Origin of the sequence: Microbacterium sp. 1S1, assembly GCF_008271365.1 — a bacterium.
GTDB lineage: Bacteria > Actinomycetota > Actinomycetes > Actinomycetales > Microbacteriaceae > Microbacterium.
Map to the genome: position 1 here is coordinate 1740863 of NZ_CP043430.1, position 57671 is coordinate 1798533.

Sequence of the window (57671 nt, forward strand, 5' to 3'; positions counted from 1 at the left end):
CGCCGTGATCTCCACGGTCGTCGCGCTCACCTCGGCGGTGGACGCGGCGCGGGTTCCGGTGGCTCTCGCGATCCTGCTTCCTTCCGCCGTGTACCTCGCGGGCGCTCTGTGCGGCGCCGTCCGGGTGGCCTGGGAGGACGGGGACGGAGGGCTGCTCGACCGGGTCCACGATGTGCTGGACGCCCGCGAGCACTGGGCGCCGGTGCCCACGGCGATCGTCCAGGGGGCTGCCTTCGCCCTCGTGGGGGTGACCGGAGCCGCTGCCCTTGCGGTCGCCGTGTCGGTGCTCACCCGCGGCGGAGAGGTCGTCGCTCTGTTCCAGGCCGCGCGGGTCGACGCCCTCGGCGCGACCGTGCTCACCCTCGGGCAGCTCGCGTACCTGCCGACGCTGGTGGTGTGGGCGGCCTCGTGGCTGGCAGGCCCCGGGTTCGCGGTCGGGGCGGGGACCGCGGTGTCGCCGGCCGGAACCCAGCTGGGCGTCGTCCCCGGCATCCCCGTGTTCGGTCTGCTGCCGGAGAACACCTCGATGTGGACGCTGATCGTCATCCTGCTGCCGATCGCCGCGGGGGCCTTCGCCGGCTGGGCGGTGCGCTCCCGGCTGGTCTGGGAGGGGACGCCGCTCGGACTCCTGCAGCGGGCCGTGATCGCCGTCGGGATCGCGGCGCTCTCCGGCGGTGTGGCCGGTGTCGCCGCGGCCCTCGCGAACGGGTCGATCGGGCCCGGCCGTCTCGGCGTCGTCGGACCCGCGGTCGTTCCCTTCGCGTTGTCCCTCGGTGCGGAGGTGCTCGTCGGCGCGGCGATCCTGCTGCTCGCTCCGCGCCACCGGGACGAGGTCGCCGAGGAGCGCACGGACCGCTGGATCGCGGAGATGTCCGCGCTCGGAGCCGAGGGTGCCGTCGACGACGACCGTCGCTAGAGATCGCCGCTGCGGAGGAGCGGGCCGGAGCGTCTCCGACACGTCGGTAGACTGGGCGCGTGCTCACGGTCGCCGTACTCATCTCGGGCGCCGGCTCGAACCTTCGCGCCCTCCTCGAGGCCGCTCGTCACCCCGATTTCCCGGCGCGGGTCGTCGTCGTCGGAGCGGACCGCGAGGCCGACGGGTTGGCGCACGCCGAGGAGTTCGGCATCCCCAGCTTCACCGTGCCGTGGCACGAGCACGAGAGCCGTGAGGCCTGGGGGGAGGAGCTGGGCAGACAGCTCGCCGTCTGGACTCCGGATCTCGTGGTGCTCAGCGGCCTCATGCGGCTGCTGCCGTCGTCGCTCGTCGCCGCCTACGCGCCGCGGATCATCAACACCCACCCCGCATACCTCCCGGAGTTCCCCGGGGCGCACGGCGTGCGCGATGCACTGTCCGCCGGCGTCCGCGAGACCGGGGCGAGCGTGATCGTCGTGGACGACGGCGTCGACACCGGTCCGATCCTCGCGCAGGAGCGGGTGCCGATCCGGGCCGACGACACCGAGCACACGCTGCACGAGCGCATCAAGCCGGTCGAGCGCCGGCTCCTCATTGACGTCGTCCGGCGCATCGCCACCGGCGACCTCGCCTTGACCTCCGCCCCCTGACCCCCGACGCCCCGCACGAAGGAGCCCTTTCATGGCCGGCCCCCGCCACGACCCCACGCTCTACCGCGACCGCGACACCGTGCCGATCCGGCGCGCTCTCGTCTCGGTCAGCGACAAGACCGACCTGCTCGGTCTCGCCGCCGCGCTCGCGGAGGCGGGCGTCGAGATCGTCTCGACCGGTTCGACGGCGTCCACCATCCGCGACGCCGGCTTCGAGGTGACGGACGTGGCCGCGGTCACGGGGGTCGCCGAGATGCTCGACGGTCGAGTGAAGACCCTGCACCCGAAGGTGCACGGCGGACTCCTCGCCGACCTGCGCCTGGAGGACCACGAGCGCCAGCTCGCCGACCTCGACATCGCGCCGTTCGAGCTCGTCGTGGTCAACCTCTATCCGTTCGTCGAGACGGTGGCCTCCGGCGCCGAGGGCGATGACGTGGTGGAGCAGATCGATATCGGTGGCCCGGCCATGGTGCGCGCGGCCGCGAAGAACCACGCGAACGTCGCGATCGTCGTGTCGCCGCAGTCCTACCCCGCGATCATCGCGGCGGTCGCCGACGGCGGAACCACCCTCGCCCAGCGCCGGGAGCTCGCGGCGCGGGCCTTCGCGCACACCGCGGCCTACGACACCGCCGTCGCGCAGTGGTTCGCCGAGGGCACCCTCAACGACCCGGGCGACCTGCCCACGCACCTGACGATCCAGGCCGAGCGCCTCGCGACGCTCCGCTACGGCGAGAACTCCCATCAGCGCGGTGCGATCTACACCCGCGCCGGCGGTCACGGGATCGCGCAGGCGACGCAGCTCCAGGGCAAGGAGATGTCGTACAACAACTACGTCGACGCGGATGCCGCGCTGCGCGCCGCGTACGACATGATCAAGCCGGCCGTCGCCATCATCAAGCACGCCAACCCGTGCGGGATCGCGACCACGGCGCCGAACGCGCTCGACCCGATCGCCAGTGCGCACCTGCGCGCCCACGAGTGCGACCCGGTCTCCGCGTACGGCGGCGTGATCGCCGCGAACGGTACCGTGACGCTGAAGATGGCCGAGAACCTGAAGGACATCTTCACCGAGGTCATCGTCGCGCCGTCGTTCGAGCCCGCGGCGCTGGAGGTCTTCAAGGCGAAGAAGAACCTGCGTCTCCTTCAGCTCCCCGAGGACTGGCAGCAGGAGCGGATGGACGTGCGCCTCGTCTCCGGCGGACTGCTGCTCCAGGATGCGGACCGTTTCCCGGACGACATCGTCTCGGTCGCGAAGGACTGGGAGCTCGTGTCGGGGGAGCGCCCGAGCGACGCCGAGATGGAGAACCTCATCTTCGCGTGGAAGGCCTGCCGGGCCGTGAAGTCGAACGCGATCGTGCTCGCCAAGGACAACGCGACGGTCGGTGTCGGCATGGGCCAGGTCAACCGCGTCGACTCGTGCCGCCTGGCGGTCGAGCGCGCCGGCGACCGCGCAGCCGGATCGGTCGCCGCCTCGGACGCCTTCTTCCCGTTCGCGGACGGTGCGCAGGTGCTCATCGACGCCGGTGTCACGGCCATCGTGCAGCCCGGCGGCTCGGTGCGTGACGAGGAGGTCGTGGATGCGGCGCGCAAGGCCGGCGTCACGATGTTCTTCACGGGGGAGCGTCACTTCTTCCACTGATCCGAGACCCCGGTCTTCTGTCGAGGCCCCGGTGTGCGTCCGTGCGCGCACCGGGGTCTCGGCGCGTGAGCGGGGTCTCGGCGGGTCGTCACCACGATGTCCGATTTCCGCCAGCCGGCGGGTGGTGGGGATGAGAGAGTGGAGGGCATGACACTCCCCGTGATCGACTTCGATGAGCGCTACCGGGCGATCAGCGCCCGAGACACCCGCTTTGACGGACAGTTCGTCACGGCGGTGCGGTCGACCGGGATCTACTGCCGCCCGAGCTGCCCCGCACGGACCCCGAAGCCGCAGAACGTGACGTTCTATCCCACGAGTGCGGCGGCTCACGAGGCCGGATATCGTGCGTGCAAGCGCTGCCTGCCGGAAGCAGCCCCCGGGTCGCCCGCGTGGGACGTCCGCGGAGACACCGCCGCCAGGGCCATGCGGCTGATCGCCTCCGGCGTCGTCGAGCGCGAGGGCGTCCCCGGCCTGGCCGCGCGCCTCGGCTACTCGAGTCGGCACCTCACGCGGCTCCTCACGACCGAGCTCGGGGCTGGACCACTCGCGCTCGCCAGGGCGCACCGGGCGCACACCGCCCGCATGCTCCTGGTGGGGACCGATATGCCCATCGCGGATGTCGCCTTCGCCGCCGGCTTCCACAGCATCCGGCAGTGCAACGACACGATCCGCGAGGTGTTCGGTCTCACGCCGGGGGAGGTCCGCGCCCGCCGCCGCACGCCCTCCGCGGCCGTGCCGGGGACGATCGATCTGGTACTGCCGTACCGAGGCCCCTTGGACGCGGCCGGCGTCTTCGCCTGGATGGCGGCGCGGGCCGTGACCGGAGTCGAGGAGACCACGGCGACGTCGTTCTCGCGGCACCTGCGGATGCCGGGAGGCCCCGCGTGGTTCGAGGTGCGTCAGGACGAGAGCGCCCGTCTGCGGCTCCGGGCGAGGGTCGCGCAGCTCAGCGATCTCGCACCGCTCGTGGCGACCGCGCGGCGGATCTTCGACCTGGACGCCGATCCCCTCGCGATCGACGAGGCCCTGCGAGCGCACCCGCCGCTCGCGCCGCTTGTCGCCCGGACCGCCGGCATCCGCGTGCCCGGAGCGGCCGATCCGCACGAGATGCTCATCCGCGCGATGATCGGACAGCAGATCACGGTCGTCGCCGCGCGCACCGCCCTCACCACCCTCACCGATGCCCTCGGGGAGCGGACGGCGGACGGCCTGCTGTTCCCCACCATGTCGGCCATCGCATCCCACGGCGCCGAGGTGCTGCGGGGACCCGCCGCCCGGGTCCGCGCCGTGACGGGGGCCGCCGCCGCGCTCGCGGACGGAAGCCTGACTCTGACGGTCGGCGACGACGGTCCCACGCAGCGCGCCGCCCTGCTCGCCCTCCCGGGGATCGGGCCCTGGACGGCCGACTACGTGCGGATGCGCGTGCTCGGCGACCCGGACGTCCTGCTTCGCGGCGACGTCGCCCTCCGCGCGGGCGCCGCGGCGGCCGGCCTCCCGGCCGGTCCGAAGGACCTCACCGCCTGGGCGGAGCGCACCGCCCCGTGGCGCAGCTATCTCAGCGCCCACCTGTGGCGTGCCGCTCCCGTCCGCCCCGCCGGCCCGCGGAGGAGACCGGCCGCCCTGACCGCCCCGCATCCTGATCTCGACACCGAGGAGACCTCATGACCGCCCTCATTCAGACCGTCGACACCGCCGACGGCCCGTTCACGATCCTGGCCGACGACCGCGAGCGCGTGGTCGTGTCCGGGTGGACCGACGACGTCGAGGCGATCCTCGGCCGCCTGCCCTCCCGCGCGCGCCCCGACACCGTGCGCGAGGCCGAGCTGGAGGCGGCGGGGGCCGTCCACGCGTACTACGCAGGAGATGTGACCGCGATCGACGCGGTCGCCGTCGCGCAGACGGGTACCGCGCTGCAACTCGCCGGTTGGGCCGCGCTCCGCGGGATCGCCCCGGGAGAGCCGCTGACGTACACGGGCTTCGCGGCGCGGCTCGGCAATCCGCAGGCGGTGCGGGCCGCCGCGTCGATCTGCGCCCGCAACGCTCCGGCGCTGTTCGTCCCGTGCCATCGCGTGCTGCGCACCGACGGCTCCCTCGGTGGATTCGCCTGGGGGCTGCCCGTGAAGGAGAGCCTCCTGGCGCGGGAGCGCGCCGCTCGCTGACCTCCCGGTTCCCAGAGCCCGCTCCGCAAAGAGCGGGCTCTTCGTCGTCGTGGGAATTCCTCTTGCGCTCAGCTCGTTCACAGGAATAGGCTGATGGGCTGTCGCGCCACCCGGACGACCTCGCCGAGCCCTTGAGGAGGACACCATGACCACGATCGCCCGTGCGCGGATCGACACCCTCGGCTCGACCCCGGCGCGCCTGCTCTCCTAGAGCCTCCGCCTCCCTTCTGCACCGGATGCCGGGCTCCGTGAGCCCGCTCTCGCATCCGTCCTCACTCTTCTCGCCTTCGACTCCTCTGAGAGACATGTCTTCCTCGTCTTCCGCGCAGAATCCGTCCCCGTCGTCCACTCTCTCCACTCCCGCCGCGCTGTGGCGGCTCAAGCCGTTCGTGAAGCCGGTCGTCTGGCGGCTCGCCGGTGGCGCCGCCAGCGCACTCGTCGCCGCGCTGATCGCCCTGATGATCCCCATCGTGCTCGAGCAGATCATCCGCGGACCGGTGCGCTCCGGGGCGCTCGATGCCATCGTCTGGGGCGCGCTCGCCGTGTTCGCCCTCGGTCTCGGCGAAGCCCTGATGGTCTGGCTGCGTCGACAGTTCGTGCTCTTCCCGGCCACCCAGGTCGAGTACCGCATGCGCACCGAGCTGTACTCGCGTCTGCAGACCCTTCCCGTCGCCTTCCACGACCGCTGGCAGTCCGGACAGCTGCTGAGCCGCATGATGCAGGACATCGGCCTCATCCGCCGCTGGCTCGCCTTCGGACTCGTGCTGCTGGTCGTGAACGTGCTGACGATCATCATCGGGTCGGTGCTGCTGTTCCGCTGGCACTGGCTGCTGGGCACGATCTTCCTGGTCACCGCCGTCCCGCTGTGGATCCGCGGCTACCTGTTCGAGAAGCGCTACGGTGCCCTCACGCGCCGCAGCCAGGATCAGGCGGGCGATCTGGCGACCAGCGTCGAGGAGAGCGTGCACGGCATCCGGGTGCTGAAGGCGTTCGGCCGGGGCGCGCACGCCCTCCGCCGCTTCAGCCGTCAGGCCGAGACGCTGCGCGAGACGGAGATGAGCAAGGCAGGAGCGATCGCCTCGATCTGGTTCTGGCTCGACCTCATGCCGCAGATCGCGTTCGGCCTCAGCCTCATGTCGGGCATCTGGCTGATCTCGCAGGGGGCCATCGATGAGGCTCAGCTCTTCGCGTTCTTCGCCATGGCCGTCGTGCTCCGGTGGCCGATCGAGTCGATCGGGTTCCTCTTCTCGTTCATGCTGGACGCGCGGACGGCGACCGACCGCGTCTTCGACATCTTCTCGGAGACGAACACCATCACCGACCCGGAACGACCAGCGCACATCGAGAATCCGCGCGGCGAACTCGCGTTCGAGAACGCTCACTTCCGCTATCAGGACGCGAGCGCCAGCGAGCGTGATCTGCTCGACGGTATCGACCTCGTGCTGCGGCCGGGGGAGACCATGGCGCTCGTCGGGCTCACCGGCAGCGGCAAGACGACGCTGACGACGCTCCCGACCCGGCTGTACGACGTGACGGGCGGGCGGGTCACGCTCGACGGCGTCGACGTGCGCGATCTGTCGCTGGCCGAGCTCCGCGAGCACATCGCGATGGCGTTCGAGGACGCCACGCTCTTCTCCGCGTCGGTCAGGGAGAACGTCCTCCTCGGCCGCGCCGACCTCGACGTGCACAGCCCGGAGGCCGAGCGCGTGCTGCGCGAGGCGCTCGACGTCGCTCAGGCGTCGTTCGTCGACACGCTCCCCGAGGGCGTCGAGACGGTGATCGGCGAGGAGGGCCTGAGCCTGTCCGGTGGACAGCGTCAGCGGCTCGCCCTCGCTCGCGCCGTCGCCGCGAAACCGAAGGTCCTGGTCCTGGACGACCCGCTGTCGGCGCTCGACGTCGACACGGAGGCGCTCGTCGAGGAGGCGCTGCGTCATGTGCTCGCCGACACCACGGCGCTGATCGTCGCGCACCGTCCGTCGACCGTGGCGCTCGCCGATCGCGTGGCGCTGTTGGAGGACGGTCGGATCACCGCTGTCGGCACCCACTCCGAGCTTCTGAAGACGAGCCGGCACTACCGGCACGTCATCTCGAGCCTGGAGGCGGAGGAGGCCGCGCGCACGGGGGCGATCCCGATCATCCGGGACGAGCAGACGGAGATCCACGAGACCGTGCAGGAAGGCATCCGCGAGGAAGCCGACGACGCGGCGCCGGGTGCACCTCGATTCGCAGGAGAGGAGGTGCAGCGATGAGCTCTCTCACCGGAACCCAGGACGAGGACCGCTCCCGTCTCACCAAGGAGGAGAGCCGGGCGATCCGCCGTCGTTCGCTGCGGTTGCTCGGGTCGCTGGTCCGCCCCCTCAAGCCGCAGATCGTCCTCGCCGCCGTGGTGCTCGTCCTCTCGACGGCGCTGCAGGTGGCCGGACCGATCCTCATCAGCATCGGTCTCGACCGTGCCCTCCCGGCGGTGCTGGAGAACGCGGATTGGATGCCGACCTTCGTCGTCGGGGGGATCTACCTGCTCGCCGGTGCCCTCGCGGCCGCGCTGATCGCGTGGTACGTCATCATCGCGGCCAAGCTCACCCAGGCCGTGCTGCTCGACCTGCGCAAGCGGATCTTCCTGCACACCCAGCGGCTGAGCTTGGAGTTCCACGAGTCGTACACGTCCGGCCGGATCATCTCCCGCCAGACGAGCGACCTCGACTCCATCAAGGAGCTCCTCGACGGCGGCCTGAACGAGCTCGTCTCCGGCGTGCTCTTCGGCGTCTTCACGTTCATCGCGCTGTGCGTGTGGGATTGGCAGTCGGGCCTGATCCTGGCGATCGGCGGCATTCCGCTGTTCTTCCTCATGCGCTGGTTCTACTCGCGCTCCCAGCTCGTGTACCGCGAGTCCCGCGTGATCAGCGCCAAGGTGATCGTGCAGTTCGTGGAGACCATGACCGGCATCCGCGCCGTCAAGGCGTTCCGCAAGGAACCGCGCAACGACGAGGCGTTCCAGGGCGTCGCCGGCGAGTACCGTGACGTGAACCGGCGCTCCATGCTGCTGTTCGGCACGTTCGAGCCGGGGCTCATGGGCGTGGCTGCGCTCGTGCTCGGCATCGTCGTGCTCTGGGGTGGGATCCGGGTCTCGGACGGCGCCCTCACCGTCGGCGTGCTGTTGTCCGCCGTGCTCTACGTGCGCAACTTCTTCGCTCCGATGCAGGAGATCGCGATGTTCCTCAACTCCTACCAGTCCGCCACGGCGGCGCTGGAGAAGGTGTCGGGCGTCCTCGAAGAGGTGCCGACCGTGCCCGACCCCGAGAAGCCGGTGGATCTGTGGGAGTCGCGCGGGCACATCCGCTTCGACGGCGTCACGTTCGCGTACAACGACGACAAGACGATCCTGCCGAACTTCTCGCTCGACATCCCCGCCGGCCAGACGATCGCGCTGGTCGGGACGACCGGTGCCGGCAAGTCGACCCTCGCGAAGCTCATCTCCCGGTTCTACGATCCCACCGAGGGGGCGGTGACGCTCGACGGCGTCGACCTGCGCTCGCTGCACCCGAAGGATCTGCGCCGCGCGATCGTCATGGTCACCCAGGAGGCGTACCTGTTCAGCGGGACCGTCGCCGACAACATCGCCCTGGGGCGTCCCGACGCGACGCTCGACGAGATCCGCGAAGCGGCGCGGGCGGTGGGCGCGGACGCGTTCATCTCGGCGTTGCCGGACGGGTACGACACCGACGTGAACAAGCGGGGCGGACGGGTCTCCGCGGGGCAGCGCCAGCTCATCTCGTTCGCGCGCGCCTTCCTCGCCGACCCGGCGGTGCTGATCCTCGACGAGGCGACCGCCTCGCTCGACATCCCGTCGGAGCGGCTGATCCAGGATGCCCTGCAGACGCTGCTCGCGCACCGGACGGCGATCATCATCGCGCACCGCCTGTCGACGGTCGCGATCGCGGATCGCGTCCTCGTGATGGAGCACGGTCGGATCATCGAGGACGACGCCCCGGCGGCCCTCATCGGAGGCACCGGGAAGTTCGCCCAGCTGCATGCAGCCTGGCAGGAGACGCTCGTCTGACGTCCGACCGCGATGGGCCCGGCAGCCGGGAGGATGTCGGGCCCCTCGTGTCCGGGCGCTCGTCCGCTGCGGTCGGTAGCATCGAGGGATGGACCCCTTGCTGCTCGTCGCGGAGTGGTGGTGGCTCGCGCCGACCGCCGCCGCCGGCGTGACCGCGGGCGCGATCGGAGTCCGTCGTCGCACCACGCGCAGTGGCCGTCGCCTGGAGTATGACGCGGCCCGGCATGACCTCCGCGAGGCTCAGCAGCGCGCGGTCCTGCGTCGGACGGCGCTGAAGGTGGCGCGGGCCGACCTCGCGCGGGTCTCCGCGGAACGAGCTGCACAGCGGGCGACCGCTGAGCAGGTGTCGGGGGCCCGGCGCATGCTGAGGGAGCGGGAGCGCGATGCCAGGGCCGCTGCGGCCGAGGTCCGCGCCCGGCGCGTCCGGATGAACGCGGCGCGCGCCTCGATCCCCGCCGGTTCCGCCCCGCGGCCGCTCGAGCGCCTGTACGCGGAGCACGACGCCGTGACCGCCCGCTGGATGCGGTACGAGACCGACCCGGCGCTGCAGATCGCCTATCCGGAGATGACGGACGTCAAGCGACCGGAGACGGCCGCCTACCTGCGCGCGGCGGGCGCCGCGGTCGAGGCGCGACGGCAGACGACCGGCCGGATCACCGCAGCCGAGTACGCCGCCTACCGCGATGCCGTGGCGGAGGTCGAGCGGGCGTTCGAGGCGGCCGAGCACGCGGCGAAGGTGCAGACGGGCGAAGCGCCGCCGACTCCGGCTTGGCAGGACGCCGCGCAGGACATGCTGCATCGTTCCGCGGAGGCCATCGATCGAGCGGCGGGTGCTGCCGCATCGGCGCTCGCGGCGTGGAACAGCCGCCGCGGCAAGGGCACACCCCCGGACGGCGCCGGTCCGCGCTGAACCGACTCGGACGCGTCGTGCGGCGCGCGCCGAGGGCGACGGAGTCTCGATGGGGGAGGGGATTCGAGACCCCGCCGCCGGTCTCAGGAGGGGACGCGGATCTCGGCGATCACCTCGCCGTAGGCGGTCTCCCCGACGGGGGTGAAGCCGACTCGGCGGAAGAACGCCTCCGGACCGTCCTCGCCGGCCTCGTAGATGACGTTGACGTGGTCGACACCGCGATTGCGAGCCTCCTCCACGAGGCTCTCGACGGCAAAACGGCCGACGCCGCGACCCTGGTCGTCCGCGTCGACGTTGATGCGCCACAGAACGGAGCGGAAATGCTCCTCCGGTGCCTCGTCGTCGAAGTTGGCGCTCACGAAGCCCACGACCTCGTTGCGGTCCAGGATCACCCGCTGCCAGGAGGTCTGCGGGTTGATGACGGTGGCCGCGATGCCGTACGAGACGGGGGCGAGGAACTGCTCCTGTCCGGGCTTGAGCGACAGGTTGTTCACGGCGACGATCGTCGCGGCGGAGAGTTCGACCATGCGCAGTTCGGACATGTCCCCAGGCTAGCCCCTCCCGTCGGCGCATTCATCACCCGCGGGGACTTTTCACGGAGGTCGCCCGTTCGTCCGGGTCGAGACCGCGACGGCCCCGTCGGGGTGGAGCCGCTCAGGTATCTTGGTATCGAGACAAATAGACCTCGTGAACGGAGAACCTCCCGGTGACCGACGACGCCATCATCTACACCTACACAGACGAGGCACCGGCGCTGGCCACCGCCTCATTCCTGCCGATCATCCAGGCCTACACCGGCCAGGCGGGGATCGAGTTCGAGACGCGGGACATCTCTCTGGCCGGCCGCATCCTCGCCGCCTTCCCGCAGAAGCTCACCCCCGAGCAGCAGGTTGGCGACGCGCTGGCAGAGCTGGGCGGACTCGCCACGCTGCCCGAGGCGAACATCATCAAGCTGCCGAACATCTCGGCGTCGATCCCGCAGCTCAAGGCGGCCATCGCGGAGCTGCAGCAGCAGGAATACGACATCCCCGACTTCCCGGACGAGCCCTCGTCGCTGGAGGAGAAGGACGTGCGCGCCCGTTACGACCGCATCAAGGGCTCGGCCGTGAACCCCGTGCTGCGGGAGGGTAACAGCGACCGCCGAGCGCCTCTGGCGGTGAAGAACTACGCCAAGAAGCACCCGCACCGCAACAAGCCGTTTGCCGAGGGGTCGAAGACCCGCGTCGCGACGCTGGGCCACGATGACTTCAAGCACAACGAGCGCTCGTGGGTCGCCGCCCACGACGACGTGCTCTCCTTCCGCCACACGGCGAAGGACGGCACCGTCACCGTGCTCAAGGAGGGCCTCAAGGTCCTTCCGCGCGAGATCATCGACGCCACGTTCCTCTCCGCGAAGGAGTTGGACGCCTTCCTCGCGGAGACGCTCGAGGCGGCGAAGACCGACGACGTCCTGTACTCGGTGCACCTCAAGGCCACGATGATGAAGGTCAGCGACCCGATCATCTTCGGCCACGTGGTGAAGGCATTCTTCAAGGACGTCTTCGACCAGTACGGCTCGCAGCTCGCCGAGGCGGGTCTCAGCGCGAACGACGGTCTCGGCTCGATCCTCGCCGGGCTCGCCGACCTCGCGGGCGGTGCCGAGATCGCCGCGGCGTTCGACAAGGCCATCGCCGATGGGCCGCGCCTGTCGTACGTGAACTCCGACAAGGGGATCACGAACCTCCACGTCCCGAGCGATGTCATCGTCGACGCGTCCATGCCCGCGCTCGTCCGCAACGGCGGCAAGCTGTGGGGCAAGGACGGCGAGGAGGCCGACACGATCGCGGTCATCCCCGACTCGTCCTATGCCAGCGTCTACCAGGCGGTGATCGACGACGTCATCGCCAACGGGCCGCTCGACCCTGCCACGATCGGCACCGTCCCGAACGTGGGCCTCATGGCCCAGGCGGCCGAGGAGTACGGCAGCCACGACAAGACCTTCGAGATCGCCGCAGACGGCATCGTGCAGGTGCTCGACAGCGAGGGCACGGTCCTCATCGAGCACGAGGTCGGCGAGGGCGACATCTGGCGCGCGACCCAGACCAAGCACATCCCGGTCATGGACTGGGTCAAGCTCGCGGTCGGTCGGGCTCGCGCGACGGGCGCCCCCGCGGTGTTCTGGCTCGACGCGAACCGCTCGCACGACGCCCAGATCATCGCGAAGGTGCACCAGGGTCTCGCCACGCTCGACACCAAGGGCCTGACGATCACCATCCTCGCGCCGGAGGAGGCGACGCGGTACACGCTCGCCCGCATGCGTCACGGTCTGGACACCATCTCCGTGACCGGCAACGTGCTGCGCGACTATCTCACCGACCTGTTCCCGATCCTCGAGGTCGGCACGAGCGCCAAGATGCTCTCGATCGTGCCGCTCCTCGCCGGTGGTGGGCTGTTCGAGACGGGAGCGGGCGGTTCCGCGCCGAAGCACGTGCAGCAGCTCGTCGAGGAGAACTACCTGCGCTGGGACTCGCTGGGCGAGTTCTTCGCGCTGGCGGCCTCGCTCGAGCACTTCGCCGACCGCACCGGCAACGAGAAGGCGCGGGTGCTCGCCGAGACGCTGGATGCCGCGACCGGTACCTTCCTCGAGGAGGACCGTTCACCGGGCCGCGCGCTCGGCACCATCGACAACCGCGGCAGCCACTTCTACCTCGGCCTGTACTGGGCGCAGGAGCTGGCGAAGCAGACGAAGGACCCGGAGCTCGCCGCGGCCTTCGCCCCGGTCGCCGAGAAGCTCGCCGCGAACGAGGAGACCATCGTGTCCGAGCTCAACGCGGTGCAGGGCAAGCCCGTCGAGATCGGCGGTTACTACCGCCCCGACGAGAACCTCGTGGCGGCGGTCATGCGTCCGTCTGCAACGCTCAACGAGATCGTCGACGCACTGCGCTGAGACGACAGAAGGGGGCGGATGCTGCGGCATCCGCCCCCTTTGCCGTCTGCCCCCGCTGAACCGGGCACGACTTCGGAGGCGGCGGGCGACACTCCGAGGGCGCGGTCGTCAGAACGGCGTGTTGCTCCGCGACTGCGAAGCTGTGCCCGACGCAGAACTCCGGGTCAGTTGTAGACGGCGACCTCGAGGCCCTCGGGGGACCAGTCGTAGACGTACTTGGCGAGGTCGATCGGCAGGTTGACGCAGCCGTGGCTCATCCGGTTGCCGAAGTTGTTGTGCCAGTAGGTGCCGTGGAAGCCGATGTTCGGGGCGAACCAGGTGATCCAGGGCACGTCCTCCGTGCAGTACGGCGCCCCTTCGAAGCAGCCCATGTCCTGCATGGCGGTGTGTGCGAACACCTTGAAATTGCCGGTCGGGGTGGGTGTACCGGGAAGGCCGGTCGACACCGCCCAGGACTGCACGACCTTGTCGTTCTCGAACAGGTAGGCCCGCTGCGTGCTGAGGTTGATCTCTGCGCGACGGAACAGGTTCGTCGTCTCGAAGGGCGTCTCGGTGACGGAGAGCGCGAAGGCGCCGTCACCGGCGGCGAGCTGCGTGGCGAACTGTTCGGCGATCTGTGAGGTGTCGCCGAGGGCGCGTCCGGTGGTGCCCTCCTGCTCCGCGCGAAGCACGGTGCCCGCGGAGTCGACGATGTTCGTCGCGTTGACGGGCTCGCGATTCACCGCAGCGGGCAGCGTGTCCACGGTGGCCTGGATCGCCTGCGGGTCGGCCTCGATGCGGAGCTGACCGTCGTCGTCGACCACGGTCAACCAGGAGGCCGCGACCGCGGGGGAGACCGGGACGGTCCGCTCTTCGCCGACGTAGAAGCCGACCGTCGAGAGCATGGTGTTGAGCGTGGTCGCGGTCGCCGCGGCGTCGTCGTCGGACACCGCGGGCAGAGCCTCGGCCGGGCCGCCCGGATACTCGAACGCCGTGCGTCCGTCGGACACGGCCTCGGTGAAGGCGGCGTTCAGGTCGGCCACGTCGATGCCGGTGCCCGGGACGGACGGTGTGACCGAGTACGTCCCCTTGGCCGCATCGAAAACGACAGAGGCATCGACAGGATCGACGAAGCTCGCCGGTACGGCGTCGCGGAGCGCGGCGGAAGCGGTCTCCTGGTCGAGGACGATGTCGGCCGGCACCGGGTCGCCCATCCACGCGCCGAGGTTCCACATCGGGTGTGCGGAGAAGGCGGCGTCGGCAAGGGCCGTGGCATCGGCGGTCGCGCCCAGGTCGGCTCCGGTGAGCACGGCGTCGTCGCCCTCCCCGGTGAGGGTGACTTCCGTCTGGGCGAGGTGCGAGTCGATCGCCTCGGCGGCCGCACCGGGGGTCATCCAGCCCACGGGGATTCCCGCGACGGTGGTGCCGGGAGCGATCAGGATCATCGAGGCGGCGCCGGCGCCGAGCACGAGGGCGCCCACGCCGAGGCCGATCCACAGGCCCAGGCGGCGCTTCTTCGGAGCCGGGTCCGTGGGGGCCCAGGCGAGGGGCTGCTCGCCGGTCTGCGGCGGAACCGTGTCGGTCGGAGCGTCGGACGGCGTCAGGACGCTCGTCGGCGTCGCATCGTCGGGCTGTGCCCCCGTTGCAGCGCCCGGCGCTGAGATCAGATCGGTCACGAACCACACCCCCCGCAGTCTCGACGTGTCCTGACGTCCATGGTACGGGATGGCTGGTAACGAGGAGGAAACGGTCCTGATAGGGTTCCTCCCCGCAGGTTCCGCGGCGGGACGGTCAGTCGATCACGGCGAGGCCGTCGATCTCCACGAGCATCTCCTCGCGCGGGAGACCGGTGAAGACCGTCGTGCGCGACGGCAGGACGCCGCTCGTCGTGTGCGCCTCCACGAACGCTCCGTACGCCTCGTTCATGATCGGGAAGTCCTCGCGCTTGGTGAGGTACACGCGCAGCATCACGACGTCGTCGAACGTGGCGCCGGAGGCCTCGACGATGGCCTTGACGTTCTCCAGGGTGCGCGTGGTCTGTGCCGCGACGTCGCCGGGGTACAGGTACTCGTTGGTCTGCGGATCGACCGGGCCCTGGCCGGAGACCTGGACGATGGGGCCCTTGCGGACGCCCTGCGAGAAGGTGTGGGCGGGAGCGGGGGCGGCGTCGGTGGAAACTCGTGTCTTCGCGGTCATGCCGCCAGCCTAGTAGCCTTGTTAGATGCCTCTACAAATTCCGGATCCCGTTCTCGGCGCGTGGGCGAAGGGCTTCCCGGTGCGTACCGCGGGGCTGCGACTCTCCGAGGTCGCCGGGGCTGGTCTGCACCTCTCCGACCTCGTCACCCCGGTGCTCACGGTGCACGCCGAGGCGATCGCGCACAACGAAGAGACGGTGTTCGGCTGGGCGGCGCGGGAGGGCGTCCGCCTCGCCCCGCACGGCAAGACCACGATGGCGCCCGCCCTGTGGCAGCGCCTGCTGGATGCCGGAGCCTGGGGCATCTCCGTCGCGACCCCGTGGCAGGCTCGCGTCGCGGTGGAGGCGGGGGTCCCCACGGTCCTCATCGCCAACGGGGTCACGGACGGCGCGGCGGCCCGGGAGCTGGGCGCGCTGCTGGCCGCGGACGAGAACCTGCGGATCCTGTGCGGAGCCGATTCGCTGGCCGGCGTCGCCATCCTCGCCGAGGCGCTCGCCGAGGCCCAGCGCCCCCTCGACGTGCTCGTGGAGCTCGGTGGCGCGCAGGGACGCACCGGCGCCAGGACGGTCGGGGAGGGCGAGCGCATCGCCGAGGCCATCGCGGCGGCTCCCGGTCTCCGCCTCGCCGGGGTGACAGGCTACGAGGGGCCTTTCGGACCCGACCGGTCTGCGGCCTCGGTCGAGGCGGTCGACGGCTTCCTCGCCACCCTGGTCGAGCTGCACCGCCGACTGCGGTACCCCGAGGGACTCCGCCCCGTGCTCAGCGCAGGGGGGAGCTCGTTCCCCGACCGCGCCGCGGCCGTGCTCGGCACCGCCGCCGGAGAGGCCGAGGTCGTGCTGCGGTCCGGGGCGTTCCAGATCCACGACGACGGCTTCTACTCCCGCATGTCGCCCTTCGGGCCGCTGACGGACACGGCGCCGCTCCGCTCCGCGATGCACGCGTGGTCGCGCGTGGTCTCGCAGCCGGAGCCCGGGCTCGCCCTACTCGACGCCGGGCGGCGCGACGTGCCCTTCGACATCGACCTCCCGGTGCCGCAGTCCGTCTCGGGGACGGTGACGGCCCTCAACGACCAGCACGCCTTCCTGCGGCCGGCCGACGGATCGACGGTCGACGTCGGCGAGGTCGTCCGGCTGGGACTCTCGCACCCGTGCACCGCCTTCGACAAGTGGCGTGTCGTCGCCGTGATCGACGACCCCGACGCGGCGGACCCGCGGGTGATCGGAGCAGTGGCGACATGCTTCTGAGCGCCGAGAAGGCGGCGGCGGGCGGCGTGCGCGTCTACCGGCGTGCCACGGTCGTCGATGGCACCGGTTCCGCCCGATACGTCGCGGACGTCGCGATCGAGGGGGCCCGGGTCGTCGCGATCGTGCGCGACGAGACGGAGACCCTCGAACTGCCGGAAGGAGCCGTCGACGTCGACGCGTCCGGTCTCGTGCTGGCGCCCGGCTTCATCGACATGCACGCGCACAGCGATCTCGCCGTGCTGCGCGGAGTCTCCCACGACGCCAAGATCCGGCAGGGCGTCACGACCGAGGTGCTCGGCCAGGATGGCCTGGGCTATGCGCCGTTGGACGATGCCACGGCGTCGGTCATCCCCGCCCAGATCGCGGGGTGGAACGGGATGCCGGCCACCGTCCCGTGGCGGTCGATGGACGACCTGCTGGGGGCGATCGACGGCGCGTCCGTAGCCAATGCGGCCGTTCTCGTCCCGCAGGGCAACCTCCGGATGATGGTCGTCGGTCACGACAACCGCCCCGCGACGCCCGCCGAGATCACGGCCATGGCCGACCTCCTCGGCCAGGCGCTGGACGCCGGGGCCTTCGGGATGTCGAGCGGTCTCACCTACACCCCTGGCATGTACGCCGACGTCGCGGAGCTGGAGGCTCTCTGCCGCGTGGTCGCCGATCGCGGCGGCTACTGGGCTCCGCACACCCGCAGCTACGGGCGCGCGGCGCTGGACGCGTATCGCGAGGCGATCGACATCGGCCGTCGCACCGGGTGCCCGGTGCACCTCACGCACGCGACCATGAACTTCGAGCCGAACCGGGGACGTGCCGCCGAACTCCTGGCCCTCGTGGACGAGGCCGTGGCCGACGGGGTCGACGTCACGCTGGACACCTATCCCTACCTGCCGGGGGCGACCACCCTCGCCGCGCTGCTGCCGAGTCGGCTGGCCGCGACCGGCGACCTGCTGGCGGCGCTGGCGGGACTGGATGCCGAGGGTCGCGAGGCCGTCCGCGTGGAGCTCGAGGAGATCGGCTGCGACGGGTTCCACGGGGAGGTCGCCGACTGGTCGGTGATCCAGATCTCCGGGACCGCGAACCCCGCGCTGGCCGGACTCGTGGGCCGTACCGTCGCCGACATCGCGGGGGATTCCGGGCGGCGGCCGGTCGACGTGGTGATCGACACCATCCTCGCCGACGCGGGGGCCACCGGCGTGCTCATGCACATCGGCGACGAGGACAACGTCCGCGCCATCATGCGCCATCCCCGCCACTCCGGCGGGAGCGACGGCATCCTCATCGGAGCCAGGCCGCACCCCCGCGGCCGCGGCACCTTCCCGCGCTACCTCGGCCACTACGTCCGGGAGCTGGGGGTTCTGAGTCTCGAGCAGGCGGTGCGTCACCTGTCCGGCAACCCGGCTGCGCGCCTGGGCCTCGACCGTGGAGACGCCCCGCGCGGCGTGGTCCGCGTGGGGTCCACCGCGGATCTGGTGCTGTTCGACCCGGAGACCATCGCGGCCGGGGCGACGTTCGACGACCCGCACGGTACGCCGCACGGCGTCCACGAGGTCCTCGTGGGCGGGGTCCCCGTCCTCCTCGGCGGTGAGCCGACGGGGGCCGTCGCCGGTCGTGCGCTGCGGATGCCGCCTGCGGCGCCGCGCGCGACGGTGCCACAGATCCCGGCACGGATCGACGCGCTCGCGCCCGGTTTCCGGTGGACACCGGCGACGCCGATCGAGGCCGCTCCCGAGCTGGCCGCCGCGGTCGCGCGGCTCGGCGGGGGCGGTGTGGACGCCGGAGCCCCCGCGATCCGCCTCGTGATCGACGCGGAACTGCGGAGCGCGGCGGACGCGGCCGGGCGCCACGGCGACGAGGCCTTCCGAGTGACGGTGTCCGCCTCCGGGATCGAGATCGCCGGTGCGAGCCCCGAGGGGGTCTTCCGTGGGGCGACGACGCTCCGGCAGCTCCGCGATCCCGATCTCGATCCCACGCTCCCGGCGATGATCCCCGCCGGCCGCTGGGAGGGCTCACCCGCGTACGCCTGGCGGGGAGCGATGCTCGACGTGGCCCGGCACTTCCGGCCGCCGGAGGACGTGCGTCGCCTCATCGACCTCCTCGCCGACCACCACCTCACCATCCTGCATCTCCACCTGACCGACGATCAGGGCTGGCGCTTCGAGGTGCCCGGCTACCCGCGGCTGACCGAAGTGAGCGCACGGCGCGAGGCCACCCAGCGCGGACACGGCCCCGAGGCGACGGTGGAGCCCGGGCGGCACGAGGGTTTCTACACCACGACCGAACTGCGCGAGCTCGTGCGCTACGCGGCGGAACGTTTCGTGACGCTCGTGCCGGAGGTCGAGCTCCCGGGGCACATCCAAGCCGCGCTCGCCGCGTATCCGGAGCTCGGTAACCTCGACGTCGCGGAGCCCGCGACCGGTCCTTGGGAACGCTTCGGCGTGAATGCCCGCACCCTCGCGCCGACCGAGGAGGCACTGGCGTTCGGGCGTGCCGCCATCGACGCGCTGTGCGACGTCTTCGGCTCCGAGTGGATCGGAATCGGCGGGGACGAGGTGCCGGTGACGGAATGGGCGGAGAGCCCGGCAGCAGCGACGCGGATGGAGGAGCTCGGGCTGACCACCCCGCACGACGTGCAACCGTGGTTCACGGCGCACTTCGTCGAGCACGTCCGCAGCAGAGGGCGGACGGCGCTGGCCTGGGACGAGGTGCTGGAGGGCGAGGTCCCCGACGGGGTGCGCATCCTCGCCTGGCGGGGACCTGTCGCCATGCGGGAGGCGCTGCGGCGGGGGATCCCGGTCGTGGGCTGTCCGGACCTCGAGGTCTACCTCGATTACCCGCAGTCCGAGTCCGCGGAGGAGCCCATTCGGGTGGGCCCACCGCTCACGATCGAGCGTGCGTACTCGTTCCGGGTGGTCGAGGGCGCGGTCGGCGGTCAGGCGAACGTCTGGACGGAGCACCTGCCGAGCAGGGATCGGGTCGACTTCGCGATGTTCCCCCGCCTCGCCGCGATCGCGGAACGCCTGTGGCTCGGGGGAGAGCCGGCGCCGTTCGCCGAGTTCGCCCGGCGTCTGCCCACGCACCTCCGGCGACTGGCAGCGGCGGGCGTGCGGTATCGTCCGCTGGACGGTCCGACGCCGGGGCAACGGCGACCGGGCGTGCCCGGCAAGCCGATGACCGTGGAGACGAGGGAAGGGATCGTCGCCGGATTGGTCCAGCGCCTGCGGCAGCGGGCGGAGGATGAGGGTCGGCCGCCGGCCGTCTGATGTCACGTTTCGGTAACCCTGCCCGCGGAATCGCGCGGGACAGTTGCACAAATCCTGTTCGTAAGGTCTACTAACAAACATGTCCGTTTCGGATGATCAGCGCCCGACGGCGGCGACCGACTTCGCCGCCGCGAATGCGCACGCCTTTGGCCCGGCGCGGCACCTCCGTTCGCGCACCAAGGTGCTTCCGGAGCACGCCCGCGGTCACAACCGGGCCCTCGTGCTGCAGACGCTCTATCACTCAGGCGCGATGAGCCGCGCCGACCTCTCCCGCGAGACGGGTCTCACCCGCGTCACGATCTCCGACCTCGTCGCCGAGTTCATCGCCGACGGGATCGTCGTCGAGATCGGCGTCCGCGAGGCGGTCGGTCCCGGCAAGCCTCCCATCCTCATCGACATCGACCGGGTGGGGCACCAGATCATCGGTCTCGACCTGTCCGGTCCGAGCGCGTTCGAGGGCGCCGTCCTCAGCCTCGACGGCGACGTCCTGGAGCGGCGAGAGGTTCCGCGGCCGGAGACCCCCGACGGGGACGCCGCGTATGCCGCGCTGCACGCCTTGGCGCAGACCCTCGTCGGGATCGCGACGCAGCCGGTCCTAGGCGTCGGGATCGGCACCCCCGGCGTCGTGCGCCCCGACGGAGTGGTCCTGAGCTCACCGAACCTCGGCTGGACCGACTTCCCCCTCGAGGCGAAGCTCAGCGCCGATCTCGACCTGCCCGTGCTGGCGCGCAACGATGCCAATGCGGCGGTGCTCGCCGAGTACACCTTCGGCGAGGCGGAGGCCGACTTCATGCTCATCAAGATCGGCCGCGGCGTGGGTGCCGGGCTGATCACCGGCAGCCAGCCGCTACTCGGCAGCCGATTCGCCGCCGGGGAGATCGGCCATGTCGTGGTCGGCACCGACGGCGGTCCGCGATGCGCCTGCGGGAAGATCGGCTGTCTCGAGGCCTGGCTCAGCGTGAGCCGCATGCAGAAGGCGCTCGATGCCGACCCGGCGGCGCGCGAGGAGATCCTCCGCGACTCCGGCACCCGCATGGCGATCGCCATCGCGCCGATCGTGGCCGCGCTCGACCTGTCCGAGGTCGTCCTGTCCGGTCCGTCGGAGCTGTTGAACGGGACCCTCATCGACGCTGCCGTCCAGACTCTGCACGCGCGCACACTCGAGGGCGTCTTCGAAGACGTCATGATACGCCTCACCCACCAGGACGACATCGTGCTCCGCGGCGCTGCGGTCATGGTGCTGTCCGGGCAGTTGGGTGTCTCGTGAGGACCGCGGCCGCGACCGGGAACGGCACCCGATGACCGTTCCTCTCACCGCCGACCTCTCCGGTCGGCCGATTCGTGTGGGCCTCGACGTGGGCGGTACCAAGATCGACGCCGTCGCCGTCGACCCCGCCGGTACGATCCTCGGGCGGCTCCGGCGACCCACCGGCTGGGGAGAGGACGCCGTCGTGGACAGCATCGTCTCGACGGTCGTCGCTCTCGCCGACGACATCGGCCTTCCCGTCTCCGCCGTCGGATCGGCCGGCATCGGCATCCCCGGGCTCGTGGACGCCGAAGCCGGACGCGTCCTCCACGCCGTGAACCTCGGTGTGGAGTCGCTCGACCTCGCGACGCGCGCGGCGCAGGCGCTGGGTGTGCCCTTCCGCGTCGAGAACGACGTGAAAGCGGCCGCGCTCGGGGCCGCTGTCCTGAGCGACATCGCCGGCTCGATGGCGTACCTCAACCTCGGAACCGGCGTCGCTGCCGGGATCGTCGTCGACGGACGCATCTGGCGCGGTGCGCGGGGGACCGCCGGCGAGGTGGGGCACCTCTCGGTCGATCCGCGCGGGCGCCTGTGCGGGTGCGGTCAGCGCGGCTGCGTCGAGACCTTCTGCGGGGGAGGAGCGCTGGCGAAGGCCTGGGGTCGTCCCGGGGCGCTGCCGGTCAAGGACATCGTCGAGGCGGCGGAAGCCGGGGACCCGCACGCGCTCGGGCTCCAAGCCGACCTCTTCTTCGGGGCGGCGGCTGCGGTCCGGGTGCTCGTGCTGTCGGCCGACGTCGAGACGGTGGTCATCGGCGGGGGACTCACAGCTCTCGGCGGTCGGCTCGCGGACGGCATCCGGGCGGCTCTCCAGGCCGGCGCCGAGGCGTCACCGTTCCTGAGGTCACTGCGCTTGGATGAGAGAATCGAACTGCTCCCCGCGGGTTCGCCCGCCGCCGCGTTCGGCGCCGCTCTGGTGGGCGCTTCCATTTCTGAGAAGGAGATCGTTCCGCATGGCTGAGGTCGTCATCGTCGAGAATGCCGAGGCCGCCGGCGCCCTGGTCGCCACCGAGATCGTCGAGCTGATCGACCGCCGCCCGGACGCGGTGCTCGGGCTCGCCACGGGGTCGACACCGCTGCCGGTCTACCAGGCGCTCCGCGGCCGCCTCGCCGGACGCGACGTCTCGCAGGTGCGCGGCTTCGCGCTCGACGAGTACGTGGGCATCGATCCCTCCCACCCGGAGAGCTACCGCTCGGTCATCACCCGTGAGGTCGTGGAGCCGCTCGGCCTCGACCCGGAGCGCATCCACGTCCCGAACGGCGCGGAGGCCACGATCCAGCACGCGGGTGAGGACTATGACGCCGCCATCGCCGCGGCCGGCGGCGTCGACCTGCAGATCCTCGGGATCGGCACGGACGGCCACATCGGGTTCAACGAGCCCGGATCGTCCTTCGCCTCGCGGACGCGGGTGAAGACCCTCACGGAGCAGACGCGGGAGGACAACGCCCGCTTCTTCGACTCCATCGACGACGTGCCGATGCACTGCATCACGCAGGGCTTGGGCACCATCCTGGAGGCTCGCCACCTCGTGCTCCTGGCGTTCGGCGCCGGCAAGGCGGAGGCCGTCGCGGCTGCGGTCGAAGGGCCGCTCACCGCGCTGCTCCCGGGGTCGGCCATCCAGCTCCACCCGCACGCGACGATCGTCGTCGACGAAGCCGCCGCGTCGAAGCTGAAGCTCGCCGACTACTACCGCTACACGTTCGCGAACAAGCCGGCCTGGCAGGGCATCTGACCCCGAGGCGCTAACGCGTTCCGGCCGGCCAGGCGAGCGGCAGCAGATGCTCGACGCTCAGCGGTGCCAGCGGGAGCGTCACGGCGTCTTCGGGAGTGATCCAGCGCAGTTCGGCGAGCTCGGCCTGCACCCGGACCCCGGTCGGGTCGATCGAGGCCGCGAACGCGTCGGCCACGACGCGGTGGCCCGGTTCGTTGGCTGCCGCCGACACGAAGCGCCCCAGCGGCCGAAGGTCGCCCTCGGCGAGCTCGAGGCCCAGCTCCTCGTGCAGCTCGCGGAGGAGGGTCTCTGCGGGCGACTCGCCCGGCTCCGGCTTGCCGCCCGGCTGCATGAACCGGGTCGTCCCGTGCTTGCGGACGACGAGCACGCGGCCGTCGTCGTCGACGATCACGGCGGCGCTCACGTGGATGTCAGGCATCGGGGGCGAAGACCTTTCCGGGGTTGAGGATCCCCAGGGGATCGAACACGGCGGCGATGTCGCGCTGGAGCCGCCACTGGTCGTCGCCGAGCTCGTCCGCGAGCCATCGTCGCTTCAGGACGCCGATGCCGTGCTCGCCGGTGAGCGTGCCGCCCAGGCGGAGCGCGGCGCGGAACAGCTCGTCCGCAGCAGCCCAGACCTGCGGCGGTGTCTCCGTGCCCTCGAAGATGAAGTTGGGATGCAGGTTGCCGTCGCCTGCGTGGGCGACGGTCGGGATCGTCATGCCGAACTCACGCTCGATGCGGGCGATCTCGTCGAACATCGCGGGCATCGCGCTCCGCGGCACCGACACGTCCTCGATGAGCGTCGTCCCCAGCGAGGCCATCGCGGCGTGCATGGAGCGTCGGATCGAGAGGAGTCGATCGCCCTCGACAGGATCGTGTGAGACGACGGGGACGCCGTCGTGGGCTGTCACGATCGCCGCGATGGCCTCTGCCTCGGCGCGCGCGGCCGCACCATCGGTCTGGATCGTGAGCTGAGCGGCTCCGGGCGTCGGTGCGGGCAGGGCGAGCAGGGCGTGGACGGCGGCGAGGCTCGCGGCGTCCATGAGCTCCATGATCGCCGGCTGGATCCCCGCCGCTGTCACGGCGGCGGAGGCCGCGGCTGCAGCGCGCACGCCAGGGAAGGTCGCCGCCACCGTGCAGGTCTCGCCCGGCACGAGTCGGCGCAGCTTGAGGGTGGCGCCGACGACGACGCCGAGGGTCCCCTCCGAGCCCACGACGAGCGCCGTGAGGTCGAGGCCGGTGACGCCCTTCACGCTGCGATGGCCGAGGTGCAGCAGCCGCCCGTCGGCGAGGACGAGATCGACGCCGAGGACGGCGTCGCGCACGACGCCGTACTTCGCGCACAGCAGCCCGCCGGCTCCGGTCGCGATGTTGCCGCCGACGGTCGAGATGTCCCGGCTGGCGGGGTCGGGCGCCCACCACAGCCCCTCGGTCGCGAGGCGCGCGTTGAGCTCGGCGTTGAGGATGCCCGGCTCGACGACGGCGAGGAGATCGTCGGGGCGGACCTCGAGGACGGCGTCCATCCGGCGGAGCGAGAGGACGATCTCACCCGCGCCCGCGTTGGCGGCACCGGCGAGTCCGGTGCCGGCACCGCGTACCACGACCGGGGTGCGCGTGGCTGTCGCGATCCGCATCGTCCGCTGCACGTCCTCCACGCTCTCGGCATGGACCACGGCCAGGGGAAGACCCACCGCGGCATGTCCGGAGCGGTCGGCTCTGGCCTCCTCGCGCGCGTGCTCGCCGACATCGACGCGCGCGCCGAGCGCGTCGCGGAGCAGCGAGACCACGCTCACGGCCGTGCGCTCACGCCAGAGAGCGGCGCCCGCTGAGGACGCCGGCGACGACCGCGACGAGTGCGAACGCGGTGCCGATCAGAGCCTGGCCCATGGACCACCAGGCGATCGTCACGCCCACGTAGATGAAGAGCTCCACGATCGCGCGGAGGAAGGGGTGCACGCGCAGCACGGGGCGCGGTGACAGGAAGAGCGCCCAGAGCAGGAGGGTCACCACGGGCGCGCCGATTCCGATCACGACGTTCCAGGGAAGATCCCAGCTGGCGAAGCCCCACAGGGCGAGCGATGCGATCGCCACGACGAGGACGACGACGCGCACGATGTCGAGGGCCGAGATGACCGGACGCTCGACGCCGGCGACGGGTGCGGGATCCGGGGTCATACGTCCAGTCTATTCCGCGACCGGTGCGCCCTCGGTCGTGCTTGCAGCGTCGGCCGGTGCCGCAGGGGCGGCCGCACCGGGTGCCGGCGCGGCCTCGGCCTCGGGAGGCGCTGATCCGGTCTCCGTCTCCGCCGGTGCCGCTTCCTCGGGGGAGGGCGCAGCCGGCTCCGTCTCCGCCGGTGCCGTCGGAGACGCCTCGGGTGCCGACGCGGGGTCCTGCGTCGGCGCGACAGCCGGCTCCTCGGGGGCGACGGAGACAGGCTCCTGGAGCGCCCGTGCGGCGGCGCGCTCATCGGCGGCCGCGCCCTGGGGCTCCAGCGCGTACAGCGTGGTGGTGGCCGAAGGGCCGGGCTCGCCTGACGGCAGGAGGTACTGGAACGTCACGGGGACGATGCTCGCGAAGAGGAACTGCACGTGCGAAGGACGGAGCTCGATGGTGCCGGTCCCGTCGTCGCCGAGGACGACACGACCGCCGTCCGCCTCGCTCCCGTCGAGGAGAGCCTGTACGACGGTGCCCGGTGCGCCGGACACCGGCACGACGTAGCGCCAGTTCAGGCTGTCGTCGAGCCAGAAGTCGGCCGTGCCCCACGTCGGCGGCTCCGTCGGGAGCGCCGGGTCCACGGGGTCGACGGGGTCGACCGGGTCCACGGGGTCGACCGGGTCCACGGGGTCGACCGGGTCCACGGGGTCGACCGGGTCCACGGGGTCGACCGGGTCCACGGGGTCGACCGGGTCCACGGGGTCGACCGGATCCACGGGATTCGCCGGATCCACCGGGGCGACAGGCGGCAGCGTGGCCTCAGGGAGGCCGGTCGGAACCTCGGGAGCAGCGGGCGCCGTGTCCGGGCCGGTCTCCTCGGCGGCGGGCGGTACCGCGTCCTCCTCGGCCGGGGGAGCCGGTGTCTCGTCGGCATCCGGAGTGTCGATCACCACGGGCTGCTCGAGATCGAGCGAGGAGTCGGGGGCGATGTCGGTCGTGATCGACGACGGGTCGGAGTCGGACGCGCTCGGCAGGGAGGTCATCGGCTCCGCGCCCGTCAACCCGGGAACGATCGCGGCAGCGGCCACCACCCCGGCGACGACGAGGGCCGCTGAACCGGCGCCGACGACGGCACCCATGCCCGTGAAGATCCCGCCCGAGCTCGCTGCCGTCCCGGTGCCACCGGAAGAACCCGCTGCGGACCCCGCCGCACCGGAGCCGCCCGCTCCCGCCGCGGCCTGGCCGGTTCCACCGTCGCCGAGGAACACGGCGCCGGGGACGCTCGACGACATTGCCGCCACGGCCACGACGGGCGCGCCCCCCTGCAGGGTGGCCAGGTAGCCGGAGGCACCGGTCGCGCCGAGCACGAGGGGAAGCAGGACCAGGGCGAGACGCTTCGAGACGTCCTTCGCCTCGGCGGCGACGATCATGCAGCGTGCGCACTCGTCGAGGTGCAGTTCCAGACGACGGTGGTCGCGGGTGGCGAGGTTGCCACGCGAGTAGGCTCCCAGGTGCTCGATGGTCCACTGGCACTCGGAGCCCGCGCTCGCGCTGCGCAGGTGCGCCTGGATCCAGGCTTCGCGCAGTCCTTCGCGGGCGCGGAAGGCCAGCTGGGAAACCGCACCGGCCTTCATGCCGAGGAGAGGAGCGACCTCCTGCGGCTTCATCTGCTCGATCTCGGTGTACCAGAGGACTTCCTGCCAGCGCGACGGCAGGCTCCGGAAGGCCTGGGCGGTGAGGCTGCGGTCCAGGGCCTCGTTCGAGGCGTGCTCGGTGCTGTCGGGGTCGGCGACCGTGTCGAGTTCGTCGATCGCGGTCTCGCGGCGCGCGCGGCCCCAGGCGGCCGCCGTGTTGCGGATGCTTGTGAAGAGATAGGCGCGGAACGACCCGTTGGGGCCGCCGCCCTTCAAGATCGCCTGATAGATGCGGGTGTAGGACTCCTGCACGAGGTCGTCCGGATCGATGGATGACGTGACGGAGCGTGCGACGGCGATCCCGGACGGGTAGTGGCGTCTCCAGAGTTCTCCGAACGCCCCTCGGTCGCCCGAGCGGACGCGGAGGATCAGGTCGGCGTCGCCGATGGTCTCGTCTGGTGTGATGTTCTGTCGGTGCACGGTCATCCATCTGGTCCCGGGGCGCGGATGTGTCCCCAGGAGGAGAGACGCACGAAAGCGTCCTTCATTACGCGGTCAGACCATTCTCTCGCGAATCGCGCCGGGGGCCACCCCGCGGCGCGACTCCAAGGAGATGTTCGGGATGCCCCGCTGATCCCTCCGGCACAGCCTCAGAGCCGGGCCGCGAAGACCCGCCGAAACTTTTTTCCGAGAACCGCGTAATGAACGGGGGCCCTCCACGTCTCTTCCCGTAGAGACAGCCGAAGTGAACTCCTCCGGGGGGCGGAGTTCCGGCGCTGGTGTGGGGGGGTACTGCACCAGGGGCGGGTCGGGATCCTCGGGGAGGAGCTCCCGGCCCCGCCCGCTCGAGCGGGAGGAGAAGGGCCGCCGATCTGGGGAGAACGGCGGCCCTCCACTCCCACCCAGCGAGATACGCGTCGCCGATCTGGGGAGTCGGGCGACATGGTCTCGTCCGATCGACCGGAGACCGCAGCGCTGCGCGTCGCGCGAAGCGCTGCACTCCCTAGGCGGGCAGCGCCGGTCCTGTCCAGACCCGCGCGACGCGCAGCTCCGCGTCCAGCAGCACGGCGTCGCCGAGCATGCCAGGGCGCAGACCGCCGAGGTGCGTCTCGCGTCCGATCGCGCGTGCCGCGGTTTCGGTGAGGGCGCGGACCGCATCCGGGAGGAGCACGCCCGCCGCCACGGCCCTCTGCAACGCGACGTCCTGGGTCAGGGTGGATCCGGCGATCGAGCCGGTGTCGTCCGCGCGCGCCACCCCGTTCTCGACCGTGACCTTCACCGTGCCCAGGTCGTAGTGGCCGTCCGCGCTGCCCGCAGCCGCCATGGCGTCCGTGACGAGCGCCACGCGGTGAGGAGCGGCGTCGAACAGGAGCTTGACGACACGCGGGTCGAGGTGGACGTCGTCGGCGATGGCCTCGAGGATCACTCGATGGTCGGCGGCTGCCGCCAGCACCGGTCCGGGTGCGCGGTGGTGGATGCCGGGCATCGCGTTGAACGCGTGCGTGAGGATCGTCGCGCCCGCTTCGAACGCGGCGACCGCCATGGTGGCGTCGGCGTCGGTATGGCCCACCGCCGCGGCGGCGCCTGCGGCGACGATCTGGCGGACGGCGTCGATACCGCCCGGGAGCTCCGGCGCGATGGTGACCTGACGCACCGTGCCCTCTCCGGCCTCGAGCAGCCGAGCGACGTCGGCCGCGACGGGATGGCGGAGCAACGAGGGCTCGTGGGCGCCATGATGCCCGGGATCGAGGAACGGGCCCTCCAGATGCGATCCGAGGATGTCCCGGTCGGTCCTGGTCAGGGCGGCGATCGTGGCGACGCTGCGGGCGAGGTCGTCGATCGTGCCGGTGACGAGCGAGATGACCGCCCTCGTCGTCCCGTGCTCGCGGTGCAGGTTCCGACCCGTCCGGATGGCGTCGACGCCGTCGTCATAGGCGGCACCCGCCCCGCCGTGACCGTGGATGTCCACGAATCCCGGAGTGAGGAACGCCCCCGGTCCTGCCGCCTCCGCGGCATCCACGACGTCCGTCGCAGCCTCCCAGCCCGTGCCCGTCCCGCGTGCGACGACGATGCCGTCCTCGATGCGCACCCACCCGTCCTCGGTGATCTCTCCGCGGTCGACGAGACGGACGGAGTGGATGACGAGGGAACCGGTCGCGGAGGAGAGGGTCTTCAACGGGCGCTCCAGGGGATCTCGGGGGCAGGGTGGAATTCGACCCCCTCAGCCTTCCACAGCGGCGCCAGTGCCCCGACCCGCGTGCGGAACGATTCCCACGTGCGGCCCGCGCCGTCGATCGGAGACCAGGCCACCTCCGCCTGAGCCGCGGCGCGCGGGAACACGAGCCGCTCCACCTCGTCGAGCGTGCGCGTGGTCTCCGACCACAGCGGGGCCTCGACGCCGAGGATCGCCTCAGCGGGAACATCGAGCACCGCGGTGGGTTCCCACTCGTAGGCGCGACGCACGTCGATGATGGCGGCCCAGGTGAGTCCGAGCGGGAAATCCTCGGTGTACTTCATGTCCAGGTACGTCACGTCCGCCGCCGACATGATGAGGGCGCCGCCGCGGGCCACGAAGTGCGCGGCTTCCTCGGCGTGCGTCCCGGTCGGGGTGGTCATTCCCCAGTACTGGCCGACGGTGCCGGGGGCGATCCCCGCGGCCGACCCCATCTCGTGCCAGGCCACCGGGACCTTGCCCTCCTCGACGACGATCGCCGTGGCTCGCTCGGCGAAGAGATCGAAGTCGGCCTGGGGCGTGCCGAGGGACTCGTCGCCACCGATGTGGATGTACGGCCCCGGCGTCATCTCGGCGAGTTCGCGCACCACGTCGCGGACGAACCGGTACGTCTCCTCCTCGTGGATGCGCACGCTGGAGTGCCCGACGCCCCAGCCCAGATAGGGCTCTCCAGCCACGGGGAGGGGCTGGCCGAGCTGCTCGGACTGGGCGACCAGCGCGTCGTTCAGTACCGGGGGCTCGACGAGCTCCGGGTAGGCCACGCCGATCGCGTGCGTGTGCCCCGGCAGGTCGACCTCGGGGATGACGATCATGTGGTGGGCGGCCGCGTACGCCACGATCTCGCGGTAGTCGTCCTTCGTGTAGAAGCCGCCGGGAGCACCGTCCGCCGCGGTGGCGGCCGCCCGCTCGGTGAGCAGCGGCCAGGAGTCGATGTGCACGCGCCAGCCCTGGTCGTCGGTGAGGTGCAGGTGCAGGTGGTTGAACTTGAGGGCGCTGGTGCTGGCGATGAACCTCTTCACGTCCTCCACTCCGAAGAAGTGCCGAGCCACGTCGAGCATGACGCCGCGGCGCGCGAAGCGGGGCGAATCGGCGATGTCGGCGCCGAGCAGCGCCCAGCCGGCGTCGTCCTCGCGCAGTAGCTGGAGCAGCGTCTGGACGCCGTAGAAGAGACCGGCCTCGTCGGCACCCACGAGCAGGGCACGGTCGCCGACCTCGAGCGTGTACCCCTCGGGCGCGCTCGACTCCGGGTCGAGGAACAGCTCGATCTCCGCGGGGCCGGAGTCCACCGCGGTGAGGCGGAGGCCGGTGCGGCGCTCGATGGCGTCGATCAACTGTCCGGTGGCGGGGGACGAGCCGAGCACGCGCGTCGTCGCGGCGAGCGGCAGCCGTCCGTCCCTGGCCTTCGCGGACACCGGGGCGGGGACGAGGGGAAGATCAAGAGGTAGGACCATGAACAAAACCTAGCCGCCGAAACGCTGCAAGGGAACAGCGGGATCGAAACGATTCTGCGGACGTCGCGGACGACGCCCGACACGACCGCGTGCGGCGCGCCGTGCATCGGCTATGCTCGTAACCGTCGCGACTGGCGTCTGGGTGGACTACCACCGGGGAGCGACTGACCACGGAATTCGACCGCGCGCCTGGGCCGATAGGAACACCTTTTTCGAATCCGTCGTCACAAGGAGCACGTCATGACCGACCGTTACTTCAACGCCCCGCTGTCCGAGGTCGACCCGGAGATCGCCGAGGTCCTCGATCGTGAGCTGAAGCGCCAGCAGACCTTCCTCGAGATGATCGCCTCGGAGAACTTCGTCCCGGTCTCGGTCCTCCAGTCGCAGGGCTCCGTGCTCACCAACAAGTACGCCGAGGGCTACCCCGGCCGTCGCTACTACGGCGGCTGCGAGGAGGTCGACGTCGCGGAGGAGCTCGCGATCTCCCGCGCCAAGAGCCTGTTCGGCGCGGAGTTCGCCAACGTCCAGCCGCACTCCGGGGCGTCCGCGAACGCCGCCGTGCTGCACGCGATCGCCCGCCCTGGCGACACGCTTCTCGGACTCTCGCTCGACCAGGGCGGCCACCTCACGCACGGCATGAAGATCAACTTCTCCGGCCGCCTCTACGACATCGTCGCCTACGGGGTCGACCCGGAGACCTCGACCATCGACATGGACGAGGTTCGTCGCCTCGCCATCGAGCACCAGCCGAAGGTCATCATCGCCGGCTGGTCGGCCTATCCGCGGACGATGGACTTCGCCGCGTTCCGCGCCATCGCCGACGAGGTGGGCGCGATCCTCTGGGTCGACATGGCGCACTTCGCCGGTCTCGTGGCTGCCGGCCTCCACCCCAACCCGGTGCCGCACGCGCACGTCGTCTCCTCGACCGTGCACAAGACGATCGGCGGTCCGCGCTCGGGCTTCATCCTCACCAACGACGCCGACCTCGCCAAGAAGATCAACACCGCGGTGTTCCCCGGGCAGCAGGGCGGTCCGCTCATGCACGTGATCGCGGCGAAGGCGACGGCCTTCAAGCTCGCCGGCACGCCGGAGTTCAAGGAGCGCCAGGAGCGCGTGCTGCGGGGTGCGAAGCTCATCGCCGAGCGCCTCTCGCAGCAGGATGTCAAGGACGCCGGCATCGCCGTGCGCTCCGGCGGCACGGACGTGCACCTCGTGCTCGTCGACCTCCGCGACGCCGAGATCGACGGCAAGCAGGCGGAGGACCTCCTGCACGACATCCACATCACCGTCAACCGCAACGCGGTCCCGAACGACCCGCGTCCGCCGATGGTGACCTCGGGACTGCGCATCGGCACGCCCGCGCTCGCGACCCGTGGCTTCGGCGACGCCGAGTTCACGGAGGTGGCCGACATCATCGCGCTCGCCCTCCTGCCTGGCGCCGACATCGAGGCCCTGCGCGCCCGCGTGGACGCCCTCGCGACGGCCTTCCCGCTCTACCCGGGCCTGCAGCAGTGACCGCGGTCGTCCTCGACGGCAAGGCGGCAGCGGCCGCGATCCGCGCCGAGCTGACGGAGCGGGTCGCCGCGCTGAAGGAGCAGGGCGTCACCCCTGGCATCGCCACGGTGCTGGTGGGAGCGGACCCTGCCTCGCAGCTCTACGTCGGCATGAAGCACCGGCAGTCCGAGGCCATCGGGATGAACTCGATCCAGCGCGAACTCCCGGCGGACGCCACGCAGGCCGATGTCGAGGCGCTGATCGACGAGCTCAACGCCGATCCCGCGTGCCACGGCTACATCGTCCAGCTCCCGCTGCCGAAGCACCTCGACACCGACGCCATCCTGGAGCGGATCGACCCGGCGAAGGACGCGGACGGCCTGCACCCGACCAACCTCGGGCGGCTCGTGCTCAACGTCAACGCGCCGATCCACACGCCGCTGCCGTGCACCCCGCGCGGGGTCATCGAGCTGCTGCTTCGCAATGACTACGATCTGCGCGGGAAGCACGTCGTGGTCGTCGGCCGCGGCGTCACGATCGGGCGCTCGATCGGGCTGCTGCTGACGCGTCGCGACCTCAACGCGACCGTCACCCTGACCCACACGGGCACCGTCGACATGCCGAGGTACCTCCGTGAGGCCGACGTCATCGTGGCGGCGGCCGGCGTGAAGCACCTCATCCGCGCCGAGGACGTGAAGCCCGGCGCTGCGGTGCTGGACGTCGGGGTCACCCGCGAGACCGATCCGGAGACCGGCAAGAACCTCGTGTTCGGCGACGTCTCGCCCGAAGTCGCCGAGGTCGCCGGCTACCTGTCGCCGAACCCCGGCGGCGTGGGACCGATGACCGTCGCCCTGCTCATGACCAACGTCGTCGAGGCGGCCGAGCGGACGGTCTGACCTCCGCGCCGCGTCGCAGAATCACGCGAACGCCGCAGGGATCCGGGTGATCCCTGCGGCGTTCGTGCGATTCTGCGGACTCAACCCTGGCCGTGCAGCGCGCTCTCGACGCCGCTGATCCGGGCCTGCTCGTCAAAACGGACGGTGGCCGTGCCGGAGGCATCGGTCACCCGGGCGCCGGAGAAGGACTCGTCGGTCCAGGCGAGGGTCCAGCCGGCGAGGCGGGCGAGGTCCCAGACGGCCGTGCGGGCGTCGGGAAGCGGTGTCTGCGCGAGAGTACGGGGGAGCGCGGCCACCGTGTCGGCGACCGTGAGCGGGGCGAGCGGAGCATCGAGGAGGAAGACCGCGCGGGTGCCGCCCTCGACGGGGGCCGAGTAGTAGGGGGAGCGTCCGGTGAGCTCGACGGCCACGCCGCCGATGGTGTGAGCCGCGCGGGCGATCCAGTCCGCGTCGCCGGAAGCGTCCGCGGGGAACGGGATTTCGGGGGTGGTGAGCTCGGCGATCCCGTGCTGCTCGCCATAGGCGCGGAGCTGCGCGGCGACGCCCTGGGGGTCGCCCTGGGGGTGCGCCCATGCCCACAGCAGCGAGCGCGGTCCGGGGGCGATCGTGGCGATGAGGTGCGCGCGGGTCACGAGCTGCCGGGTCGGATCGGCGTTCGCGGTGAAGGTCAGCGTGCCCGCCGCGAGGTCGGCGTCCCACCGGTGCTCGCCGAGCGCGTCGGCGGCCGCGGAGAGGGCGTCCTGGCGGAGCGCGGTGAAGAGGGCGGCACGGTCGGCGAGGGGCTGCAGCGGGGGGAACGTCATGACCACAGTCTCGCCGGGATTGCTATGAATCCGCCACTCCTGCGCGCTCCGTCACCAGGGAGCCGACGTCAGTAGCTGGCGCGGCCGGCGTCGTCGGAACGGGGGAGGAAGCGGGCGGCGAGGGCCTCGGAGGCGCGGGCGAGGAGGGCGACGTCGGCGCCGACGGCCACGAAGTCCGCACCCGCCGCGAGGTACGCGTCGGCTGCGGACGGGTCGAACGCATTCACGCCCACCGGCTTCCCGGCGCCGTGGACCGCCGCGAACACCGACTCCACGGCGGCGACCACGTCCGGATGCGTCTGCTGACCGAGCAGGCCCATCGACGCGGACAGATCGGAGGGGCCGACGAACACCGCGTCCACGCCGTCGACCGCGGCGATGTCGGCGGCGGCCTCGACCCCGGCGGCCGTCTCGATCTGCACCGTCAGCGACACGTGCTGCGCGGACTCCTGCAGGTACCGATCGACGCGGTTCCAGCGGGCGCTGCGGGCCAGGGCACTGCCGACCCCACGGACGCCCTCGGGGGGATACCGGGTCGCGGCCACGGCGGCCCTGGCCTCGTCGGCGGACGACACCATGGGGACGATGAGGTTCTGCGCGCCGAGGTCGAGCACCTGCTTGATCGCGACCGCGTCGTTGAACGGTACCCGGACCAGCGGCGTGACCGGATAGGCCGCGACCGTCTGGAGCTGCAGCAGCACGGACTCGAGCGTGTTCGCCGAGTGCTCCATGTCGATGAGCAGCCAGTCCAGCCCGGAACCCGCGGCGACCTCGGCGAGCAGCGGGCTGCCGGAGCACACCCACATGCCGACGAAGGGCCGGTCGGACGCGGCGAGCTGCTCGCGGAAGGACGGGTCTAGACGAAGCGGCATGTGATGGTCCCCATCGGTCCGTAGTCGCACAGCACCTCGTCGCCGCGCGACACCCACATCGGGCGCGTGAACGATCCTGCCAGGATGATCTCGCCCGCCTCCAGACGCGCGCCGTGCTGGTGGAACTTGTTCGCGAGCCACGCGACCCCGGTGGCGGGGTGGCCGAGCACCCCCGCGGCGACACCGGTCTCCTCGATCTCCCCGTTGCGGGACAGCACCCCTGGCACCCACCGCAGGTCGATCTCGTCTGGGCGCTTGCGCACCGTCCCCAGCACCATCGCCCCGTAGGCGGCGTTGTCGCTGATGGTGTCGACGATCGTGCGACCCTCGAGCTCGATGTGCGAGTTCAGCACCTCGAGGGCCGGCACCGCGTAGTCGATCGCGGCGAGGGCGTCCTCCAGCGTGCAGTCGGGGCCCTCCAGGGGCTCCTTGAGCACGAACGCGAGCTCGACCTCGATGCGGACGTTGGAGAAGTGGGCGGTGGGGATCTCCGCGCCGGACTCGTACACGGTGTCATCGAACATGACGCCGTAGTCGGGCTCGGTGATCCCCGTCGCCTGCTGCATGGCCTTCGACGTCAGGCCGATCTTGCGGCCGACGAGTCGACGGCCCGCCGCGACCTGCGAGTCGCGCCACACACCCTGGATGGCGTACGAGTCCTCCACGGTCGCGTCGGGATACCGCGCGGTGATGCGGGGGATCACCCCGTGCGAGCGGTCGGCCTCCGCGAGCTCCGCGGCGATCTGCGCGATCGTCTCCTCAGACAGCATGCGGGACTCCTAGAGCTGGTGGCCGAGCTTGTACTCGCCCTGCTTGTACTCGGGCATCGAGGCCTCGCCCTCGTCCGCGCGGGTGTAGGAGAAGCCGTCAGCGCCGATCGTCACGGCCATCTCGCTGGAGTCCGTGCGGGCGATCACCGGCTGCGGGTTGCCGTCGAGGTCGAGCACGAGCGACGCGTCGGTGTACCAGGAGGGGACCACCGGGGTGCCCCACCAGTCGCGGCGCTGGTTGTCGTGCACGTCCCACGTGACGACGGGGTTGTCCGGGTCGCCCGTGTAGTAGTCCTGCGTGTAGATCTCGACCCGGTGGCCGTCGGGGTCGCGCAGGTAGAGGTAGAACGCGTTGGAGACGCCGTGCCGGCCGGGACCGCGCTCGATGGCGTCGGAGCGGCGGAGCGCCCCGAGCTTGTCGCAGATCGCGAGGATGTTGTGCTTCTCGTGCGTCGCGAAGGCGACGTGGTGCATGCGGGGGCCGTCGCCACCCGTCGCCGCGGTGTCGTGCACGGTGGGCTTGCGGCGCATCCAGGCGGCGTACACGATGCCCTCGTCGTCCTGGATGTCCTCCGTCACGCGGAACCCGAGGTCCTGGTAGTGGCGCACCGCACGCGGCACGTCGGGGGTGACCTGGTTGAAGTGGTCGAGGCGCACGAGCTCGCCCGGCGTGTGCAGGTCGTACCGCCAGGACAGGCGCTCGACGTGCTCGGTGGCGTAGAAGAACTCGTACGGGAAGCCGAGCGGGTCGACGACGCGCACCGAGTCGCCGATGCCCTTCACGAAGCCGTTCTCCTGGCGGCGGACGTCGCAGCCGAGCTCCGTGTAGAACTCCACGGCGCGGTCGAGGTCCTCCGCGGAGCGCACCCGGTACGAGAACGCGGCGACCGCGGCGATCGGCCCCCGACGCAGGACGAGGTTGTGGTGGATGAACTCCTCCGTCGAGCGCAGGTAGATCGCCTCGTCGTCCTCCTCCGTGACGTACAGGCCCAGGATGTCGACGTAGAACTGTCGTGAGGCGGCCAGGTCGGTCACGACGAGCTCCATGTACGCGCACCGCAGGATGTCCGGCGGGGTGCTCTTCGGCGTCGCGACGGGGTTGTCGCTCTGGATCGGCGCCTCCTGGCTCACGTAGTAGCCGGAGGAGGTGAGGGTCTTGGCGGTCTTGTCTGTCATGTCAGCGTCCTTGCTCGTCACGGAATCGGGTCAGCTCTCGGCGTCTTCCGCCGCCTCGGCCACGTCCTCCGCGAGGGCCTTCTTGCCGAAGGTCGGGTTGTGCGGGGTCGAGGCGAGCGTGATGTGCACGCTCTGCTGGTCGGTGTAGAAGTCGATGGAGCGGTAGCCGCCCTCGTGGCCCAGGCCCGACGCCTTCACACCGCCGAACGGCGTTCGGAGGTCGCGGACGTTGTTGCTGTTCAGCCACACCATGCCGGCCTCGACGGACTGCGCGAAGGTGTGGGCGCGCTTGAGGTCGTTCGTCCAGATGTAGGCCGCGAGGCCGTACTTCGTGTTGTTCGCCAGCGCCAGGGCCTCCTCGTCGGAGTCGAACGGGGTGATCGCGACGACCGGGCCGAAGATCTCCTCCTGGAAGATGCGGGCGTCGGGGGCCACGTCGGCGAACACCGTCGGGGCCACGAAGTTCCCCTCCTCGAAGCCCTCGGGGCGACCGCCGCCGGCGACCAGGCGGCCCTCGGTCTTGCCGATCTCGACGTAGGACATCACCTTGTCGTAGTGCTCGGGGTGCACGAGAGCGCCGACCTCGGTCTCGGGGTCGTGCGGGTAGCCGACCTTGACGCGCTTCGCCTGCGCGGCGTAGCGCTCCACGAACTCGTCGTAGATCGAGCGCTCCACGATGATGCGGGACCCGGCGGTGCAGCGCTCGCCGTTGAGGGAGAACACACCGAAGATGGTGGCGTCGACGGCGGCCTCCAGGTCGGCGTCCGCGAAGACCACGGCGGGTGACTTGCCGCCGAGCTCCATCGACAGGCCCTTGAGGTACGGGGCGGCATTGCCGAAGATGATCTGCCCGGTGCGGCTCTCGCCGGTGAAGGAGATGAGCGGTACGTCGGGGTGCTTCACCAGGGCGTCGCCGGCGTCCTCGCCGAGGCCGTTGACGAGGTTGAAGACGCCCTGCGGCAGGCCCGCCTCCTCGAAGATGCCCGCCCACAGCGAGGCGGACAGCGGCGTGAACTCGGCCGGCTTGAGAACGACCGTGTTTCCGGTCGCGAGCGCGGGGCCGAGCTTCCACGACTCCAGCATGAACGGCGTGTTCCACGGGGTGATCAGCCCGGCGACACCGATCGGCTTGCGGTTGACGTAGTTCATCTGCTTGCCGGGAACCTTGAAGGCGTCGTCGGCCTGCGCGACGATCAAGTCGGCGAAGAAGCGGAAGTTCTCGGCGGCGCGACGGGCCTGACCGAGGGCCTGCGTGATGGGAAGACCGGAGTCGTAGGACTCGAGCTCCGCGAGGCGGGCGTCGCGCGACTCCACGATGTCAGCGATCCTGTGCAGCACGCGGGAGCGCTCGCGGGGGAGCATGCGCGGCCAGGGGCCCTCGTCGAAGGCGCGCTTGGCAGCGGCGACGGCGCGCTCGATGTCGGCCTTCTTGCCGGCCGCCGCCGTCGTGTAGGTCTGGTTGGTCACCGGGTCGAGCACATCGAACGTGTCGCCGTCGATCGAGTCGACGAAAGAGCCGTCGATGTAGTGCTGGATGTGGTCGGGAAGGTCGGCGGGGATACGGGAGTCGGTCATGATGCTTCTCCTTCGGCGGGGACGGAACGGGTGTGCAGGGCGTCGAGGAACGCGTCCCTCGTGCGCCACCGGTGGTTGCGGGCGGCGAGCTCGATCTCCAGCGGCTCGGCGCCGTCGCGGATCAGCTCGAGGATCTGTGCGTGCTCGTCGACCGAATGATGGGCGCGGCCGGGCACGTAGGCGAAGGTCGAGTCGCGGATGCCGGACAGCCGAGCCCAGCCGCGATGCACGAGGTCGAGCAGGTGCGGGTTGGGGCACGGCTCGAACAGCACGGAGTGGAACTGCCGGTTCAGCTCGGTGAACGTATGCGGGTCGAAGTGGTCGAGCAGGCGGCCCATGCGGTCGTTGACCTCGGCGGCCTCCGCGAGCGCGTCCGCGTCGAGCAGGGGAGCGGACAGCGCCGTGGCCGCGCCCTCGACGAGACCGAGCGTCTGCATGGTGTGCGCGTACTCGCCCTCGTCGACGAGGGTCACGCGGGCGCCGACGTTGCGCTCGAAGGTCACGAGCCCCTCGGCTTCGAGGCGGCGGATCGCCTCGCGCACCGGAACGACGCTCATCCCCAGCTCCTCGGCGATCGGGCCGAGGACCAGGCGGTAGCCGGGACCGTAGGTGTGCGCCGAGATACGCGCGCGGATCCAGGCATACGCCTGCTCCGACTTGCTGGCGCTCTCGACCGTGCTCACTTCTGGTCCGCTCCGCCGCCGGTGGCCTGCTCATACCGGGCGCGCCACTCCGCGTTCATCGGGAAGAGGCCGTCGACGGGGTGCCCGGCGGCGACCTGCTCGGCGATCCAGGCGTCCTCGATCTCCTGGGCGACGGCGTCGGCGGCGACCTCGGCGGCGAGGGCCGGCGGGATCACGATCACGCCGTCGCTGTCGCCGACGATGATGTCGCCGGGTTGCACGGTCGCGCCGCCGCACGAGATCGTCACGTCGACGTCCCACGGCACGTGCTTGCGGCCGAGCACCGAGGGGTGCGCGCCCTGCGAGAAGACCGGCAGCCCGATCTCGGCGACGGCCTGGAAGTCTCGGACACCGCCGTCGGTCACCACGCCCGCCGCGCCGCGGTTCTGCGCGCGCAGGGCGAGGATGTCGCCGAGGGTGCCGGTGGTCGCGTCGCCGCGGGCCTCGATGACGATCACCTCGCCTTCGGACACCGCGTCGAACGCGCGCTTCTGGGCGTTGTACCCGCCGCCGTGGGTGCGGAAGAGGTCTTCGCGGAACGGCACGAAGCGGAGGGTCTTCGCGGTGCCCACGATCTTCGTGCCCGCGAGGTTGGCGGAGACCCCGTCGATGAAGCAGGAGTGGTGTCCGCGCTTGCGCAGCTGTGCCGAGAGGCCGGCGGTGGGGGCTTCGAGGAGCTGGGCGCGGAGCTCGGGGGTGAGCGTGGGCGCGGTGTCCTCGGCCGGCAGACCGGCGAGTTCGCGGGAGCCCCAGGCCTCGGTGCGCTGGAGGTCGTCGACGGCGGGGAGCGAGCCCAGGTCGCCGTCGAAGGGGACGTCGCCCTGCGTGACCGTCGTGACCAGGCGGCCGGAGGTGGGAGCGCCGGGGGCGTCCGGGGCGTCGACCTCGATCTCGACCACGTCGCCGGGGACGATGACCGACGAGCCCGCGGGGGTGCCGGTCAGGATCACGTCTCCGGTCTCCAGCGTGAAGTGCTGGGAGAGGTCGGCGACGAGCTGGGCGAGCGGGAAGATGAGGCCCGCGGTGGTGTCGTCCTGGCGCAGCTCGCCGTTCACCCAGGCGCGCACGCGGAGGGCGGCCGGGTCGACCGTGCGGGCGTCGATCAGGTCCGGACCGAGCGGGGTGTACCCGTCGCCGCCCTTGGAGCGGACGTTGGAGCCCTTGTCGTTCGCGCGCAGATCGTAGAGGCCGAGGTCGTTCGAGGCGGTCACCCACTGCACGTGGTCCCAGGCGTCGGCGAGGGAGACGCGGCGGGCCGGGGTGCCGATGATCAGCGCGATCTCGCCCTCGAACGCGAGCAGCTCGGTGCCGGCGGGGCGCTCGACCGTGCCACCGGAGACCCCGACCGAACTGGCCGGCTTGAAGAAATAGGAGGGGTGGGCGGGGCGTCGGCCCCGCTGGTCGGCCCGCGAGGCGTAGCTCAGGTGGATCGCGATGATCTTCCCCGGGCGGGCGATGGTGTCCGTCACGGCTGCGCCTCCTCGCGCTCGTCAGGACGCGTTGTGCGTCGTATTCGAAATCATATATCATCGTCTCACCCCTCGGCAAGCAGATCGGATTCACGTCCGGGCGCGCCGTGACAACGCGGTCACAAGCACAAAGGAGACACCCCATGAGCGGGCAGTCACAGGGTGGGTTCACGCCCACCGGAACCATCGCGACGGCGGCCGACCGGCGTCGTGTCGTCTTCGCCACCGTGGTCGGGACCACCGTCGAGTGGTACGACTTCTTCATCTACGCCACGGCGGTCGGGCTCGTCTTCGGGCAGCTCTTCTTCGCGCCGCTCGGCGCCAACAGCGCTCTCGTCGGCTTCGCCACGGTCGGCGTGAGCTTCCTCTTCCGTCCCCTCGGCGCGTTCCTCGCCGGGCACTACGGCGACAAGCTCGGCCGCAAGGCCGTCCTGATGTGGACGCTGATCCTCATGGGTGCAGCGACCGCCCTGATCGGCCTGCTCCCCACCTACGAGACCATCGGCGTCATGGCCCCAGTCCTCCTCGTGCTGCTGCGCATCGTGCAGGGCATCTCGGCCGGTGGCGAGTGGGGTGGCGCGGTGCTGATGGCCGTCGAGCACGCACCGCGCAAGAAGCGCGGCATCTTCGGCGCCTCCCCGCAGATCGGCGTGCCGCTCGGCCTGCTGCTCGCGTCGGGTGTCATGGCGCTGATGACCGCGATCGCTCCGGGAGACCAGTTCCTCGCCTGGGGCTGGCGCGTGCCGTTCCTGTTGAGTGTCGTGCTGATCCTCGTCGGCTACTACGTCCGCCGGCGCGTGGAGGAGAGCCCGGTGTTCGCCGAGCTCGCCGAGCGCAAGGAGAAGGCGAAGATGCCGATCGTGCAGCTCTTCCGCAAGCACCTGCTGCTCGTCATCATCGCGGCCCTCGTGTTCGCCGGGAACAACGCCGTGGGCTACATGACCACCGGCGGCTACATCCAGGGCTACGCCACCAACCCCGATGGCCCGATCGGCCTCGAGCGCGGTCCCGTGCTGTGGGCGGTCACCGGATCGGCCGTCACCTGGCTGCTGACCACCCTGCTGGCCGGCTGGGTGTCCGACCGCATCGGCCGTCGCACGACCTACCTCATCGGCTGGGTGCTCCAGCTCGTCGGCGTGTTCACGCTGTTCCCGCTCGTCAACACCGGAGACGTCGGGTTGCTGTTCGCGGGCCTCGCGATCCTCACGATCGGCCTGGGCTTCACCTACGGGCCGCAGGCGGCGCTGTACACCGAGCTGTTCCCCGCGAGTATCCGGTTCTCCGGCGTCTCCATCTCGTACGCGATCGGAGCGATCGCCGGCGGGGCGTTCGCACCGACGATCGCGACGTTCATCGTGGACAAGACCGGCTCCACCGAGGCCGTCACCTGGTACCTCGCCGGCATGACGCTCCTCGGCCTCGTCGCGACGCTCCTGCTCCGTGACCGCTCGGGCATCCCGCTCGGGCCGGACCACGAGGAGGAGCAGTCCGTCAGCCCGATCCGCGGGCTCGCGAAGGTCTGACCTCGCCGACACGAGAGCGCACGTCCCGCACGGGCCGTGCGCTCTCGTGCGTTGCGGGCTCAGCCCTCGAGGGCTTCCCGGATGAGCGTCGCAGAGCGCTGCAGCCGCGCCGCGATCTCCCCGTCGTCGAGGTCGGTGGCGACGTGCACGACCGCGATCGCGGCGGGACGCTGGCCGCGCAGGGGCAGGGGGACCGCGACCGACTGGACCGTGGGGATGACCTCGTCGTGGCTCGTGGCGTAGCCGCGCGCGGCGGCGGTGTCGACATCGACGCGCAGGGCGGGGGAGATGTCTGCGGGCGTCTCCGCCGGGTCGAGCTGTGCGAGGATCGCCTTCCCGGGAGCACCGACCGTCACCGAATGCCGGGCGCCGGGGCGCTGCGCGACGCTGGCAACGGCGTGCCGAGGCTCGACGCTGGCGAGCGTGATGCACTCGGTGCCGTCGAGGACCGCGAGGAAGCACGTCATGCCGAGCTCGTTGGCGATGGCGGTCAGCTCCGGCAGCGCCTCGGCCTGGAGGTCGTGGGCGACGCCGGCGGCGAGGGCGGCCATGCGGGCCCCGAGGCTCACGGCGCCGCTCGCGTCGCGGGTCACGAGCCCGTGGTCCTCCAGGGTGCGGAGGAGGCGATACGCGATGGAGCGATGCACGCTGAGGCGTCCGGCGATGTCGTCGATGGTCAGCGGGCCGCGGGCCTCCGCGAGCACTTCGAGGATGCGGATCCCGCGGCTCAGCGTCTGCGAGGCGGGAACGGCGGGACGCTCGGGCATGGCTCTCCTTGCGGTGCGCGAAGCACCGGTCTAGGCTGTGTTCAATAGTAGAACACTGTGTTCGAATATAGAACACGGCGTTGCTGGGCGCAAGACCCGACGAAGACGTCCGGAAGGAATCGACGACGATGCAGTTCCACCACCACGGCTATGTGTCCGGAGACCCGCGCGTGCAGGACGCCGCCGGGACCGGGATCGACCGCCCCGCCGACCTGCCTGACGAGGTCGACGTCCTCATCGTCGGCTCCGGCCCCGCGGGCATGCTGCTCGCCGCACAGATGTCGCAGTACCCCGACATCACGACCCGCATCATCGAGAAGCGGGAGGGCCGCCTCGTCCTCGGGCAGGCCGACGGCATCCAACCCCGCAGCGTGGAGACCTTTCAAGCCTTCGGGTTCGCCGAGCGCATCATCGCCGAGGCCTACAACATCGGCTGGATGAACTTCTGGGGCCCCGACCCCGAGCACCCCGATCGGATCGTGCGGACCACCCGCACCGCCGACTACGCCTACGACATCTGCGAGTTCCCGCACCTCATCGTCAACCAGGCGCGCGTGCTCGACTACTTCGCCGAAGCGGCGGCCAACGGCCCTGCACGGATCGTGCCGGACTACGGCGTCGAGTTCCTCGGCCTCACCGTGCACGAGGAGGGCGACTACCCGGTCGAGGTGCGCGTCCGTCACGTCGGCGAGGCGGAGGAGCGCGTCGTCCGGGCGAAGTACGTCGTGGGCTGCGACGGGGCGCGGAGCGGCGTGCGCCAGGCGATCGGGCGCACGCACGTCGGCGCCAGCGCCGCGCACGCCTGGGGCGTGATGGACGTGCTGGTCAACACCGACTTCCCGGACTGGCGCACCAAGTGCGCGATCAACTCGAAGGCCGGCAACATCCTGCACATCCCGCGGGAGGGCGGCTACCTCAGCCGCATGTACATCGACCTCGGCGAGGTCGCCGCCGACGACGACCACCGGGTACGCCAGACGCCCATCGAGGAGATCATCCGGCGCGCGAACGCGATCCTCCACCCGTACACGCTCGATGTGAAGCAGGTCGCGTGGCACAGCGTCTATGAGGTCGGACACCGCGTGACGGATGGCTTCGACGACGTCGATCCCGGTGTCGACCGCAGCCCGCGGGTGTTCCTTACCGGCGACGCCTGCCACACGCACAGCGCCAAGGCCGGGCAGGGAATGAACGTGTCGATGCAGGACGGCTTCAACCTCGGCTGGAAGCTCGGGTCGGTGCTGAGCGGCCGTGCGCCGGAGTCGCTGCTCGCCACGTACGGTGCCGAGCGCCGCCCGGTGGCGCAGCAGCTCATCGACTTCGACCGCGAGTGGTCCAGCCTCATGGCGCGCAAGCCCGAGGAGATCTCCGACCCGAACGAGCTGGCCACGTACTACCTCGCGACGGCCGAGTTCCCGTCCGGGTTCATGACGCAGTACACGTCCTCCATGATCACCGGCACGGACGCCCACCAGGCGCTCGCGGTCGGGTACCCGTTGGGCAAGCGCTTCAAGTCGGCGGAGGTCGTGCGCGTCGGCGACGGCAACGTCATCCACCTCGGGCACCACGCCAAGGCCGACGGGCGGTGGCGTGTCTACGCGTTCGGCGACCGAAGCGGGCAGGCGCTCGCGGCGTGGGCGGAGGAGGCGGCACCGGTGTTCGCTCGGTTCACGCCCGCGGACGCCGACGCCGACGCCGTGTTCGACGTGAAGGCCGTGTATCAGCAGCCCTTCGAGGAGGTCGAGGTCACGACCACTCCCGACCTGTTCCAGCCGAAGACCGGCCCGCTCGGACTCACCGACTGGGAGAAGGTCTACGCGGCCGGCCCGAGCAAGTGGTGCGGCACGGACATCTTCGAGGCACGGGAGCTGTCCCGCGACGGCGTCGTGATCGTCGTACGACCGGACCAGTACGTCGCCGCGATCCTGCCGCTGGACGGCGTGGACGAGCTGGCGGACTTCCTGGACGGGGCGCTCCTCCCCGCACACTGAGTCCCTTCGGGGCGGGTCGGCCTCTGGCGGGTGTCGGAGGCCGCGCGTACTGTGAGGGCCGACGGGCGAGGGCGCCCGACAGGAGGAGAGCGTGATGGACTGGAAGATCGAACTCATCTTCGTGCCGGTCAGCGATGTCGACCGGGCGAAGGACTTCTACGTGAAGATCGGCTTCAATGCCGACCATGACCAGGTGCCGTACGAGGGGCTGCGCTTCGTGCAGATGACGCCACCGGGATCGGCATGCTCGATCGCCTTCGGGACGGGGCTCGACACGCGGCTCGCGCCGGGACAGCAGAACACGATCCAGGTGGTCGTCCCCGATGCCGACGAAGCTCTCGCCCATCTCCGAGGCCTGGGTGTGGAGGCCGAGGGCGTCGACGAGCAGGACTGGGGGCGGTTCGTCCGCTTCGACGACCCGGACGGAAACACCTGGACCCTGCAGGAGATCCCGGACTACAGCGCCCAGGGGTGACGGGGCCCGCAGCCCGGTTCCGGGGTGTGCGGGGTGTGCCGGGTGACGGTTCCGGGGTGTGCCGGGTGACGGTTCCGGGGTGTGCCGGGTGACGGTTGCACGACCGCGTCGCGGTTGCACGACCAGGGACGGGTTGTTGCCGTGCAGCTGTCGCCGGGTCGTGCCTGTGCACTGAGCCCGTGCGATCGGGCGGCGGATGCGGCGACGGCTGCACGATTCCGTGACGAGTGCACGACCTGGGGTCGACCCCGGTCCTGCAAACGTCCACCGGTCGTGCTGGTGTGCCGGGCGTCGGACGACGTGCCGGGTGCGCGACCCTGTGCCGTGTGCATGCCTGTGTGCCGTGTGCATGCCTGTGTGCCGTGTGCATGACTGTGTGCCGGGTGCGACCTGTGCCGTGTGCATGCCTGTGTGCCGGGTGCACAACCTTGTGCCGGGTGCACAACCTTGTGCCGGGTGCACGACGAGAACCCGGTTCTCGGCGGGCGTCTGTGCGACGGTCGTGCAGGGGAGAGAGGCCTCTCGGGTGCGTGTGGGCCGGGCCGCGACGCATGCACGATCGGGCGACGTGTGTACGGCTGGGTGAGGGGTTCTCGTCGTGCGGGCGGAACCGGGTCGTGCAGGTGTAACGAGGACCGGGATGCCGCAGCGCACCAGGTCGCGGGATCAGGCGATGCGCGTGGCTCCGCCGGAGACGACGAGGCCGCCGGAGGTCGGGATGGCGACGCGGAGTTCGCTCGGCCGTCCGACGTGGGCGCCCTGACGGATGCGGATGGTGTCTCCGGGGTAGCCCTGTGCCCGCAGGTAGGCCCCGACAGAGGCCGCCGCGGAGCCGGTCGCCGGGTCCTCGGTGATGCGCCCCACCGGGAAGAGGTTACGGGCCTCGATCTCGGCCGGGTCCTCGGCATGGAGCACCGTCACCGTGCCGTGCCAGCCCTGTGCGCGCATGAGGGCGGCGACCTCGGCGGGGGAGAAGCGGAACTGGTGGAACAGCTCGCGGTCGGCGACGAAGAGGATCGGGTGCCAGTTGCCCGCGAATGCCTCGCGGACCGGGAAGCGCGCGTCCACGTCGGCGACCTCCATCCCGAGCAGTCCGAGGAGCCGATCGCGCACCGCGGCGTCGAGGTCCCGCACGTCCGGCTCGACGCTCGTGAACGACACGGTGACCCGGCCGTCCGCGTCGGCGAACGACTCCATCGACACGGCTCCGGCCGCGGTCTCGAACACGACGGTCCCCGGTCCTTGCCGTTCCGCGAGGGCCACCGCGGTCGCGACGGTGGCGTGCCCGCAGAACGGCACTTCCGCGGCCGGCGACCAGTACCGCACCCGGAACCGGGAGCCGTCGGCCGCGGCGTCCTGGACGAACGCGGTCTCCGAGTACCCGACGTCGGCCGCGATCCGCTGCATGTCCGCATCGTCGAGTCCGTCCGCGGCGAGCACGACCCCGGCGGGGTTGCCGCCGTCCGGCGTCGCGGCGAAGGCGCTGTAGCGCAGGACCTCGGGAGCATCCGTCATTCCGGGAGCCTATCGGCCCCAGAGAGGTCACGAGTTCACGCGGATGATCTCCTGCTGATACGGCGCGATCACGTCGCCGGAGATCCGGAGATCGAGGACGAGGAAGCGTCGGGTCGCCGAGTCCTCCGCCGCCCACGTCTCCAGGCGGTCCAGGTCGGCAAGGGTCCGCACGACCACTCCCTCGGCACCGACCGCGGCGCCGAACGCGGCGAAATCGACCTCGGGGATGCGCATGGGTCCTTCGGCCAGGCCCTTCAGCCCGTAGAGGTTGACCTCGGCACCGTAGGCGGCGTCGTTCCAGACGACGGCCATTCCGCGTCCGCCCGCCGCCCGCACGGCCGATTCGAGGTCGGCGATCGCCATCAGTCCGCCGCCGTCGCCGGAGGTGAGGACGATGGTCGCGTCACGCCGGGCCAGGGCTGCTCCGACCACGCTGGGCCAGCCCTGTCCGATCGACTGGAACGCGGTGCCGATCATCATCATCCGGTCGGGCGCGGCGACCGGCCAGTACATGTTCGCCCAGCCGATGAAATGCCCGCCGTCCGACACCACGACGCGGTCCTGGGGGAGGAGTTCGGCGATCCGGCGTGCGGCGGAACGCGGGTCGAGGCGGCCGTCCGGCGCGAGGTCGTCCCCGGGCTCGTACGCGCGGGCCGCGACGACATCGACCGTCTCCCGCCAGGGTCGGGCGGGCGCAACTGCGGAGTCCGCGCCCGACACGCCGCCGGAGTCGGGGGCGGCGCCGGCGAGTCCGGCGGCATCTCCGAAGTCGTGCCCGGAGGAGAGGCGGGCGACGAGGGCCTCGGCCGCGAGGCGAGCGTCGGCGCGCACGAAGCCGCCGACGTGGGCGTGGGTCGCGGCCGGGGCCGTGTCGATCTGGAACACCCGGGTGCCGGGCGCGAACAGGTCGCCGAAGCGCATCGTGAACTGGTTGAGGCTGGCGCCGAAGACCACCGCGACGTCGGCGGTCCGCACGAGCTCCATCGCCCCCTCGGCGCCGAAGCCGCCGGTGACGCCGAGATCGTACCGGGCGTCAGGGAAGATGCCGCGGCCGAGGGCGGACGACGCGGTGAGAGCCCCCGTGCGTGCAGCGAGCTCGCCCAGAGCCGCACCGGCGCCGGCCAGCCAGGCCCCGCGGCCGGCGAGGAGGAACGGGCGCTCGGCGTCGCGCAGGGCGGCGGCGATCTCGTCCAGCATCCCGTCCGCGAAGGCGCCGCGCGGCGCGAGCGGAACCGGCAGCCGTGGCGCCGGGGCCGCGGGAACCTCTCCCGCCTCGAGCGCGGCGACGTCGTAGGGGATCGCGAGTACGACCGGCACGCGGTAGGTGAGGGCATGCTCGACGGCGATGACGGTCGTCGCGGCGGCATCCGTCCGGCCGACGGTATAGGTGCGCGCTCCCACGGCCGACGCCAGGGCGATCTGATCGACATCCCACGGTCGGGGCCCCGACGTCGGCTCGTCGCCGACGACGAGGACCAACGGCACGTGCGCCTGGACGGCCTCGGCGAGCGCGGTGATCGTGTTCGTGAAGCCGGCGCCGTATGTGGAGGTCCCGGCAGCGATGCGGCCGGAGGCGCGGAAGTGCGCGTCGGCCGCCACCACCGCGCCTTGCTCGTGTCGGACGGCGGTGAAGACGGCGTCGGTCTGCTTCTCGAGCGCGTCGAGGAAGTAGGCGTTGCCGTTGCCCATGACGCCGAAGACGGCATCGACGTGCTGGGCGAGGGTGAGGGCGACGTGCGCGGAGACGGAGGGCATGGGAAAGCCTTTCGAGACAGGGACGGAGAAGGGGATCCGTATGTGTCTCGCCCTCGCGGCGATGCGAGGTGCTTCGTGCCTCTTTTTCAGGCACCGGCGGGGCCGGACCTGCCCAGTCTAGCGGCGGCTCCGCCGGAGCGGATGCGCGAGAATGGACTGATGACGGATGCATCGATCGAGCGCGAGACGCTCACGTGGGACGGCTTCGGCGCGGCGACGCGAGACCTGGCGCGGAACATCGTCGCGACGGGCTTCGAGCCGGAGGTCGTCGTGGCCATCGCCCGCGGCGGGCTGCTCCCCGCGGGGGCCATCGCGTACGGGCTCGGGGTGAAGAACTGCGGCGCGATCAACGTCGAGTTCTACACCGGCATCGGCACGGTGCTGGCTGCGCCGGAGGTGCTGCCGCCCGCTCTCGACATGGACTACCTCGACGGCCGTCGTGTGCTGCTCGTGGACGACGTCGCCGACTCGGGGCGCACCCTCGCGCTTGCTGTGCAGCTGCTGCAGGAGAAGGGCGCCGACGTGCGGTCGGTCACGATCTACACGAAGCCGTCGACGATCATCCAGCCGGACTTCGCGTGGAAGGACACCGACCGCTGGATCGACTTCCCGTGGTCGTTCCGCGGCACCGTGCGCCAGGAGGACGAGGGGCTGCCGCCCACGGCCTGATCAGGTGTCGTCCGCCGCACCGCGCCGCAGGGCAAGGAGGGTCTGGATCGTGTCGGCCTCCGCGGCGGTCTTGTCGGGACGGTAGGCCTTGACCCGGGCGAACCGGAGGGCGAGGCCGCCGGGGTACCGCGGGGAGCGCTGCACGCCGTCGATCGCGATCTCGACCACGAGCTCCGGGCGGAGGAACACGGTCGATGCGGAGCGGTGGGTCTCGTGCGCCGGGAACTCGTCGGTCTGCCACTGCAGCAGTGCGTCGGTGAGGCCTTTGAACGTCTTGCCCACCATCACGAAGCCGCCGGGGTCACCGAAGTCGCCCTCCGGATCCCGGGCGCCGAGGTGCAGGTTCGACAGCCATCCGCGCCGGCGCCCCGACCCCCACTCCGCGCCGAGCACGACGAGGTCGAACGTGAGGACGGGCTTCACCTTGACCCAGGACTTGCCGCGCCGACCGGCCGCGTAGGGTGCATCGACGGCCTTCACCACCACGCCCTCGTGACCGGCCGCCAGTGCCTCGCGGGACAGCCTCTCGGATTCTTCGGCGTCGTCGGTGACGATCCCGGGCATCCGCCACTCACCGGCGACCTCCGCCAGCACCTCCTGACGGACCGACAGTGGCTCGTCCAGCAGATCGCGGCCGTCGACGTGCAGCACGTCGAAGAACCAGGGCCGCAGAGCGAGTTCGCGCGCGGCGTCCGCTCCGAACCGAGACATGGTCTCCTGGAACGGCCGAGGGCCGCCGTCCTCGTCGAGCGCGAGCGTCTCGCCATCGAGGATGAGCTCCTGTGCGGGGAGGCCGCGCACGATCTCGACGATCTCGGGAAGGCGATGGGTGACGTCCGCAAGGCTGCGCGTGTAGATCCCCACCTCGTCGCCGTGGCGGTGGACCTGGATGCGTGCCCCGTCGAGCTTGTACTCGACCGAGGCCCGTCCGGTGATCTCCAGGGCGGCCGTGGGAGTCGGCGCCGTGGCCGCGAGCATCGGGAGCACCGGGCGTCCCACGCGGAGACCGACCTCGTCGAGGGCTCCCTCGGCACCGGTGAGCGCGAGCAGTGCCGTCTCGCCGAGGTCGCCGGAGAGCATCGCGGCTCGACGGACGGAGGCGGCGGGGGCCTCGGCGGCACGGGCGATCGCGTCGAGCAGCACCCCGCCCAGGGCTCCCGTCCGCAGCTCCCCGAGCATCGCTCTGGTCAAGAAGTCCCACTCGGCGGGTGTGGAGCGGGCGGCGAGGTCGTGCAGCAGTTCGCTGCGGACCCCGGCCGACCCGGAGCCGGAGGTGCGGGCGAGAGCGTCGAAGGCATGGTCGACGTCGGCGATGGTCAGGGTCGGGGTCGCGGTGTGGTCGATCGCGAGGGTCGCGAGCCCTCGCCAGCCGACGCCCAGGCGGCCCTGGCGCGGGGCCGCGAGCAGCAGGCCGACGAGGGGCGCGATGTCGTCGGTCTCCGCCCGGCGCAGGAGTGCAGCGATCGCCTCGATCTTGGCCAGGCGGGACGAGGTCGCGGCGACCCGGTCGGTGGTGGTGACGAGCTCCGAGAGCAGCATGCGGGCATCATGCCACCGGGGACGGACACCGCACGAGACGGTTGACAGCAGTGGCCGCCGTCGTCGGTCAGCGCCCGCGGAACTCCGGTTTCCGCTTCTCCTGGAACGCGGCGAAGCCCTCCCGGTAGTCGTCGGTGTCGCACAGGGCGGCCTGGGCCGCGTTCTCGACCTCGATGGACTCCCAGAGCGTGAGCCGCTCGTCACGGATGCGGGCGATGAGCTCCTTGCTGGCCCGGAAGGCAGCCGTGGCGCCGTGGGCGGCCGCGGCGGCGGTGGCCATCGCGGCGGCGAGCACCTCGTCGTCCGGGAGCACCTGCGAGAACAGCCCCGAACGCACGGCCTCGGTGCCGGTCATGAGCCGTCCCGTGTAGATCAGGTCGAGCGTCTTGTGCGGGCCGAGCCGGTCGAGGAACAGGGCGTGACCGCCGGAGTCGAGGGTCGCGCCGAGCGCCGCGAACGGGGATCCGATCTTCGCCGACTCCGCGACGTACACGACGTCCGTCGCGATGAGCAGCCCGAGTCCCACGCCCAGGCAGGCGCCGTGGGCGACGGCGAAGGTGGGCGCGGGGAAGCGGGACATCCGCTGCAGCAGCGGTGTCACCCGCCCGCCGAGGTAGCCGAGCACGTCGTCGTTGCGCGGATCGACGGCGGAGATGTCCCGGCCGGCGCAGAACGCCCGTCCTTCACCGCGGAGCAGCAGCGCCCGCACCCCGGCGGCCTCGGCCTCCCGGTACGCGGCGTCGAGCTCCGCGAGCGCGGCCTCGTCCAGGGCGTTGAGCTTCGCGGGGGCGTCGAGCACCACGGTGGCGACGTCGTCGGCGATGGCGAGATCGATCATCAGGACTCCTCAGACGTCGTAGTCCACGACCACGCGGTCGCTGGTGGGGTGGGACTGGCAGGTGAGCACGTAACCACGCTCGAGCTCCTCGGGCTCCAGGGCGTAGTTCTCGGTCATGGTGACGCTGCCCTCGATGACCCGCGCGCGGCAGGTGCCGCAGACCCCGCCCGCACACGCGAACGGCGCATCGGGGCGGACGCGCAGCGCCGCGTTCAACACCGACTCTCGCGCCGCGACGGGGCTCTCCACGGTGGAGGACACCCCGTCGAGGTTGACCTCGATCCGCACGGTCTTCTCGCCCGAACGCACCGTGACCGGCCGCGCGGCCCGCGCCGGTTCGTCGCCCGTCGTGAACAGCTCGAAGCGCACGTGCTCGCGGGGCACGCCGACGTCGGCCAGCACCTCCCGGCACAGGTCGACGAGGGCGAGCGGTCCGCACAGGAACCACTCGTCCACGTCGGCCGGGTCGATGAGGACGTCGAGGATCGTCCGCAGCTTGGGTTCGTCGATGCGGCCGGACAGCACCGGAGCGGTCCGCTGCTCGCGGGACAACACATGGTGCAGCGTGAGCCGCGTCGGGTAGCGGTCCTTGAGGTCGGCGAGGTCTTCCAGGAACATCACGTCCAGCGTGGAACGGTTCGTGTAGAGCAGCGTGAACCGCGAGGTCGCCGACCGGGATAGCACGGTGTGCGCGAGGGCCATCAGCGGGGTGATCCCCGAGCCGGCCGCGATGCCGACGACGTGCTTCTGATCGAGGTCGTCGAGACCCGAGGTGAAGGTGCCCTGGGGGCTCATGACGTCGATGCGGAAGCCCGGGTGCAGACCGGTCTGGGCCCAGGTGGAGAACACGCCGCCCTCGTCGCGCTTGACGGCGACGCTCAGGCGGGTCGGCTTCCCGTCCGTGCGGTGCTCCGGTGCCCGGCACAGCGAGTAGGAGCGCCGCACCTCCACGCCGTCGAGCGTCGTCCGGAGCGCGACGTACTGTCCGGGGAGGTGGTGGTAGTCGTCGGCGAGGTCTGGGGGCACCGTGAAGGTCACCTCGACCGAGTCGTCGGTGAGCGGGCGGACGTCCTCGACCGCGAGCGTGTGGAACCGCGCACGACCGCGCGCGGGGGAGGCGAGGCGGGGGCGGCCGGCGGCGTCGTCGCCGGGGCCGGGGAGAACAGCGACATCAATGCACCTTGAAGTGGTCGAAGGGTTCCAGGCAGGCGCGGCACTCGTAGAGCGCTTTGCACGAGGTCGATCCGAAGCGGGAGACCTCGCGGGTGTCGAGGGAGCCGCACCGCGGGCAGCGCACGCTCAGGGCGAGTCGGATCGGACCGGCGGGCATCGCCGCCCGGCCGCTCGGAGGGGCGATGCCGTACTCCCGGAGCTTCTGCTTCCCGGCATCGCTCATCCAGTCCGTCGTCCAGGCGGGGGAGAGCACCAGCCGCACCTCGACGTCTGCGAACCCGGCGGCCGTGAGCGCGAGGACGACGTCGTCGCGGATCGTGTCCATGGCCGGGCAGCCGCTGTAGGTCGGCGTGATGTCGACGACGACCTGCTCGCCGCGGATCTCGACCGCTCTCAGCACGCCGAGGTCCTCGATGGTGAGCACCGGCACCTCCGGGTCGGGCACGGCGGCGGCGATCCGCCAGGCCTCGGCCTCTGCAGCGGCGATGGTCCGTGTCACCATGACGCCCCCGGGTGCCGCCGGGCGAGCACCTGCATCTCGGCGAGGATGTGCCCCAGGGGGGTCGCGTGCGCGCCGTTGCGGCCGCCCGCCGAGGACGCCGCGACCTGCGGCACCGCGAGCTCGGCCTCCGCGAACACGGTGGCGATGACCGCGTCGAACGGAGCACGGAGGGCCGACGGGCGCACGGCGACGTCGCCGAGCCGATCGATCAGCGGTTCGTCCCGGAACAGCTCGTCCACGTACGGCCACACGTCCGTGAGGGCACGGATCATGCGGCGGCGGGACTCCTCGGTCCCGCCCGCCAGCCGCAGCACCCACTGCACGGCGTGGTCGCGGTGGTAGTCGACCTCTTTTAGCGCCTTCTCCGCGATGGCCGCGAACGTGGGCTCGGAACTCCCACGGAGCGCGGCATACAGCTCCACGAGGTAGACCGAGGCGACGAGCTGACGCGCGATGGTCTGCGCGAAGTCGCCGTTGGGCTGCTCCATGATCCAGGCGCTGCGGAACTCGGGCTCGTCGCGGAAGTAGGCCAGGTCGTCCTCGGAGCGGCCGTCCCACGTGCCCGCGAAGTGCAGGAAGGAGCGGGCGTGGCCGAGGAGGTCGAGAGCGATGTTGCCGAGCGCCACGTCCTCTTCGAGCTCGGGGGCCCGGGAGATCCAGGCGCCGAGCTGCTGCGACAGGATGAGGGCGTCGTCACCGAGCCACAGCGCATACTCGGCGATGTCGGCGCTCGCCGCGGTCGTGCCGGCGCCGGCGAGTTCCTCGCTGAGCCGCAGCTCGTCGACGGAGACGTCGCCGTGCGCATCCCCGTGGGCGTCGTGGGTTCCCGCAGCCTGGTCGGCTCCGTGAGCCTGGCTGGGGCCTTGAGCCTGCCGAAGGGTCACAGGTGCGGCACCCCCTCGGACGCGGTGTAGTACACCGCGTGCCGGTAGTTCTTGCCGGCGGGGCTCTCGAAGTACGCACCCTTGGCATCGGGATCGCTCGTGGTGATCGCCTCGGCGGGAACGGCCCAGACCGACACACCCTCGCCTCGGCGGGTATAGAGGTCGCGGGCGTTGCGGATGGCCATGTCCGCATCCGGCGCGTGCAGCGAGCCGACGTGCACGTGGCTCAGCCCGCGGTTCGCCCGCACGAAGATCTCCCACAGGGGCCACGGTTCGTGTTCGACGTGTCCGGGGGTCGCCATCACGCCACCGCCCCTTCAGGGGAGAGGCGGGAACGCTGTTTGCGGGCGTATTCCGCCGCGGCCTCCCGCACCCACGCGCCCTCCTCGTGTGCCGTGCGGCGGCGCTCCAGGCGCTCGGCGTTGCACGGTCCGTTGCCGCGCAGGACCTGGAAGAACTCGTCCCAGTCGATCTCGCCCATCTCGTAGCGACCGGTCTCCTCGTCGAACCGCAGATCGGGGTCGGGGAGGGTGACGCCGAGGATCTCGGCCTGGGGCACGAGCATGCCCACGAACCGCTGGCGCAGCTCGTCGTTCGAGAAGCGTTTGATCTTCCACGCCATCGACTGGGCGGAGTTGGGGGACTGGTCGTCCGGCGGTCCGAACATCGCCAGGCTCGGCCAGTACCAGCGGTCCACCGCGTCCTGCGCCATCTGCCGCTGCTCGTCGGTGCCCCGCATGAGCGAGAGGAGGATCTCGAACCCCTGGCGCTGGTGGAACGATTCTTCCTTGCAGATCCGGACCATGGCACGCCCGTAAGGACCGTAGGACGCGCGGCACAGCGGCACCTGGTTGCAGATCGCGGCGCCGTCGACGAGCCAGCCGATCGCGCCCATGTCGGCCCATGTCGGGGTGGGGTAGTTGAAGATCGAGGAGTACTTCGCCTTGCCGGAGATGAGCTGGTCCATCATCTCGTCGCGGGTGATGCCCAGCGTCTGCGCCGCCGAGTAGAGGTAGAGCCCGTGGCCGGCCTCGTCCTGCACCTTCGCCATGAGGATCGCCTTGCGCTTGAGGCTCGGTGCGCGCGTGATCCAGTTGCCCTCGGGCTGCATGCCGATGATCTCGGAGTGGGCGTGCTGGGAGATCTGCCGGATGAGCGTCTTGCGGTAGGCCTCGGGCATCCAGTCGCGCGGCTCGATGCGCTGCTCGTTCGCGATCAGCTCGTCGAACAGCCGTTCCTCGTCGGAGATCTCGTTGTCCACGAGGGACAGGTCTGCGGGACTGGTCATCATCGACTCCTCGGGCTCCGGTCCATCTTTACTGACCGATCGTTAGGTAATTCTGACACACGAGACCACGCGATTCAACAGCAGGTGTCAGCGGGAGCGCTGGATCAGGGTGAGCAGCGCGCGACCGTACGCCTCCGCCGGGTCCGGGTGCTCGTAGCGCAGCCTCTCCCCGGCGAGCTGGATCTCCACGCGGAACGTGTCGGGGAGCCTGGTGAGAGCGCGGAACGTGCCGCGGAGCAGATCGCGCAGCTGGTCCTCGCGCGGCAGCCACACCGCATCGGCGAGGGTGACCGCATCGAGGGCCCATTCCGTGGTGCCGTTGAAGGCCAGGTCCGTGCCGCCGGGCGTCTGCCGTGCCTCGATGGTCATCGCGCTCACCGTGAAGACGTCGGCCTCTGCTTCCAGCTCCACCTCGTCGGGGAGATCGAGCTGGAACCGGTCGCCCTCGGCGGGCGTCCAGGTCAGGCCGGAATCGCGCAGGGCGACGGCGAGTTCGCGGGTGATCATTCCTCCACGCTACGGGTTCTGCACCGGCCGTCCACCGAGAGGGGGCGGCGGGCGGAGTCCCTGTCAGGGGTGTGGGGCAGAGTGGAGGGATGACCTCCCCGCCTGCCATACCCCTCCGCGACGCGGCCCGCGACGCCCTCGGCGAACTCGTCGGCCGTTCCGACGTCGACTTCCACGACGGTCAGTATGAGGCGATCGAAGCGCTGGTGGAGGGGCGCCGTCGCGCCCTGGTGGTGCAGCGCACGGGGTGGGGGAAGTCGGCGGTGTACTTCGTCGCGACCCTGCTGCGCCGCCGGCAGGGCACGGGACCGACCGTGCTCGTCTCACCGCTGCTCGCGCTCATGCGGGACCAGATCGCCGCGGCTGAGCGCGCAGGCGTGCGCGCGGTCGCCATCAACTCGACGAATGCCCACGAATGGGCGGAGGTTCAGGAGAGCCTCGCCAGGGATGAGGTCGACGTGCTGCTCGTCTCGCCGGAACGGCTGAACAACCCGGCCTTCCGCGAGGAGCAGCTGCCTTTGCTGGTCGCGAGGCTCGGCATGCTCGTCGTCGACGAGGCGCACTGCATCAGCGACTGGGGGCACGACTTCCGTCCGGACTACCGGCGGCTGCGCGACCTCATCGCGCAGCTGCCCGGTGACGTGCCCGTCCTGGCGACGACGGCGACGGCGAACAGTCGCGTGGTGGCGGATGTCGCCGAGCAACTCGGTGCGCTGCCGGGTGGTGCGACCGGCGCCGAGGCAGTCCCGGTGCTCACGATCCGGGGGCCGCTCGCCCGTACCTCACTGCGGCTCGGCGTGCTTCGCCTCAAGGACTCGGCGAGCCGTCTGGCGTGGCTGCTCAGTCACCTCGACGATCTCCCCGGCAGCGGGATCATCTATACGTTGACCGTTGCAGCGGCGGTCGACACGGCCCGGTTCCTGCGGGAGCACGGTCATGAGGTGCGTGCGTACACCGGGCAGACCGACGCCGAGGAGCGGGCGGAGTCGGAGGGCATGCTCAAGCGCAACGAGGTGAAGGCTCTCGTCGCGACGAGTGCCCTCGGCATGGGGTTCGACAAGCCGGACCTCGGGTTCGTCGTGCATCTCGGCGCCCCGTCCTCGCCGGTCGCGTACTACCAGCAGGTCGGACGAGCCGGTCGTGCCAGCGAGAGCGCCGACGTGCTCCTGCTCCCCGGCGTCGAGGACCGCGAGATCTGGCACTACTTCGCGACCGCGTCCATGCCCGATCGGGAACGCGCGGAGCGGGTGATCGCGGCGCTCGGCGACACGCCGATCTCGACGCCCGCGTTGGAGGCGCTCGTCGACATCCGCCGCACCGCCCTCGAACTGCTGCTGAAGGTGCTCGACGTGGACGGCGCCGTGCGCCGCGTGCAGGGTGGGTGGGTCGCGACGGGACAGCCGTGGGCATACGACGCGGCGCGGTACGAGCGCATCGCCGCCGAACGCGTCGCGGAGCAGGAGCACATGCTCGCGTACGAGAGGACCGATGGCTGCCGCATGGCCTTCCTGCAGCGGGCGTTGGACGACGAGACGGCTGCCCCCTGCGGTCGCTGCGACAACTGCGCGGGTGTGTGGTTCCCGGCGGAGATCGCCACGACGGCGACTGCGCAGGCCGCGGAATCCCTGGACCGAGTCGGCGTGCCGGTCGAGCCGCGGCGTGCGTGGCCGACGGGCGCCGATCGCCTGGAGGTGCCGGTGCGCGGACGCATCGCCGCAGGAGAGCAGGCCGAGGAAGGGCGTGCTCTCGCCCGGCTGACCGACCTCGGCTGGGGCGGCACGCTCCGCGAGATCTTCGCGTCGGGTGCGGCGGACGCGCCCGTCAGCCCACAGCTGCTGCAGGCCTGTGTCCGCGTGCTCGCCGGGTGGGGGTGGGGGAGCGACCCGTCGCGGTCGTCGCGATGCCGTCGCGCTCCCATCCGCAGCTCGTCGACTCCCTCGCGCGCGGGCTGTCGGAGATCGGGCGGCTGCCCTATCTCGGGGCGCTGGAGTGGCGAGGCGGCGGACCGTCCGGCCAGGCGGGCGGAAACAGCGTCTTCCGGCTCGCGGGCGTGTGGGACCGGTTCGATGCGGCGCACCTCGACG

At 71.2% G+C, this 57671-nt stretch carries 47 protein-coding genes, 1 pseudogene and 1 riboswitch (2 of these 49 running past the window's edge); of the genes and pseudogenes, 21 read left to right on the forward strand and 27 right to left on the reverse strand.

From position 1 onward, the window contains the following. The 8 genes from FY549_RS08520 to FY549_RS08555 form a co-directional block, all read left to right on the forward strand. Positions 1 to 916, forward strand: partial view of a DUF6350 family protein gene (locus FY549_RS08520; RefSeq protein ID WP_200839087.1) — the 3' portion only. Its footprint begins 371 nt before the window's first position; the window shows 916 of its 1287 coding nt (coding positions 372-1287); its start codon lies off the left edge, out of view; it ends in the stop codon at positions 914 to 916. 59 nt (positions 917 to 975) lie between these two features. Continuing rightward, on the forward strand, positions 976 to 1563 hold the full coding sequence (gene purN, locus FY549_RS08525; RefSeq protein ID WP_149084654.1) for a phosphoribosylglycinamide formyltransferase: 588 nt from the start codon (positions 976 to 978) through the stop codon (positions 1561 to 1563). A gap of 31 nt (positions 1564 to 1594) precedes the next feature. Continuing rightward, complete coding sequence (gene purH / locus FY549_RS08530; protein WP_149084655.1) at positions 1595 to 3202, forward strand: bifunctional phosphoribosylaminoimidazolecarboxamide formyltransferase/IMP cyclohydrolase; 1608 nt, start codon at positions 1595 to 1597, stop codon at positions 3200 to 3202. 147 nt (positions 3203 to 3349) lie between these two features. Then, entirely contained in the window at positions 3350 to 4867 is a 1518-nt protein-coding gene (locus FY549_RS08535) for a DNA-3-methyladenine glycosylase 2 family protein (RefSeq protein ID WP_149084656.1), read from the forward strand. Continuing rightward, positions 4864 to 5361, forward strand: a complete 498-nt coding sequence (locus FY549_RS08540; protein ID WP_149084657.1) for a methylated-DNA--[protein]-cysteine S-methyltransferase — start codon at positions 4864 to 4866, stop codon at positions 5359 to 5361. Before FY549_RS08535 ends, FY549_RS08540 begins: the two co-directional genes overlap by 4 nt. 305 nt (positions 5362 to 5666) lie before the next feature. Then, complete coding sequence (locus tag FY549_RS08545) at positions 5667 to 7610, forward strand: ABC transporter ATP-binding protein (RefSeq protein WP_200838966.1); 1944 nt, start codon at positions 5667 to 5669, stop codon at positions 7608 to 7610. Next, on the forward strand, positions 7607 to 9418 hold the full coding sequence (locus FY549_RS08550) for an ABC transporter ATP-binding protein (RefSeq protein WP_149084658.1): 1812 nt from the start codon (positions 7607 to 7609) through the stop codon (positions 9416 to 9418). Before FY549_RS08545 ends, FY549_RS08550 begins: the two co-directional genes overlap by 4 nt. Positions 9419 to 9506: 88 nt before the next feature. Beyond that, positions 9507 to 10328 (forward strand): hypothetical protein, encoded by an 822-nt coding sequence (locus tag FY549_RS08555; RefSeq protein ID WP_149084659.1) that lies wholly within the window; start codon positions 9507 to 9509, stop codon positions 10326 to 10328. Positions 10329 to 10411: 83 nt separating this feature from the next. Here FY549_RS08555 and FY549_RS08560 read toward each other — a convergent pair whose 3' ends face one another. After that, positions 10412 to 10870 carry a GNAT family N-acetyltransferase gene (locus tag FY549_RS08560; RefSeq protein ID WP_149084660.1) on the reverse strand — a complete coding sequence of 153 codons (459 nt, stop codon included), beginning with the start codon at positions 10868 to 10870 and terminating at the stop codon, positions 10412 to 10414. Positions 10871 to 11034: 164 nt separating this feature from the next. Between FY549_RS08560 and FY549_RS08565 the strand changes: the two genes are divergently transcribed. Beyond that, on the forward strand, positions 11035 to 13254 hold the full coding sequence (locus tag FY549_RS08565; RefSeq protein WP_149084661.1) for an NADP-dependent isocitrate dehydrogenase: 2220 nt from the start codon (positions 11035 to 11037) through the stop codon (positions 13252 to 13254). A 164-nt stretch (positions 13255 to 13418) separates the two neighbouring features. Here the strand turns inward: FY549_RS08565 and FY549_RS08570 are convergent, their stop codons facing one another. Together FY549_RS08570 and FY549_RS08575 are read right to left on the reverse strand one after the other, a co-directional pair. Continuing rightward, positions 13419 to 14909 carry a L,D-transpeptidase family protein gene (locus FY549_RS08570; protein WP_200838965.1) on the reverse strand — a complete coding sequence of 497 codons (1491 nt, stop codon included), beginning with the start codon at positions 14907 to 14909 and terminating at the stop codon, positions 13419 to 13421. A 115-nt stretch (positions 14910 to 15024) separates the two neighbouring features. After that, entirely contained in the window at positions 15025 to 15429 is a 405-nt protein-coding gene (locus FY549_RS08575) for a RidA family protein (protein WP_149084663.1), read from the reverse strand. A 25-nt stretch (positions 15430 to 15454) separates the two neighbouring features. Between FY549_RS08575 and FY549_RS08580 the strand changes: the two genes are divergently transcribed. The 5 genes from FY549_RS08580 (at position 15455) to nagB (ending at position 22968) form a co-directional block, all read left to right on the forward strand. Further along, a complete protein-coding gene (locus tag FY549_RS08580; RefSeq protein WP_149084664.1) occupies positions 15455 to 16672 on the forward strand; it encodes an alanine racemase in 1218 nt (405 codons plus the stop codon). Beyond that, positions 16663 to 19932 carry a family 20 glycosylhydrolase gene (locus FY549_RS08585; protein WP_149084665.1) on the forward strand — a complete coding sequence of 1090 codons (3270 nt, stop codon included), beginning with the start codon at positions 16663 to 16665 and terminating at the stop codon, positions 19930 to 19932. The genes FY549_RS08580 and FY549_RS08585 overlap by 10 nt, the downstream gene beginning before the upstream one ends. A gap of 79 nt (positions 19933 to 20011) precedes the next feature. Continuing rightward, positions 20012 to 21199 carry an ROK family transcriptional regulator gene (locus FY549_RS08590; RefSeq protein ID WP_149084666.1) on the forward strand — a complete coding sequence of 396 codons (1188 nt, stop codon included), beginning with the start codon at positions 20012 to 20014 and terminating at the stop codon, positions 21197 to 21199. Between the two features lie 31 nt (positions 21200 to 21230). Continuing rightward, on the forward strand, positions 21231 to 22196 hold the full coding sequence (locus FY549_RS08595) for an ROK family protein (protein ID WP_187614835.1): 966 nt from the start codon (positions 21231 to 21233) through the stop codon (positions 22194 to 22196). Then, the gene (nagB, locus tag FY549_RS08600; RefSeq protein ID WP_149084667.1) at positions 22189 to 22968 is read left to right on the forward strand and encodes a glucosamine-6-phosphate deaminase; all 780 of its coding nucleotides are present in this window, start codon (positions 22189 to 22191) and stop codon (positions 22966 to 22968) included. The genes FY549_RS08595 and nagB overlap by 8 nt, the downstream gene beginning before the upstream one ends. A 10-nt stretch (positions 22969 to 22978) precedes the next feature. Here the strand turns inward: nagB and FY549_RS08605 are convergent, their stop codons facing one another. From FY549_RS08605 to FY549_RS08630, 6 genes are all read right to left on the reverse strand, one after another. After that, positions 22979 to 23386 (reverse strand): NUDIX hydrolase, encoded by a 408-nt coding sequence (locus FY549_RS08605; protein WP_149084668.1) that lies wholly within the window; start codon positions 23384 to 23386, stop codon positions 22979 to 22981. Then, positions 23379 to 24743 (reverse strand): FAD-binding oxidoreductase, encoded by a 1365-nt coding sequence (locus tag FY549_RS08610; protein WP_149084669.1) that lies wholly within the window; start codon positions 24741 to 24743, stop codon positions 23379 to 23381. The genes FY549_RS08605 and FY549_RS08610 overlap by 8 nt, the downstream gene beginning before the upstream one ends. Before the next feature lie 10 nt (positions 24744 to 24753). Beyond that, positions 24754 to 25125: a YrdB family protein gene (locus FY549_RS08615; protein WP_149084670.1), complete on the reverse strand. Its 372-nt coding sequence runs from the start codon at positions 25123 to 25125 to the stop codon at positions 24754 to 24756. A gap of 9 nt (positions 25126 to 25134) precedes the next feature. Beyond that, entirely contained in the window at positions 25135 to 27225 is a 2091-nt protein-coding gene (locus FY549_RS08620; protein ID WP_149084671.1) for a sigma-70 family RNA polymerase sigma factor, read from the reverse strand. 517 nt (positions 27226 to 27742) lie between these two features. After that, complete coding sequence (locus tag FY549_RS08625; protein WP_149084672.1) at positions 27743 to 28915, reverse strand: N-acetylglucosamine-6-phosphate deacetylase; 1173 nt, start codon at positions 28913 to 28915, stop codon at positions 27743 to 27745. Further along, on the reverse strand, positions 28912 to 30423 hold the full coding sequence (locus FY549_RS08630) for a family 20 glycosylhydrolase (protein WP_149084673.1): 1512 nt from the start codon (positions 30421 to 30423) through the stop codon (positions 28912 to 28914). The genes FY549_RS08625 and FY549_RS08630 overlap by 4 nt, the downstream gene beginning before the upstream one ends. Before the next feature lie 117 nt (positions 30424 to 30540). After that, positions 30541 to 30625, forward strand: a riboswitch (ZMP/ZTP riboswitch). A gap of 38 nt (positions 30626 to 30663) precedes the next feature. Between FY549_RS08630 and glyA the strand changes: the two genes are divergently transcribed. Then, positions 30664 to 31938, forward strand: a complete 1275-nt coding sequence (gene glyA, locus FY549_RS08635) for a serine hydroxymethyltransferase (RefSeq protein ID WP_149084674.1) — start codon at positions 30664 to 30666, stop codon at positions 31936 to 31938. Then, positions 31935 to 32813 carry a bifunctional methylenetetrahydrofolate dehydrogenase/methenyltetrahydrofolate cyclohydrolase gene (locus tag FY549_RS08640; protein WP_149084675.1) on the forward strand — a complete coding sequence of 293 codons (879 nt, stop codon included), beginning with the start codon at positions 31935 to 31937 and terminating at the stop codon, positions 32811 to 32813. The genes glyA and FY549_RS08640 overlap by 4 nt, the downstream gene beginning before the upstream one ends. Before the next feature lie 80 nt (positions 32814 to 32893). On the opposite strand, the gene FY549_RS08645 is transcribed toward FY549_RS08640, so the two are convergent. The 7 genes from FY549_RS08645 to FY549_RS08675 all read right to left on the reverse strand — a co-directional run bounded on the left by FY549_RS08645 (position 32894) and on the right by FY549_RS08675 (position 40161). Further along, positions 32894 to 33616, reverse strand: coding sequence for a DUF6882 domain-containing protein (locus FY549_RS08645; RefSeq protein ID WP_149084676.1), 723 nt, complete (start codon positions 33614 to 33616; stop codon positions 32894 to 32896). A 68-nt stretch (positions 33617 to 33684) separates the two neighbouring features. Continuing rightward, positions 33685 to 34488, reverse strand: a complete 804-nt coding sequence (locus tag FY549_RS08650) for an HpcH/HpaI aldolase family protein (RefSeq protein WP_149084677.1) — start codon at positions 34486 to 34488, stop codon at positions 33685 to 33687. Beyond that, on the reverse strand, positions 34473 to 35258 hold the full coding sequence (locus tag FY549_RS08655) for a fumarylacetoacetate hydrolase family protein (RefSeq protein WP_149084678.1): 786 nt from the start codon (positions 35256 to 35258) through the stop codon (positions 34473 to 34475). The genes FY549_RS08650 and FY549_RS08655 overlap by 16 nt, the downstream gene beginning before the upstream one ends. Positions 35259 to 35267: 9 nt before the next feature. After that, positions 35268 to 36434: a 3,4-dihydroxyphenylacetate 2,3-dioxygenase gene (hpaD, locus tag FY549_RS08660; RefSeq protein WP_149084679.1), complete on the reverse strand. Its 1167-nt coding sequence runs from the start codon at positions 36432 to 36434 to the stop codon at positions 35268 to 35270. 30 nt (positions 36435 to 36464) lie between these two features. After that, a complete protein-coding gene (hpaE, locus tag FY549_RS08665) occupies positions 36465 to 38009 on the reverse strand; it encodes a 5-carboxymethyl-2-hydroxymuconate semialdehyde dehydrogenase (RefSeq protein WP_149084680.1) in 1545 nt (514 codons plus the stop codon). Continuing rightward, positions 38006 to 38692, reverse strand: coding sequence for a GntR family transcriptional regulator (locus tag FY549_RS08670; protein ID WP_149084681.1), 687 nt, complete (start codon positions 38690 to 38692; stop codon positions 38006 to 38008). Before FY549_RS08670 ends, hpaE begins: the two co-directional genes overlap by 4 nt. Beyond that, the gene (locus tag FY549_RS08675; protein WP_149084682.1) at positions 38689 to 40161 is read right to left on the reverse strand and encodes a fumarylacetoacetate hydrolase family protein; all 1473 of its coding nucleotides are present in this window, start codon (positions 40159 to 40161) and stop codon (positions 38689 to 38691) included. The genes FY549_RS08670 and FY549_RS08675 overlap by 4 nt, the downstream gene beginning before the upstream one ends. A gap of 143 nt (positions 40162 to 40304) precedes the next feature. Between FY549_RS08675 and FY549_RS08680 the strand changes: the two genes are divergently transcribed. Beyond that, positions 40305 to 41684: an MFS transporter gene (locus FY549_RS08680; RefSeq protein WP_149084683.1), complete on the forward strand. Its 1380-nt coding sequence runs from the start codon at positions 40305 to 40307 to the stop codon at positions 41682 to 41684. A gap of 59 nt (positions 41685 to 41743) precedes the next feature. Here FY549_RS08680 and FY549_RS08685 read toward each other — a convergent pair whose 3' ends face one another. Beyond that, on the reverse strand, positions 41744 to 42451 hold the full coding sequence (locus FY549_RS08685; RefSeq protein ID WP_149084684.1) for an IclR family transcriptional regulator: 708 nt from the start codon (positions 42449 to 42451) through the stop codon (positions 41744 to 41746). Between the two features lie 128 nt (positions 42452 to 42579). On the opposite strand from FY549_RS08685, the gene FY549_RS08690 reads away from it, so the two are divergent. Both FY549_RS08690 and FY549_RS08695 read left to right on the forward strand, forming a co-directional pair. Beyond that, entirely contained in the window at positions 42580 to 44442 is a 1863-nt protein-coding gene (locus FY549_RS08690) for an FAD-dependent monooxygenase (RefSeq protein ID WP_149084685.1), read from the forward strand. A gap of 94 nt (positions 44443 to 44536) precedes the next feature. Beyond that, positions 44537 to 44917 (forward strand): VOC family protein, encoded by a 381-nt coding sequence (locus tag FY549_RS08695; protein ID WP_149084686.1) that lies wholly within the window; start codon positions 44537 to 44539, stop codon positions 44915 to 44917. A gap of 666 nt (positions 44918 to 45583) precedes the next feature. Here the strand turns inward: FY549_RS08695 and FY549_RS08700 are convergent. After that, the gene (locus FY549_RS08700; protein WP_149084687.1) at positions 45584 to 46432 is read right to left on the reverse strand and encodes a PhzF family phenazine biosynthesis protein; all 849 of its coding nucleotides are present in this window, start codon (positions 46430 to 46432) and stop codon (positions 45584 to 45586) included. A gap of 27 nt (positions 46433 to 46459) precedes the next feature. Continuing rightward, entirely contained in the window at positions 46460 to 48187 is a 1728-nt protein-coding gene (locus tag FY549_RS08705) for a thiamine pyrophosphate-binding protein (protein WP_149084688.1), read from the reverse strand. A 159-nt stretch (positions 48188 to 48346) separates the two neighbouring features. Between FY549_RS08705 and FY549_RS08710 the strand changes: the two genes are divergently transcribed. After that, the gene (locus FY549_RS08710; RefSeq protein WP_149084689.1) at positions 48347 to 48856 is read left to right on the forward strand and encodes a phosphoribosyltransferase; all 510 of its coding nucleotides are present in this window, start codon (positions 48347 to 48349) and stop codon (positions 48854 to 48856) included. Here the strand turns inward: FY549_RS08710 and FY549_RS08715 are convergent, their stop codons facing one another. The 8 genes from FY549_RS08715 to FY549_RS08750 all read right to left on the reverse strand — a co-directional run bounded on the left by FY549_RS08715 (position 48857) and on the right by FY549_RS08750 (position 55587). Next, positions 48857 to 50395, reverse strand: a complete 1539-nt coding sequence (locus tag FY549_RS08715) for an ATP-dependent DNA ligase (RefSeq protein WP_149084690.1) — start codon at positions 50393 to 50395, stop codon at positions 48857 to 48859. Positions 50396 to 50462: 67 nt separating this feature from the next. Further along, positions 50463 to 51233 carry an enoyl-CoA hydratase/isomerase family protein gene (locus FY549_RS08720; RefSeq protein ID WP_149084691.1) on the reverse strand — a complete coding sequence of 257 codons (771 nt, stop codon included), beginning with the start codon at positions 51231 to 51233 and terminating at the stop codon, positions 50463 to 50465. Between the two features lie 9 nt (positions 51234 to 51242). Beyond that, positions 51243 to 52271 carry a 1,2-phenylacetyl-CoA epoxidase subunit PaaE gene (gene paaE / locus FY549_RS08725; RefSeq protein ID WP_410428254.1) on the reverse strand — a complete coding sequence of 343 codons (1029 nt, stop codon included), beginning with the start codon at positions 52269 to 52271 and terminating at the stop codon, positions 51243 to 51245. Between the two features lie 133 nt (positions 52272 to 52404). Then, positions 52405 to 52908, reverse strand: a complete 504-nt coding sequence (gene paaD / locus FY549_RS08730; RefSeq protein ID WP_149084693.1) for a 1,2-phenylacetyl-CoA epoxidase subunit PaaD — start codon at positions 52906 to 52908, stop codon at positions 52405 to 52407. After that, on the reverse strand, positions 52902 to 53792 hold the full coding sequence (gene paaC / locus FY549_RS08735) for a 1,2-phenylacetyl-CoA epoxidase subunit PaaC (protein WP_149084694.1): 891 nt from the start codon (positions 53790 to 53792) through the stop codon (positions 52902 to 52904). Before paaC ends, paaD begins: the two co-directional genes overlap by 7 nt. Next, positions 53789 to 54094, reverse strand: coding sequence for a 1,2-phenylacetyl-CoA epoxidase subunit PaaB (gene paaB / locus FY549_RS08740; protein WP_149086052.1), 306 nt, complete (start codon positions 54092 to 54094; stop codon positions 53789 to 53791). Before paaB ends, paaC begins: the two co-directional genes overlap by 4 nt. Further along, complete coding sequence (gene paaA, locus FY549_RS08745) at positions 54094 to 55080, reverse strand: 1,2-phenylacetyl-CoA epoxidase subunit PaaA (RefSeq protein ID WP_149084695.1); 987 nt, start codon at positions 55078 to 55080, stop codon at positions 54094 to 54096. Before paaA ends, paaB begins: the two co-directional genes overlap by 1 nt. An 87-nt stretch (positions 55081 to 55167) precedes the next feature. Continuing rightward, the gene (locus FY549_RS08750; RefSeq protein ID WP_149084696.1) at positions 55168 to 55587 is read right to left on the reverse strand and encodes a pilus assembly protein CpaE; all 420 of its coding nucleotides are present in this window, start codon (positions 55585 to 55587) and stop codon (positions 55168 to 55170) included. A gap of 89 nt (positions 55588 to 55676) precedes the next feature. Here FY549_RS08750 and FY549_RS08755 point away from each other — a divergent pair. Beyond that, positions 55677 to 57671 (forward strand): annotated as a pseudogene (locus FY549_RS08755) (DEAD/DEAH box helicase); it runs 131 nt beyond the window's last position.

Excerpts from the sequence above, each read along its gene's own strand:
- purH (WP_149084655.1), top strand. The coding sequence starts at position 1,595 with ATGGCCGGCCCCCGCCACGACCCCACGCTCTACCGCGACCGCGACACC.
- FY549_RS08535 (WP_149084656.1), top strand. The coding sequence starts at position 3,350 with ATGACACTCCCCGTGATCGACTTCGATGAGCGCTACCGGGCGATCAGC.
- FY549_RS08540 (WP_149084657.1), top strand. The coding sequence starts at position 4,864 with ATGACCGCCCTCATTCAGACCGTCGACACCGCCGACGGCCCGTTCACG.
- FY549_RS08545 (WP_200838966.1), top strand. The coding sequence starts at position 5,667 with ATGTCTTCCTCGTCTTCCGCGCAGAATCCGTCCCCGTCGTCCACTCTC.
- FY549_RS08550 (WP_149084658.1), top strand. The coding sequence starts at position 7,607 with ATGAGCTCTCTCACCGGAACCCAGGACGAGGACCGCTCCCGTCTCACC.
- FY549_RS08555 (WP_149084659.1), top strand. The coding sequence starts at position 9,507 with ATGGACCCCTTGCTGCTCGTCGCGGAGTGGTGGTGGCTCGCGCCGACC.
- FY549_RS08560 (WP_149084660.1), bottom strand. The coding sequence starts at position 10,870 with ATGTCCGAACTGCGCATGGTCGAACTCTCCGCCGCGACGATCGTCGCC.
- FY549_RS08575 (WP_149084663.1), bottom strand. The coding sequence starts at position 15,429 with ATGACCGCGAAGACACGAGTTTCCACCGACGCCGCCCCCGCTCCCGCC.
- FY549_RS08580 (WP_149084664.1), top strand. The coding sequence starts at position 15,455 with ATGCCTCTACAAATTCCGGATCCCGTTCTCGGCGCGTGGGCGAAGGGC.
- FY549_RS08585 (WP_149084665.1), top strand. The coding sequence starts at position 16,663 with ATGCTTCTGAGCGCCGAGAAGGCGGCGGCGGGCGGCGTGCGCGTCTAC.
- FY549_RS08590 (WP_149084666.1), top strand. The coding sequence starts at position 20,012 with ATGTCCGTTTCGGATGATCAGCGCCCGACGGCGGCGACCGACTTCGCC.
- FY549_RS08595 (WP_187614835.1), top strand. The coding sequence starts at position 21,231 with ATGACCGTTCCTCTCACCGCCGACCTCTCCGGTCGGCCGATTCGTGTG.
- nagB (WP_149084667.1), top strand. The coding sequence starts at position 22,189 with ATGGCTGAGGTCGTCATCGTCGAGAATGCCGAGGCCGCCGGCGCCCTG.
- FY549_RS08605 (WP_149084668.1), bottom strand. The coding sequence starts at position 23,386 with ATGCCTGACATCCACGTGAGCGCCGCCGTGATCGTCGACGACGACGGC.
- FY549_RS08615 (WP_149084670.1), bottom strand. The coding sequence starts at position 25,125 with ATGACCCCGGATCCCGCACCCGTCGCCGGCGTCGAGCGTCCGGTCATC.
- FY549_RS08620 (WP_149084671.1), bottom strand. The coding sequence starts at position 27,225 with ATGACCGTGCACCGACAGAACATCACACCAGACGAGACCATCGGCGAC.
- FY549_RS08630 (WP_149084673.1), bottom strand. The coding sequence starts at position 30,423 with ATGGTCCTACCTCTTGATCTTCCCCTCGTCCCCGCCCCGGTGTCCGCG.
- glyA (WP_149084674.1), top strand. The coding sequence starts at position 30,664 with ATGACCGACCGTTACTTCAACGCCCCGCTGTCCGAGGTCGACCCGGAG.
- FY549_RS08645 (WP_149084676.1), bottom strand. The coding sequence starts at position 33,616 with ATGACGTTCCCCCCGCTGCAGCCCCTCGCCGACCGTGCCGCCCTCTTC.
- FY549_RS08650 (WP_149084677.1), bottom strand. The coding sequence starts at position 34,488 with ATGCCGCTTCGTCTAGACCCGTCCTTCCGCGAGCAGCTCGCCGCGTCC.
- FY549_RS08655 (WP_149084678.1), bottom strand. The coding sequence starts at position 35,258 with ATGCTGTCTGAGGAGACGATCGCGCAGATCGCCGCGGAGCTCGCGGAG.
- hpaD (WP_149084679.1), bottom strand. The coding sequence starts at position 36,434 with ATGACAGACAAGACCGCCAAGACCCTCACCTCCTCCGGCTACTACGTG.
- hpaE (WP_149084680.1), bottom strand. The coding sequence starts at position 38,009 with ATGACCGACTCCCGTATCCCCGCCGACCTTCCCGACCACATCCAGCAC.
- FY549_RS08680 (WP_149084683.1), top strand. The coding sequence starts at position 40,305 with ATGAGCGGGCAGTCACAGGGTGGGTTCACGCCCACCGGAACCATCGCG.
- FY549_RS08685 (WP_149084684.1), bottom strand. The coding sequence starts at position 42,451 with ATGCCCGAGCGTCCCGCCGTTCCCGCCTCGCAGACGCTGAGCCGCGGG.
- FY549_RS08690 (WP_149084685.1), top strand. The coding sequence starts at position 42,580 with ATGCAGTTCCACCACCACGGCTATGTGTCCGGAGACCCGCGCGTGCAG.
- FY549_RS08695 (WP_149084686.1), top strand. The coding sequence starts at position 44,537 with ATGGACTGGAAGATCGAACTCATCTTCGTGCCGGTCAGCGATGTCGAC.
- FY549_RS08700 (WP_149084687.1), bottom strand. The coding sequence starts at position 46,432 with ATGACGGATGCTCCCGAGGTCCTGCGCTACAGCGCCTTCGCCGCGACG.
- FY549_RS08705 (WP_149084688.1), bottom strand. The coding sequence starts at position 48,187 with ATGCCCTCCGTCTCCGCGCACGTCGCCCTCACCCTCGCCCAGCACGTC.
- FY549_RS08710 (WP_149084689.1), top strand. The coding sequence starts at position 48,347 with ATGACGGATGCATCGATCGAGCGCGAGACGCTCACGTGGGACGGCTTC.
- FY549_RS08715 (WP_149084690.1), bottom strand. The coding sequence starts at position 50,395 with ATGCTGCTCTCGGAGCTCGTCACCACCACCGACCGGGTCGCCGCGACC.
- FY549_RS08720 (WP_149084691.1), bottom strand. The coding sequence starts at position 51,233 with ATGATCGATCTCGCCATCGCCGACGACGTCGCCACCGTGGTGCTCGAC.
- paaD (WP_149084693.1), bottom strand. The coding sequence starts at position 52,908 with ATGGTGACACGGACCATCGCCGCTGCAGAGGCCGAGGCCTGGCGGATC.
- paaB (WP_149086052.1), bottom strand. The coding sequence starts at position 54,094 with ATGGCGACCCCCGGACACGTCGAACACGAACCGTGGCCCCTGTGGGAG.
- paaA (WP_149084695.1), bottom strand. The coding sequence starts at position 55,080 with ATGACCAGTCCCGCAGACCTGTCCCTCGTGGACAACGAGATCTCCGAC.
- FY549_RS08750 (WP_149084696.1), bottom strand. The coding sequence starts at position 55,587 with ATGATCACCCGCGAACTCGCCGTCGCCCTGCGCGATTCCGGCCTGACC.